Genomic DNA, 56,937 nt, shown 5'->3' on the forward strand with positions numbered 1-56,937 from the left:
CTCGCCGGCGCCGTGGTCAGCGAAATGGCGATCGTGCCCGCGCTGCGGATCGGCGACGCGATCGCGCGCGATGTCGAGGTCCGGGTCGAGCCCACCGGCGGCTTCTCCGACACGATCGGGGTCGCGGGCCGGATCGGCTCGGGCTTCCTCCAGCGTTACCGCGTGCTGCTCGATCCTGCCGCGGGGCAGATGCTGCTCGGCCCTACCCCGCGATCCGACACACCGACATTGCGCTCGACCAGCGGCCTGCTGCTCGCGCTGACGGGCGAGCGGTTGCGCGTCCTGCATGTGATGCGCGGCGGTCCGGCCGCCGTGGCCGGCTGGCAGGAGGGCGACACGATCTGCGCGGTCGACGGCACGCGGATCGGCCCCGCCTACGCGCGCAGCGCACTGGCCGCCTGGCCCGCGGGCGCCGTCGGGCGCGTCGTCACGCTCGAGGATTGCACCGGCCGGCGGCGCACGTTGACACTGAAGCATTTCTACTGACCGGAATCGCGCGGTACGCGGTATCGCACGGTCAGATCGATCGTTAGCGTCCTGGGACGATCGAAAAAGGGGCCAGATGCCGCAGTTCACCATCATCTTCGCCGGGCGCGAGTCCGAACGGCTCACGATCGAGTGCGCCGACCTGCCGGCGGCGCGCAACGAGGCGGTTCAGCGACTTGGTCGCTATCTCGTCGATCATCCTCATTATGCCGAAGAGGGCCATTGGCGCGTAACGGTCGAGGACGAGATGGGTCGGGCCGCAGCGTTGGTGATCGTCGCCACCGTGACGCCGCGCCCGCCCGGCCAGAGGGAATAGCCCCGCGCGGCGGCTAGTGCGGCCGGTCGTCGATGCGCGGATCGCTCATTCGCTGCTGCCCCAGCGCACGCGCGGCGCTGCGCACCAGTTTCTCGCTCAGCCGCATCGCCGCCTCGGCGGTCAGGTTATAGCTCGCGCCGCAGCGTGACAGCACGGTCACCACACCATCATCGGCGATGACGTTCGGCGCCATTGTACATATGTCTGGCTTCATGCTTCCACCTTGATCACCAAGCGTTGTGACGGGTGAAGGCCGCCGAGCGGTACGAAGCGAAATCCCACGCGGAACGACACGGCATTCGTCGCGACACAAGCCTTCGATTGCGAGGACAACCCGGCGCTGACGAGGTAGTTCCAACTGCCGCCTCAAGGCTTTAGCGCGATCCAGCCCGCAATGGTGGCGACGATCAGCGCGATTACCTGCACGAGGGTCCAGTCCACCCAGCCCACCGCATCGGGGTGCGCGCGCCGCCGCCGCCGATGGTCGCGCCACCCCGCCAGCACCGCAACGCCGACCGCCGCGCCCGCGATCACGCACAGCAGCTCTTGCGCATCGCTCATCGCCGCGTCAGCCTCCCGGCTATCCAAAAATGGAGAGGTTCTCGTCCATGCATCGTCTCGCTCCCGTCCTGCTGCTCGCCCTGCCCGCCACGGTGGCCGCCGCCCCGCGCCCGCCCGCGCCGATTGCGGCAGCGGCGGCGGCGCCGACCCGCACCCCCGCCAATATCGCGCGCGATCGCTATCGCCACCCTGCCGAAACGCTCGCCTTCTTCGGGGTGAAGCCGACGGACACGGTCGTCGAGGTCTGGCCGGGCGCGGGCTGGTACACCGAAATCCTTGCGCCGCTCACCGCCAAGCGCGGACATTATTATGTCGCGGGGCCGTGGGAAAAGGGACTGAACGCGGTCCGCGCGCTCCAGACCAAGGATGCCGCGACTTATGGCAAGGTTCAGTTCGCCGCATTGCCCGCACAGGCCGGACAGCCGACCGTGCCTGATGGGAGCGCCGATGTCGTGCTCACCTTCCGCAACGTCCACAACTGGCGGTTCGGCGGCGAGGATCAGGCGCGGCAGATGTTCGCGGCGATGTACCGGATGCTCAAGCCCGGCGGCACGCTCGGCGTGGTCGAACACCGCCTCCCCGAAGCGCGCGATGCCGCCGCTGAGGAGAAGAGCGGTTACATGAAGCCGAGCAGCGTGATCGGCTTCGCGACCGCGGCGGGGTTTAAGCTCGCGGGCAAGTCGGAGGTGAACGCCAATCCGAAGGACACGGCCGACTGGGCCGGCGGCGTCTGGACGCTGCCGCCCAGCTATGCGCTCAAGGATGTGGACCGGGCCAAATATGCCGCGATCGGCGAGAGCGACCGGATGACGCTCAAATTCGTCAAGCCGCGCTAAACATCAAGGCAGCCCGCGAATCTTCGTCGCCTCGGACTTGATCCGGGTCTCGCTTCCTGCCGACAGGGGTTCAGAAGCGGGGTCCCGGATCAAGTCCGGGACGACGGCTCAGGGCAGGAAGGCTGATACGGGAACCGCGTAGAGCGACACCGCCTCGCTCACTCCCCCAGCTTGTCGACTTTGTCGCGCAGTTGCGCCAGCTCCGCCTTCAGCGCTGCGATCTCGCCGTCCTTGCCGGTCGTCGCTGCCGCAGGGGCTGGCGCGACCGGGGGCTTGAACGCCTGCGCCGCAGCCTCGAACATCTCCAGATTACGCTTGGCGATCTCCGCGAACGGCGAACCCGCGAACGCGCCCTCGACTGCATTCTTGAACTGCGCCTGATTGCGGCGGAAACTGTCCATCGATGCATCGAGGTAATCCGGGACCATCGCCTGCATCGAATCTCCGTACAGCGCGATCAACTGGCGCAGGAAATTCACCGGCAGCATCGTCTGCCCCCGGCTTTCCGCTTCCATGATGATCTGCGTCAGGACGTTGTGGGTAATATCCTCGTCGGTCTTGGCGTCGACGACCTTGAACTCGCGACCTTCGCGCGTCATCGCCGCAAGATGTTCGAGCGTGATGTAGGAGGAGCTTTCGGTATTGTAGAGCCGGCGGTTGGCGTACTTCTTGATGACGACCACCCCGTCGGTACCATGCTGCTTCTTCATCGCGCGAGATCCCCGTGACCGAACCTGTTCGCCGTATTGCACAAAATGTGGCGCTGCAACACGGTCAATACGGCCCCAGGCCGCTGCCGTTGTTCCTGGAGATGCTGCGCCGCGAGACTGCAACATCGCCGCAGCGTGCAGCCGCGGCTTTGGCGGGACTGCGCCGTTATCAGGATGCACCGCGCACGCATCGACGACTGCCACCGATCCGCTATCGCAGCGGCGCGGCGCGGCTACGCGATGGCGCGCGCGGCAGCGACGGCGCGCCCGTCGTGCTGGTACCATCGCTGATCAACCCGCCTTACGTCCTCGATCTCGCCCCCGGCCGCTCGCTGCTTCGACATTTGGCGACGGCCGGATTTCATCCGTGGCTCGTCGATTGGGGAACGCCGCGCGCGCAGGATCAGGGGCTCGATCTGGCGGGGCATGTGACACGCCGCTTGCTGCCGCTGCTGTCGCGACTCGACCGGCCGCCGCTGCTCGTCGGTTATTGCCTCGGCGGCACGCTGGCGATCGCGGCGGCAGCGGCGCTCGCGCCGGGCAGGATCGCCGGGGTCGCGACGATCGCCGCGCCGTGGCGTTTCGCCGGTTATGGCGCGGACGCCCGCACCGCGCTCGCGTCGCTGTGGGAACAGGTCGCGCCGGGCGCAAAGGCGCTCGGCGTGTTGCCGATGGAGGTGTTGCAAACCGCCTTCTGGCAACTCGACCCGGCGCGGACGGTCGCCAAATACGCTGCGTTCGCGACGATGCCCGCCGCCAGGGCCGCCGATTTCGTGCTGCTCGAGGATTGGGCGAACGGTGGCGCGCCGCTCACCTACGCCGCGGGTGCCGACCTGTTCGAGGCGCTGCTTGCCGACGACCGGCCGGGGCGTGGCGCATGGCGCCTCGGCGACCGGCCAGTCGATCCGCTCCGCCTGCCATGCCCCGCAATCGAGTTCGTCTCGCTGACCGACCGCATCACCCCCGCTGCCACCGCGATCGGCCTGCCCGCGCGCCACGATCTCGCGCTCGGCCATGTCGGGATGATGGTCGGCGGCCGCGCGAAGCCGATGCTGTGGGATCCGCTGACCGAGTGGCTCCGCGCGCTGGCCTGACTACGACCACACCCGCTCGAACCGATCACCAAGCCCGGTCAGCAGCTCATACTGGCTGACCCCGCTCGCCGCCGCGACATGCACCAGATCGTCGTCGAAGCGCACCCAGTCGCCCTCGCGCACCGTCGCGGCACGCGCGTCGAGCGCGACGAGGTCCATCGACACGCGCCCGATCACCGGCAGCAGCGCATCGCCCGCGAACGCACAGCCGCGGCTAGAGAGCGCGCGGCGATAGCCATCGGCATAACCGAGGTTGACGATCGCGACCGGCAGATCCGCCTCGGCGCGCCATGTCGCGTTATAGCCGACCGTCTCGCCGGCGCGCACCGTCCGGCATTGCAGCACCTCCGCCGCGATGGTCGCCACGGGGCAGATCGCCGAGGCCAGCGCCGCCACGGGCACCCCGCCATAGAGCGCGAGGCCGGGACGGGTGACGTCGAAGTGATATCCCGCGCCCAGCGCGATTCCCGCCGAATTGGCAAGGCTCATCCGCCGTGCTCCGGTCCGCCCCGCAAGCGCCGCGAAACGAGCGCGCTGCACCTCGTTCAGTGCATGGCCGGGCTCATCCGCGCAGGCGAGGTGGCTCATCACCGTATCGATCGCCAGGCCGTCGAGCAGCCCGCCCGCGACGTCTGCCTCCGAAACGCCGAGCCGGTTCATGCCCGTATCGACCATCACGTCGCACACCTGCCCCGGTGCGACCATCCGCCACCGCGCCACCTGCGCCGCCGTGCTCAGCACCGGACGCACGCCCGGCAGGTCGGGCAACGGCAGGTCCGCCTCGCGTAGCCCGTGCAGCACCGCAATGGTGGCGTCGCGCCCGGCGATCAGGTCGGCGATCGCCCGCGCCTCCGCCCAGGTCGCGACGAACAGGTCGCGGCATCCGGCGTCGAGCAGCCGCGGCACCGCCTCGCGCGCGCCCAGCCCATAACCATCGGCCTTCACCGCGGCCCCGCACGCCGCCGCCCCGCTCAACCGCGCGAGCGCGCGCCAGTTGGCGACCAGGGCGTCGGAGGAGAGATACAGGCGGTGCGGACGATGCGACATGCCACGCCGGTTAGCGCCTGCGCGCGCGCCGCGCCACCGTTGCAGCGCTGTGGATAACTTGGTGGATAGCCGGTTGGCATAGATTGGATAACCTGACGACAATCAGCGCATAAGCGGTGGAAGAAATGTGGATCGTCACGAATGCTCCCGCAATCACGCCGGCGACACACCCGACCACCAACAGGCGAGGTGACGCGCCCGTCAGGACCGGCTAGGGGCGCGACCATGACCACGGTCGCCCTTATCGTCGCCGCCGGCACCGGCTCCCGCAGCGGCAGCACCCTCCCGAAGCAATTCGCGCCCGTCGCGGGCCGCGCGATGCTCGCGTGGAGTTACGACGCGCTCGTCGCGCATCCCGCGATCGAGCGCGTGCTGGTCGTCGTCGCGCCCGGGCAGGAGCCGCTGCTGCGCGCCGCCTTGCCCGATGCGGCGTGGGTGACGGGTGGCGCGGAGCGGCGCGACAGCGTCGCCGCCGGGCTCGCCGCACTGGGCGATGCGACCCGCGTGCTGGTCCATGACGCGGCGCGCCCGTTCGTGCCTGCGGCGGTGGTCGACCGGCTGCTCGCCGCGCTCGACCATGCCGACGGCGCGATCCCGGTGCTGCCGGTCGCCGACACCTTGGTCGCGACCGACGGCAAGACCGTTGCGCGCGACACGCTGCGCCGGGTGCAGACCCCGCAGGCGTTCCGCGTCGAGGCGGTCGCCGCCGCACACGCCGCATGGGACGGACCGGTCGCCACCGACGACGCGCAGATGGTGCGCGCGCTGGGCAAAAACGTCACGATGGTCGAAGGCGATACGATGCTCGACAAGATCACCTACCCCGCCGATTTCGCGGCCGCCGAGGCGCGCGTCGCCACCGAGACGCGCTCGGCGAGCGGGTTCGACGTCCATCGGTTGGAGGATGGCGAGGAATTATGGCTTGGCGGCGTGCTGATCCCGCATCATCAGGGCCTGTCGGGGCATAGCGACGCCGATGTCGCGCTCCACGCGATCACCGACGCGGTGCTCGGCACGATCGCGGCCGGGGATATCGGCACGCACTTCCCCCCGAGCGACCCGCAATGGCGCGGTGCCGAATCGGGGCAGTTCCTCGCACACGCCCGCTCGCTGGTCGAGGCGCGCGGCGGCCGGATCACCTTCGTCGACCTGACATTGATGTGCGAGGCGCCCAAGATAGGCCCGCACCGCGCGGCGATGCAGGCGCGGATCGCGGAACTTCTCGGCCTCTCGACCGATCGGGTCAGCGTGAAGGCGACCACCACCGAGCGTCTGGGGTTCACGGGCCGTGGCGAAGGCATCGCGGCGCAGGCGGTCGCGACCATCGAACTGCCGCGCGCGGGGCGGGCATGAAACGCCTCGCGGGGCTGTTCGCGCTGGTCGCGATGCTAGCGGCACCGGCCGCATCGGCGCAGACGCCGTGCCTGAGCGCGGCCGATGCCGAGTCGATCGCGCTGGTGGCGATGCCCGAGATCATCCGCGACGCCGGGCGGGTCTGCGCGGCGCTGCCCGCGACCAGCTTGTTGCGTCGGCCGAGCGGCGACTTTCTCGCCAAATACGACCGCGAGGCCGATCGCGCCTGGCCCACCGCGCGCACCGCGATCGCGAAGCTGAGCGATCCGGCGGTGGAACTGCTGCTGCTCAGCGACTATGCGCGCCCGATGCTCACCTCGCTTCTCGCGCCGCAGATCACCGGGCGCATCCAGGCCGGCGATTGCCCGACGCTCGACCGGCTGGTCACGCTGCTCGAGCCGCTGCCGGCGCGCAACACCGCCGGGATCGTCGTCGCGACCTTGCAATATCTGAAGTCCGAGAAGAACAAGGGGAAGCGTACCGACATCCCCGATCTGCCGGTGTGTCCGGCGGGGGCCACACGATGAACGACATCACCTTGCCACAGGAACTGGTCGACGCCGCGCGCCGCGTGGTCGAGGCGAACCGCGCCGCCGGACGCCGTGTCGCGGTCGCCGAAAGCTGCACGGGCGGGCTGGTCGCCGCCGCGCTGACCGAAATTCCGGGCTCCTCCGAGGTGCTGGAGGCCGGGTTCGTCACCTATTCCAATTCCGCCAAGCAGCAATTGCTCAACGTCAGCGGCGACGTGCTCGACACGTTCGGCGCGGTGTCGATCGCGGTGGCATGGAGCATGGCGCAGGGCGCGCTCGCCAAGTCCGACGCCGACGTTGCGGTCGCGATAACCGGGGTCGCCGGGCCGGGCGGCGGCAGCGAGAAGAAGCCGGTCGGCACCGTGGTGTTCGCGCGCGCCGAGCGCGGCGGCGATCCCGCGGACGTGATCGCCGACAAGCGCTTCTTCGGCGACCTCGGCCGCGGCGGGGTGCGGCTTCAGGCGGCGCTGTGCGCGCTGGAGCTGCTGCTGCCCGACGCGCCGTAGAGCTTGGCGGCGCGCTCCTCGAATGCGCCGATCATCCGGCGCAGCGCGACGCCGAACACCTGCCCCGCCAGCATCTCGAACATCCGGTTCTTGAACGCGAAATCGACCGAGAAATCGACGAGGCACCCGCCCTCACCGTCCGCGCGGAATCGCCAGTCGTTGTTGAGATATTTGAGCGGGCCTTCGATATATTCGACGCGGATCGTCTCGGGGTGCTGCTTGGTCACCTTGGAGGTGAAGGTTTCGCGCAGCCCCTTGAACCCGACGATCATGTCGGCGAGCGTCTCTTCCGGCGTGTCCTTGCGAACGCGCATCGCGCTGACCCACGGCAGAAATTCCGGGTAGCGCCGCACGTCCGCGACCAGGTCGAACATCTGCTCCGGCGTATAGGGCAGCCGGCGTGTCTCGCTATGCTTGGGCATCCGGGATCAGGCGGCGGGGCGCGCGGCCAGCTTCGCGTCGCGCGCCGCCTTCATCTTCGCGAAATCGTCGCCGGCATGATAGCTCGACCGCGTCAGCGGCGACGAGGCGACCAGCAGGAAGCCCTTGGCGCGCCCGATCGCGGCATAAGCGTCGAACGCCGCCGGGGTGACGAAATCGGCGACCTTGGCGTGGCGCGGCGTCGGCTGGAGATACTGCCCCATCGTCAGGAAATCGATGTCGGCGGAGCGCATGTCGTCCATCACCTGATGAACTTCCAGCCGTTCCTCGCCCAGACCGAGCATGATGCCCGACTTGGTGAAAATGGATGGGTCAAGTTTCTTGACGCTTTCAAGCAACCGCAGCGATGCATAATAGCGCGCACCGGGCCGAATGGTCGGATACAGCCGCGGCACGGTTTCCAGATTGTGATTATATACGTCCGGACGCGCAGCAACGATTGCCTCGACCGCCGCCTCATGCTTGTTGCGGAAGTCGGGGGTCAGAATTTCGATCGTGGTATTTGGATTGGTGCGACGGATGGCCTCGATGACCCTCACGAACTGCTTCGCACCGCCATCGGGCAGATCGTCGCGATCCACCGAGGTCACGACGATATGCGCCAACCCCATCTGCGCCGCCGCATCGGCGACGTTCTGCGGCTCCATCGGATCGACCGCGCGCGGCATCCCCGTCTTCACGTTGCAGAAGGCGCAGGCGCGCGTGCACGTATCGCCGAGGATCATGACGGTGGCGTGCTTCTTGGTCCAGCACTCCCCGATGTTCGGGCAGGCGGCCTCTTCGCACACCGTCGTCAGGCTCTTCGAACGCATCAGCGCGCGAGTCGCGGCGAAGCCCTCGCTGGTCGGGGCTTTCACCCGAATCCAGTCGGGCTTGCGTTGCCGCTGGGGAGCCGGGAGCGGGGTCATGTCGTTCATGGGCGTCCAGATAGCGTTTACTTCCACCTGAAACAACGAAGGGCTTTTACGGCATGAGAAAGTTCCACGACCTGATCGAGGGCTATTACCGCTTCCGCGGCAACGAATGGATCGAGGAGCGCGAGAGCTGGAGCAAGCTGGCCGAGGGTCAGGAGCCCAAGGTGATGGTGATCGCCTGTTCGGACAGCCGTGTCGATCCCGCGACAATCTTCGGCACGGTGCCGGGCGAAGTGTTCGTGGTGCGCAACGTCGCCAACCTCGTCCCGCCGTTCGACCCGTCGGGCGGTCTGCACGGCGTGTCGGCGGCGCTGGAATTCGCGGTCACGGTGCTGAAGGTCGACGAGATCCTGGTGCTGGGCCACGGCCAGTGCGGCGGCGTGAAGGCGTCGCTGTCGGGCGCGCTGCGCGATGCCAAGCCGGGTGAAGGCGGGTTCGTCGCCGAGTGGATCAAGCTGCTCGACGAGGCGCGCGAGAAGGTGATTGCTGAGCATGGCGACGGCCCCGAAGGCCAGACCGCGCTGGAGCGCGAGGGCGTCAAGGTGTCGATCGAGAATCTGAAGACCTTCCCGTTCGTCCAGCAGCGGCTGAAGGACGGCTCGCTGACGCTGCACGGCGCGGTGTTCGCGATCAAGGACGGCAAGCTGAACGTGCTGCAGGAAGACGGCCATTACGAAGCCGCGTAAGCGGTTCTGATGTGCGGCGGCCGCTTCGTTCCTTTCGAGGAGCGGGGCGGCCGTCTTCTTTGTGGAGCGCGGCCTTGCCCCACAAGCCGTCGCCCCTGCGCAGGCAGGGGCCTATGGCTGTCGAGTGGGAATGTGTGCGCACGGACACACGGGTCGGGCATGTGTCCGCGCTGTACCGCGAGACGAAACAGACATGGGCCCCTGCCTGCGCAGGGGCGACGGCTGCGCAGGGGCGACGGGTCTCCGTCATTCCCGCGAAGGAGGGAATCCAGACGCGCAGGTCATCATGAGGATCGCAGACGTCAGAGGTTCTGGATTCCCGCCTTCGCGGGAATGACGAGGGCGCGCGAGAGCCTTCCCCTCACCCCGCGTGCGGGCTGACCGTCGCCGTCGCGTCCTTCTTCGGCGCATCCGCCGTCACCCGCACGCTCAGCTCGCGCAGCTGCTTCACCGACGCCGGCGACGGCGCGCCCATCAGCAGGTCCTCGGCGCGCTGGTTCATCGGGAACAACGACACTTCGCGCAGATTCTGCGCGTCGCACACCAGCATGACGATCCGGTCGACGCCGGCCGCCATCCCGCCGTGCGGCGGCGCGCCGTACTGGAACGCGCGGTAGAGGCCGCCGAAGCGCTCCTCGACATCCGCCTTCGACAACCCGACCAGCTCGAACGCCTTGACCATCAGCTCGGGCGACTGGTTGCGGATCGAACCCGACGCGATCTCATAGCCGTTGCAGACCAGATCGTATTGATACGCCTTGATCGTCAGCGGGTCCCGCCCGGTCAGCGCGTCCATCCCGCCCTGCGGCATCGAGAACGGGTTGTGCGCGAACTCGACCTTCTTCTCGTCCTCGTCATATTCGTAGAAGGGGAAGTCGACGATCCAGCACAGCCGGAACGCGCCCTGCTCGATCAGCCCGAGCTGGTCGGCGACGCGGGTCCGCGCAAGACCGGCGAGCTTCGCGGCCTGCTCCGGCTTGCCCGCGGCGAAGAACAGGCCGTCGTCGGGACCGAGACCGAGCGCGGAATAGAGCGCCTCCATCCCCTCGGTGCCGTGGTTCTTGGCGATCGGCCCACCGAACTCGCCGTTTTTGCGGGTGACGTAACCGAGCCCGGCATGGCCCTCGCTGCGCGCCCAGTCGTTCATCTCGTCAAAGAACTTGCGGCTCTTCTCGCCGGTCTTCGGCGCCGGGATCGCGCGGACGACGCCACCCGAGCCGACGATCTTCTCGAACAAGCCGAAGCCCGAAGTCGTGAAATGCTCCGACACGTCGGTGATGAGCAGCGGGTTGCGCAGGTCGGGCTTGTCGCTGCCGTACTTCAGCATCGACTCGTCGTACGGAATGCGCGGGAATTCACCGACCGGGGTGACGGTGCGGCCATCGGCGAACTTCTCGAAGATGCCGCCGATCACCGGCTCCATCGTCTCCCACACCTCTTCCTGCGTGACGAAGCTCATCTCCAGATCGAGCTGGTAGAATTCGCCCGGCAGCCGGTCGGCGCGCGGGTCCTCGTCGCGGAAGCACGGCGCGATCTGGAAATAACGGTCGAAACCCGCGACCATCAGCAATTGCTTGTATTGCTGCGGCGCCTGCGGGAGCGCGTAGAACTTGCCGGGATGGATGCGGCTCGGCACCAGGAAGTCGCGCGCGCCCTCGGGCGACGAGGCGGTCAGGATCGGGGTCGAATATTCGGTGAAGCCGGCATCCTCCATGCGGCGACGCATGTCGGAGATCACCTTGGTCCGGCGCACGATATTGGCGTGCAGCGTCTCGCGGCGCAGGTCGAGGAAGCGATAACGCAGGCGGATATCCTCGGGATAATCCTGCTCGCCCGCCACCGGCATCGGCAACTCCTCGGCCGCCGACAGCACGGTCGCACCGCGCGCATAGACCTCGATCTCGCCGGTCGCGAGATTGCCGTTCACCGTGCCCTCGCTGCGGCGCTTCACGCTGCCGTCGATCGTCACCACCGACTCGACGCGCACCGCGTCGAGGATCGCCAGCGCGGGCGAGTCGCTGTCGGCGACGATCTGCGTGATCCCGTAATGGTCGCGCAGGTCGACGAACAACACGCCGCCGTGGTCGCGCTTGCGGTGCACCCAGCCGGAGAGGCGGACGGTGTCCCCGGCCTGATCGGCGGACAGCGCGGCGCAATGGTGGGTGCGATAGGCGTGCATGAAAAATCTCTGACCAATGGGCGACCGCGCGAACGCGCACGGCCACATTTCCGACAGGCGTCGCCCTCCCCTTTCGGAACCCACTTTGTCAAGGCGCGTGAGCCGGGCTATGGACGGGCGCTTATGCACGTCCATCCGCTCATCACCGACAGCGCAACGCTCGCCAATCTCTGTGCCCGCCTTGCCGATGCCCCGTTCGTCACCGTCGACACCGAGTTCATGCGCGAGAGCACCTATTACCCGGAGCTCTGCCTGATCCAGATCGCCGATACCGAGGAGGCCGCGGCGATCGACCCGATGGCGCCGGGGATCGATCTCGGCCCGCTGCTCGACCTGCTGGTCGACAATGAGGAGGTGCTCAAGGTCTTCCACGCCGGCGGGCAGGATATCGAGATCATCTACAACCTGACCGGGCGCACCCCGCATCCGCTGTTCGATACGCAGATCGCGGCGATGGCGCTGGGGCAAGGCGAGCAGATTGGTTACTCGAACCTCGTCGACAGCTGGCTGGGCGTGCAGATCGACAAGGGCGCGCGCTTCACCGACTGGGCGCGCCGCCCGCTCGACGCGCGGCAGATCGAATATGCGATCGGCGACGTCACGCATTTGTCGAAGATCTTCCCCAAGATGCTGGAACGGCTCCGCAAGACCGGGCGTGGGGCGTGGCTGGATCAGGAGATGGAACGGCTCGCCGATCCTGCCAATTACGCCAACGACCCCGATGTCGCGTGGAAGCGCGTGCGCGTGGCCAGCCGCAAGCCCGAAGTGCTCGGCCGCCTCAAGGCGATCGCCAAGTGGCGCGAGCTGGAGGCGCAGGCCAAGGATTTGCCGCGAGGGCGGATCGTCAAGGACGAAACGATCGCCGATCTCGCCGGCCACCCGCCGCGCAAGCAGGTCGATCTCGCTAAGGTGCGCGGGCTGTCGCAGACGTGGGCCGGCAACGACATTGGCGCGCGGCTGATGGCAGCGATCGACGCCGCCTGCCCGCTTCCAGAGGACGAGATGCCCCCGCGCGAGGATCGTAAGCCGGGGCTCGGCAAGGAAGGCGCACTGGTCGCCGACCTCCTGAAGCTGCTGCTCAAGATTCGCGCGCGCGACATTGACGTCGCGCCGCGACTGCTGGCGCGCGGCGACGAGCTGGAATTGCTCGCCGCCGGGCAGCGGCAGGGGTTGCAGATCCTGCAGGGCTGGCGCTTCGACCAGTTCGGGCAGGACGCGCTCGATCTGGTCGAGGGGCGACTTGGCTTCGCGGTGCAGGACGGGCGGCTGAAGATGACGCGGACGGAGTCGGCGGTATGAAGCGCGCAATCGGACTGGTGACGCTGCTGGCGCTGGGCGCGTGCGCAAAACCTGCGGCACCGATCGCGGCGGCCGCTGCGCCGGGCGTACAGTGCGACGCCAATGCGGTGGAATCGCTCGTCGGGCGCATGGCCGCGGACGTCACCGCCGACGCGCAAAAGCGCAGCGGCGCGCGCTTCGTGCGCAGCTACCGCAGCGGCGACATGCTGACGATGGACTTCCGCCCCGACCGGCTGAACATCGAGCGCGACGCAGCCGGCAAGGTGGTGAAGTTCAGCTGCGGCTGATCCCGCCGTCGCCCCGGACGCGATCCGGGACGACGACGAGAGGGGCACGATACCCTCCATCGGGCAGAGCGCCGTCATTGCGAGCGTAGCGAAGCAATCCAGGGACGGACCAAGACGCCCTGGATTGCTTCGCTACGCTCGCAATGACAGCGATCAGAACAACCCGTCGTCGTCATCGTCGAACGCCGGCGGCGGCGGTGCGGCGGGCTGTTCCATGCCGGGCAGCAGGAAGCCGGCGTGGATCTCGCGCTCCGACGCCATCGTATAGAGCCCGGCCGCCCAAGGGAGCAGCCGCCGCAGCACCTCCTCGTCCGCCGCGCTCAGCTCGGTCGCCATTGCCTGACGGTTGAGCACCACCGCGCCGACGTCGAGCTGGTCGGCGAACCCCTGCTCGTGCTGCAACGCGCCGACATCCTCCTGAAGCGTGGCGATGATCCGCCGCGCCTCGTCGCCGCCGCTGGACATCGCGTGGTCCGAGGTCTCGCAGGCGCTGCGCACCACCGCCAACGCATCGTCGAGCGCGCCGGTCGACCCACCCGCGCCACCGGCACCCTCGGGGCGCAGGTCGAGCATCCCCAGCGACTGCACGACGCGTTCGATGTCGCTGCTCAGCCGCGTCAGCCGCGTCGCGCACGGGTTCACCTCGGTCGCGATCACCGCCACCGCGCGACCGATGATGCCGTGCCGACGGCACAGCAGGCGGGTGTTGGTGGAGATATCCTGCACGTCCATGGCGATGCGCTGGATACGGCCAAGCCCGCGTGACAGATCGGCGATCGTGTTCGCGACGAACGCCGTCAGTCCCTCCAGCTGGCGATCGGCCTCGCTCAGCCGACCCGTGACATGGCCGAGCCCCGCGATGCCGCTCTGCAACTTGCCGAGCGCCTCGCTCTCCTCGCCCTGCGCCTGCGCGGCGACGATTTTCATCAACCCCTCGGCCAGCGGGCCGAGCTGCGCGAGCGAGCCGACCAGCGCGCCCATCTCGCGCCGGAAATCCTCCGCGATCCCCGCCATCTGCGCCGCGACCAGCCGCGACAGATGCGCGCTCGCGCCCGGTGTGTTGGGTTCGGCCTGCGCGGCGCGCAGGATCGCGGCGCAATGTTCGACGCGCTGGCGCACGCTGTCGCCGACCTGGATCGCGCCCAGGATGCGCGCCACCTCGGCCTGCACCTTCTGCATGATCGCGCGCACGTCGCGCGCCATCTTGGCGGTCGATTCGAGGTGCCGCTCCAGCACGTCGGCATTGCCCGACAATTCGCCGGGCACGGTTGCGGGCACCTTGCGGCATTCGTCGGCCAGCAGGTCGTCGGCTTCCTTCACGTCGCGCACCACGGTGCCGAAGCTGGCGAGTTCCTGCTCGAACTGCTTCAGCTCGCGCCGCCCGCTGTCCAGCTTGCCCTCCATGCCGGTTGCGAACTGCACGAACGACATCTCGCCCGACGACGCGATCTTGATGTTCATGCCGTAGATGCTGAGCGTGCGCAGCAGCTCCGCGACGTCGGACAGCAATTCGCGCAGCTCGCGCGTGCGCAGCGTCAGCGCGCCGATCTGTCCCGCGCGCTGCCGGCGCTGTTGCGGCAGCGTGCCGAGCCGGTGCGCGGCCTGCCGCAACTTGTCGACCGCCGCCCCCGCCACTTCGGGCGACAAGGCGCGCTGCACCTCGTCCAGCCCGGTCGCCATCCGGTCGACGGTGTTGATCGTCGATGCCAGCGTTTCGCCCACCGCGCGGAACCGCGATTCCAGATCGCCAATCAGCAGGTCCAGATCGTCCGCCAGTCCGCCCAGCGGCAACGCGGTCGCGGTTGCGGGATCGATAGTGCGCAGCAGCATCTTGTGTCCTTTCCTCTCAGCGCGCCGTCGCGGTCAGCAGCTCGCGTGCGATCCGCCCCAGCGGCACGACCTTGTCCGCGGCACCCCGCGCGATCGCTTCCTTGGGCATCCCGAAGACGATCGACGTCTCCTCGTCCTGCGCGAAGGTGCGTGCGCCCGCGGTCTTCATCTCCAGCAGCCCGCGCGCGCCGTCGTCGCCCATCCCGGTCATGATGATGCCGACCGCGTTCGACCCGGCGTTGCGCGCCGCCGAACGGAACAGCACGTCGACCGACGGGCGATGCCGCGACACCAGCGGCCCTTCCTTGACCGACACGACGTAGCGCGCGCCCTGCCGCTCCAGCATCGTGTGGCGCAGCCCGCCCGGCGCGATCAGCGCGCGGCCGCGCATCACGGTGTCGCCGTCCTCGGCCTCCTTGACGTCGATCTGGCACAGGCCGTCGAGCCGCCGCGCGAAGGCGCGCGTGAAGCTCTCCGGCATATGCTGGACGATCACGATGCCGGGCGAATTGGCGGGCAGTTCCTCCAGCACCTCGCGCAGTGCCTCGGTCCCGCCGGTCGACGCGCCGATGCACACCACCATCTCGGTGGTCTTGCTCATCGCGCGCCCGGTCGGTGGCGGCAGCACCGCGTCGGCGGACAGTTTCTGCTGCGGTGCCTTCGACGGAGTCGCCCGCCGCCCGGTCACACGCGCGCGCGCCGCCCCCTTGACGGTCTCGCGGATCATCAGATGCGCTTCCGCCAGATGATCGGCGACGCCCACGCGCGGCTTCAGGATCACGTCGACCGCGCCCGCTTCCAGCGCCTGGAGCAACGTCTCCGAACCTTCCTCGACCAGCGACGAGCACATCACCACCGGCACCGGGCATTGCGCCATCAACCGCCGCAGGAAGGTGATGCCGTCCATCCGCGGCATCTCCACGTCCAGCGTGATGACGTCGGGCACCTCGGCCTGCAGATGCCGCGCGGCCGCGAACGGATCGGCGGCCGCGGCGATCACCTCGATCTGCGGATCGGCGGAAAGGATCGCGGTCATCGCCTGACGCACGCTGGCGCTGTCGTCGATCACCAGGACACGGATTTTCTTCATGGCCGTCAGATCTTCTTGAACACGGTGTTGGCCACCGGGGTGAGGGGAAGCGAGAATCCCGCGATCGATTCCGAATGCCCCAGGAACAGCAGCCCGTCGGGGCGCAGGCACGCCGCCAACCGCCGCACCACCTGCTCCTGCGTGGCCTTGTCGAAATAGATCAGGACGTTGCGACAGAAGATAATGTCCATCGGCTCGCCGACCGGATAGGATGCGTCCATCAGGTTGAGCTGCGCGAACCCGATCGCACTGCGCAATTCCGGGACGATCCGCACGTCGTCGCGATCGCGTTCGCGCGGGCGCAGTACGTAGCGCTGGCGCAGTGCCGCGGGCACCGGATCGACCATCGCCCCGGCGTAGATGCCGCGCCGCGCCGCCGCCAGCACCTCGGTATCGAGATCGGTGGCGAGAATGCCAAAGTCCGGCCCGCGCCGGTCACGCGCGAACGCGTCGAGCACCATCGCGATCGTATAGGGCTCCGCCCCCGTCGAACAGGCCGCGCTCCACACCCGCAACCGCCGGCGCCCCTCGGCCAGCATCTGCGGCAGGACGACGCCTTGCAGATAGTCGAAGTGCTTGGGCTCGCGGAAGAAGTCGGTCTTGTTCGTCGTGACCGCGTTCAGCAGATGCTGTCGTTCCTCCGCAAGATTGTCGTCCTGAAAGACCCAGGCGCAATAGTCGCCCAGCGTCTCGCGCCCGGTGGCGCGCACGCGCCGCCGCAGCCGACCTTCGATCATCGTCAGCTTCGCCGGGGGCAGGCGGATGCCCGCCTGTGCGTAGATGTAGCGCGCGATCTGGTCGAAATCGCGCTTCGACAGCGCATCCTCGACCGACGCGACCCGAGCCGGTGCGCTCATATGCCGCCCTCGCCGCGCATCATGCCGCCAGCGCGCCGGAGGTCGTTCCCGCGCCGAGCACGTGCGCATCCTCGTCACCGAAGACACGCGGCAGATCGAGCAGCGCGACGAACCCGTCCTCGCGGCGCAGGATCGCCTCGACATAGCCCGAGCGCCAGCGTCCGCCCAGATCGGGCGACGGCTCCACCGCATCCGCGCCGAAGCTGCTGACGTCGAGCACGCGGTCGACGACCAGCCCCACCACCAGCGGCGCGGCATCGGCGACCGGCGCCTCCACCACCAGCACGCGCGTCGCCAGCGTCGTCTCCTCGGCGTTCAGGCCGAGGCGCACGCGCAGGTCGATCATCGGCACCGACGTGCCGCGCACATCGGTCAGGCCCAGCAGCCACGCCGGTGCATCGGGCATCCGAAACGCAGGCCGGTGATCGAGGATCTCGCGCACCTCGGTCACGGGCAGCGCGAACCGCTCGGCTCCCAGCCCGAAGACGACGACCTGAAGCTCTTGTCCGGGGATGATCATGCTGCACGTCCAAACTCGGCGTCTTCGCCGTCCGGTCCGCCGGTTGTCAGATCGAGCGCGAAGCCGCGGACCCGGGCCTGTTGCTCAGCGACCGAGGCGCCACGCGCCGCGGGCTTGCTCTTCTTCGCACCCGGCGCAGCGTTGCGCGCGGCCGGACGCGGGGTATGACGCGCGGGCTTCCGCCCCTCGTCGACACGGAAGAACGCGATGCTCTCCTGCAGTTCCTCGGCCTGTCCGGCGAGTTCCTCGGAGGTCGACGAGATCTGCTCGGATGCCGACGCGTTCTGCTGCGTCACCTTGTCGAGCTGCTGGATCGCCTCGTTGATCTGCGACGCACCGATGTCCTGCTCGCGGCATGCCGCGCTGATCTCGGACACCAGCTCGGCGGTCCGACGGATGTCGGGCACCAGCTTGGTCAGCATCTCGCCGGCCTGCGCCGCCGCCGTCACCGTCTCCGACGACATGCCGCTGATCTCGCCCGCCGCGGTCTGGCTGCGCTCGGCCAGCTTGCGCACCTCGGCGGCGACCACCGCGAACCCGCGGCCATGCTCGCCGGCACGCGCCGCCTCGACCGCCGCGTTCAGCGCCAGCAGGTCGGTCTGACGCGCGATCTCCTGCACGATGCCGATCTTCTCGGCGATCGTGCGCATCGCGGTCACCGCCTTGTCGACCGCCTGCCCGCTCAGCTCGGCATCCTGCGACGACTGGCGCGCGATCTTCTCGGTCTGCATCGCATTGTCGGCGTTCTGCTTGATGTTCGCCGCCATCTGCTCCATCGACGCCGATGCTTCCTCGGCTGCCGCCGCCTGCTCGGTCGCGCCCTGGCTCACCTGCTCCGACGACGACGACAGCTGCTGGCTGCCCGCCGCGACGTTCTGCGCCGCCAGCGTGGTCTGCCCGATCGTCTCGCGCAGCCGCAGCGTCATGCGGTTGACGGTGTCGACCAGGTCCCTGATCTCGTCGTTGCTGTGCACCGCAACCTCGACCGACAGGTCGCCATCGGCGACGGCGGACACCGCCTCGCTGACCTGCCGCAGCCCCTTCGACACCAGCCGCGCGATCCACAGCGCGCCGCCGACCGCGAGCAGCAGCGCGATCACCGCCGTCGTCAGCAACGTCGTGCGCGCTCCCGAATAAAGCGCGGCGGCATCGGCGTTGGCCTGGGTGAGCTGCGCCTGCGTGATCGCGGTGAGCTGTCCCAGCGTCTCGCCGAGTCGGGTGGCGACCGCGCGCCCTTCGGTCATCGAGAGCCGGGCCGCTTCGTCATTGTTCCCGGTCATCGCAAGCTGACGGCCGCGATCGCTGACCTGGCGATAGGCGTTCCACTGATCCAGGCTCTTCTGCCAGATCGGGCGGCCCTGCTCGCTCGCGATCTTCAGCCCGCCTTCGAGATTTTCGCGAATCTTGCGGTCGAAATCGATGAACTTGGCGTCGAACTCCTGCTTGAGCGCGACATCGTCGGTCATCATCAGGTTCTTTTCGTTGCGGATCGCGCGCCCGATGTCTCCATCGGCGGTCAGCGCCAGCTGAATGCGCTGCGTCGGACCATCGACGATCTCGCCGATCATACCGTTCAACACGCCGATCTTCGACACGCCAACGCCGACGACGAGGCATAGCAGCAGAATGACGGCGGTAAACGTCCCGGCCAGTTTCATCTTTATCGTGGCGCGCATAGCAAGTCCTTTTCCTCGCAGGGTGGTGCGTTCGACGCGTCCGCCGCAGCGGTTTACCTTCTTCGCTTACCTCGACAGGAATGAAGGAACGGTTCAGGCGTGCTTAGATAATGCAGTAGGTTAAGAGGAATTTTGCCCCGCTCGCGGGGGCAGGGACGGCGGGGCGAACCGGGCGCCCCGCCGACCAGAATCAGGCCGCGCGACCGAAATCCGCGTCCTCGCCGTCCGGCCCGCCGGCGGACAGGTCGAGCGCGAAGCCGCGGACCCGGGCCTGTTGCTCAGCAACCGATCCGCCACGCGCCGCGGGCTTGGCCTTCTTGGAAGCAGCCGCAGCCGCCGGTGCGCTCGCCGTGCTGCGCGCCTTGGCACGCGCGGGCTTGCGACCATCGTCGACGCGGAAGAACGCGATGCTCTCCTGCAGTTCCTCGGCCTGGCTGGCGAGTTCTTCGGAGGTCGAGGAAATCTGCTCGGACGCCGAGGCATTCTGCTGCGTCACCTTGTCGAGCTGCTGGATCGCCTCGTTGATCTGCGATGCGCCGATGTCCTGCTCGCGGCACGCCGCGCTGATCTCGGACACCAGCTCGGCAGTCCGACGGATGTCGGGCACCAGCTTGGTCAGCATCTCGCCGGCCTGCGCCGCCGCCGTCACCGTCTCCGACGACATGCCGCTGATCTCGCCCGCCGCGGTCTGGCTGCGCTCGGCCAGCTTGCGCACCTCGGCGGCGACCACCGCGAACCCGCGGCCATGCTCGCCCGCCCGCGCCGCCTCGACCGCCGCGTTCAGCGCCAGCAGGTCGGTCTGGCGCGCGATCTCCTGCACGATCCCGATCTTCTCGGCGATCGTGCGCATCGCGGTCACCGCCTTGTCGACCGCCTGCCCGCTCAGCTCGGCATCCTGCGACGACTGGCGCGCGATCTTCTCGGTCTGGGTCGCATTGTCGGCGTTCTGCTTGATGTTCGCCGCCATCTGCTCCATCGACGCCGATGCTTCCTCGGCTGCCGCCGCCTGCTCGGTCGCGCCCTGGCTCACCTGCTCCGACGACGACGACAGCTGCTGGCTGCCCGCCGCGACGTTCTGCGCTGCGATCGTCGAGTCACCGACGACCCCGCGCAGCCGGTCGACCATCGTCACCAGCGCGTGGCCCAGCTTGTCCTTGTCCGACAGCGGCTGGTGGTCGACGGTCAGGTCGCCGCCGGCGATCGCGTCGGCCAGCGCCGCGCTCTTGCGCAGGTTGGCGGTCATGCGGTTGACGGTATCGACCAGATCCTTGATCTCGTCGTTGGTGGTGACGACGACGTCCTGATCGAGGTCGCCGATCGACACCGCCTCCACCGCGACGCCGATGCGCTTCAGGCCACGCGACACGACCAGCGAGATCCAGAAGGCACCCGCTACTGCGATCACCAGCGCGATCGCACCTGCCACGATCATCATCGTGCGGCTTTCAGCATACAGTTGGTTCGTCGACTCGTCCGCATCCTTCATCTTGCCGCGCTGGAAGTCGCTGAGGTTGGTGATGTCCGCCGTGAAGCGCTTCATGAGCGGAGCCTGCGTCTCGTTGGACAGCTTGGCAGCTTCATCGTTGCGGTTGCCATAGCCCAGGTCGCGCACGCGATCGAAGACGGGCTTCAGCTCGGTCCAGTCGCGGCGCAGCGCCTCCCACTTGGGGCGCCCTTCCTCGCTGGCGATGCTCAACCCCTGGCTGATCAACCGGTCCATATCGGCTTCACCGGTAATGACCTTGTCGTAGTAGATTTTCATCGTCGCAGCGTCGGTGTTCAGCGCAAGCGACTGCTGGTCGGCCAGCGCCTGGCTTTGCACCGTGTCGATCGACTGGGCGATCGACAGACGGCGAGCCGGGCCGGCGATCACATCGCTGATCGCGCTGTTGAGGGTGCTCATCTTCGAGATGCCCACGCCGATGACGACGGTAAGCAAAAGCACGAGGACCGCGAAGGTCGCTCCCAACTTCATCTTTATCGTTGCGCGCATAATTTCCTCCAGGGGATCGGGTGGCACACGCATCGTCCCCGTCTTTCAGGAACATACGCGCGTCGGGGGGCCGGCCCGTCGCCACGGCGACGAACGGATCGGCGGTCAGCTACTCCGCCGCAGGACGCCGCGGCGTTGGTGGCGGGGCCGTTGCAGGCCCCGCCGGAAACATCAGGCCGCGCGGCCGAAGTCGGCATCCTCGCCGTCCGGTCCGCCGGTACTCAGATCCAGCGCGAAGCCGCGCGCACGCGCCTGCTGATCGGCGACCGTCGCGCCCGCACGCTTCGCCGTTCCGACCTTCTTCAGCGGCTTGGCGGCGGCGGCGCGCACCGGCTTGCGCGCCGCGATCGTCGCTTTCGGCTCGTTGGTGCGGAAGAAGGCGATATTGGCCTCCAGCTCCTCCGCCTGCCCGGCAAGCTCCTCGGACGTTGAGGAAATCTGCGACGAGGCCGACGCGTTCTGCTGCGTCACCTTGTCGAGCTGCTGGATCGCCTCGTTGATCTGGCTCGCGCCGATGTCCTGCTCGCGGCATGCCGCGCTGATCTCGGACACCAGCTCCGCGGTCCGACGGATGTCGGGCACCAGCTTGGTCAGCATCTCGCCGGCCTGCGCCGCTGCCGTCACCGTCTCCGACGACATGCCGCTGATCTCGCCCGCCGCGGTCTGGCTGCGCTCGGCCAGCTTGCGCACCTCGGCGGCGACCACCGCGAACCCGCGGCCATGCTCGCCGGCCCGCGCCGCCTCGACCGCCGCGTTGAGCGCCAGCAGGTCGGTCTGACGCGCGATCTCCTGCACGATGCCGATCCGCTCGGCGATCGTGCGCATCGCGACGACGGCCTTCTGCACCGCCTGCCCGCTCTGCTCGGCATCCTGCGACGACTGGCGCGCGATCTTCTCGGTCTGCGCGGCATTGTCGGCGTTCTGTTTGATGTTCGCTGCCATCTGCTCCATCGATGCAGAGGCTTCCTCGGCGGCGGCAGCCTGCTCGGTCGCGCCTTCGCTGACCTGCTCGGCAGTGCTCGACAATTGCTGGCTGCCCGCGGCGACCTGCGCCGACGCGGCGCTGACTTCGCCCGCGAACTTCGAAAGATTGTCGACCAGCGTGTTGATCGCGATCTTCATCCGCTCGTGATCGCCGTCGCACGCGATCTCGACGCGCTGCGTCAGGTCGCCGCCACTGACCAGCGCCAGCACGCGATTGCCCTCGGCGATCGGCAGCAGGATCGCGTCGAGCATCCCGTTGATCCCGCCGACCAGCTTGCCGAAATCGCCTGGGAAGCGCGTCACGTCGCCGCGCTCGCTGAGCTGCCCGGCGGTCGACGCGTCGATCAGCCGGCGGATTTCGCCGATGATCTCGCGGAAATTGTCGCGCAGTTCCTCGATCGTGTCGTTGATGAACGCCTTCTTGCCGGGGAAGCGCTCCAGCGGGGCGTCGAAATTGCCCTCGCCGAACTGCTTGATGCACGCCATCGCCTGCTTCTTCACCGCGATATGGCCGCTGACCATCGTGTTGATGCCCTGCGCCATCACGGCGAAGTCGCCCTGGAACTTGGCGACGGGTACGAACACGTCGATGTCGCCGCGATCGTGCTCGGCGGACATGGTGTTCATTTCCGCGATCAGCCCCTTCAGGCTGGCGCGCAGCCCCTCGACGGTGTCGTTGATGAACGCCTTCTTGCCCGGGAAGGTCTCCAGCGGCGCGTCGAACCGGCCCTCGCCCAGCGCCTTCACGCACGCCAGCGCCGCCTTCTTGACCGCGATGTGCGACCCGACGAGCGCGTTGATGCCGGCCGCGGCCTGGCCGATGTCGCCACGGAACGCCGCGGCGGGAATGACCGTGTCGATGTCGCCCGCAGCATGTTCCGCCGACATCCGGTCGATCGCCTCGCGCAGCCGCAGCGACGGGTTCAGCGCCTCGTCGAGCAGGTCGTTGACGACCACCAATATCTCCCGCGCCTTGCCGCTCGCCTCGTCCAGCCTGGCGCGGCGGGACAGGTCACCCTCGCCAAGTGCGCGGGAAAGCTGGCGAAGCTCCGCCAGCGCATGGTCGGGACGAGCGGTTTTCTTAAACGCAGGGAGCAACGACATGGCAAAACCTCTAAAACGCTAAGGCAGCATGGGGATCAGGGCCGTGGCGACAGCACGGCGGCGAAGATGGCGGAAAGATCGGGCAGGATGATCAGGTCGTCGCGCCAGCGGACCAGCCGGCGGACGTAATCGCGTTGCCAGCGCATGCCCACGACGGGCGCTTCCTCGCTGGCCCCGGCGGACAGCGTCGCGACCTCGCGGACATGGTCGGTGCGCAGCCCGATCAGCGTCTGCTCGCCGTCGATCGGCAGTTCGATCACCACGATCCGGCTGTCCGGCGTCGTCTCCGCCGCCTCCATCGCGAAGGCGAGGCGCAGGTCGGCGACCGGCACGATCCGCCCGCGGAAGTTGACGACGTGGCGCACCAGCGCCGGGGCGCCGGGCACCAATGTCTCGGGCAGCAGGTCCAGGATCTCACGGACCATCGTGGCTTCCAGCGCGAGCGTTTCGCCGCCGACGTCGAAGGTCAGGACTTCCAGCTCGCCGCGCTCGTTCCAGTCGGTGTCGGCCGCGGCCATCGCCGCCTCGGCGCGTTGCTTAGCTTGCGGCACGGAGCGTCTCCTCACGGGGTTGCGCCATCGCGACCAGCTGCGCGACGTCGAGGATTAGCGCGACGTTGCCGTCGCCCAGGATCGTCGCGCCGGAGAAGCTGCCGACGCCGCGATGGAAGGCCGACAGCGATTTGATGACGGTCTGGTGGTTGCCGATGATCTGGTCGACGACCAGCCCGACGCGCTCGCGCCCGGTGGCGACCACCACGATCTTCTGGTGCGGGTCGGGCCGCGTGCCGGTGCCGAACAGGTCGCGCAGCCGCACGAACGGCACCAGCCGGTCGCGCAGCGTAATCAGGCTGCGCCCGCGCGAGCGCAGATCCTCCTCCAGCGACAATTCGAGGCATTCCTCGACCGCCGACAGCGGCAGGACGTAGCGGCTCTCGCCGACGCGCACCAACAGCCCCTCGATGATCGCCAGCGTCAGCGGAATGCGCAGCGTGATCGTCGAGCCCTTGCCGGCCTCGCTCGTCACGCTGATCGAGCCGCGCAGGCTTTCGATCGTGCGCTTCACCACGTCCATCCCGACGCCGCGGCCCGACAGGTTGGTCACCTGCGCCGCGGTCGAGAAGCCGGGGTGGAAGATCAGCCCGAACAATTCCTCGTCGGCCAGTTGCTGCCCCGGCTCGATCAGCCCGTTGGCCTCGCCCTTGGCGCGGACGCGGTCGCGGTCGATCCCGCGGCCGTCGTCGACGATCGTGATCAGCACTTCGCCGCCCGCCTGATGCGCGCTAAGCTTCACCAGCCCGGTTTCGGACTTGCCGGCCGCGAGGCGGTCGGCCGGCGCTTCGAGCCCGTGGTCGCACGAATTGCGGATGATATGGACCAAGGGATCGAACAGCCGCTCGATCACGGTCTTGTCGACCTCGGTCGTCTCGCCCGACGTCTGCAGCTCGATCGACTTGCCGGTTTCACGCGCCAGATCGTGGATCAGGCGGCGGAAGCGCCCGAACAGCGACGACACCGGCACCATGCGCAACACCATCATCGTGTCGCGCAACTCGCCGGCCAGCCGCTCGATGTCTTCCGTAACCGAACGCAGCAGCAGGTCGTGCCGGTTGTTCGCCAGCTGCGACAGCCGACTCTGCGCAATCACCAGCTCGCCGACACGGTCCATCAGCGCATCGAGCCGCTCAGCGGGAACCCGGACGTTCTCGACCGCGGGCTGCGCGGCGGCGGGCGGTCCACCGGCAGCGGCAGCGACCGGAGCGGCGGCCTCGATCGCGGCGGCGACGACGGCCGGCGCATCTTCAACGACGACCGGCTCGGCCGGTGCCTCGTCACCCAGCGGCGCGATCTCCAGCGTCATGTCGTCCATCACGAAGATGAACACGTCCTCGATCGCCTCGCGGGAAATGTCGCCGCGCAGGGTGACGTCCCAGCCGAGATGGCATTCGTTGGGGATCAGCTCGCTCAGCGGCGGCAGCGCGTCGGTGCGCACGCGCACCTCCGCCTCGCCCAGATCGCGCAGCTCGTCGAGCAGCATCAACGGGTTGGTGCCATTGGCCATCGCGTCGGCCGGCAGGCGGAAGAACATCTTCCAGCCCTGCGCCGCCGGGACCGCCGCGCTCGCCGCCGCGCCCGCACCGCCGCCGCGCGCCGCGTCGACCGCCGCCGCCAGCCGCGCCAGGATCGCATCGCCCTCGGCCTTCGGCGCGTCGCCGTCGACCAGCGCGGCCATATGGTCGCGCGCCGACAGGATCACCGATACCAGTTCGGCGGTGGCGGGCACCTCGCCCTTGCGGACGCGATCGAACGCGCTTTCGCAATGGTGCGTGAACGCCGCCAGCGCGTCGAATCCGAACATCGCGCCCGAGCCCTTCAGCGTGTGCAGCCCGCGGAACACCGCATTGACCAGCGCCATGTCGCCCAGCCGGTGGCCGAGATCGAGCAGCCCCTGTTCGACCTGCTCCAGCAGCTCGCCCGCCTCCACCCGGAAGGTGGCTGTCGGGTCCTCGCTCACTTGCCCAGCACCTTCTGCGCGACGCGGATCAACTGGTCGGGCTGGAACGGCTTGACCAGCCAGCCGGTCGCGCCCGCCGCCTTGGCCTGCGCCTTCATGTCGGCGTCGCTTTCGGTCGACAGGAAGATGATCGGGATGCCGGCCTGCGCGGGCTGTTCGCGCAGCGCGCGGATCATCGACAGGCCGTCCATGTTGGGCATGTTCAGATCGGTGACGATCATGTCGAAGCGCGTGCCGGTCGCCTTGGCGAGCCCGTCGGCACCGTCGACCGCCTCGGTCACGGCATAGCCGGCGCCGGTCAGCGCGATGCGGATCGCCATCCGCAGGCTGGCGCTGTCGTCAACGGTAAGGATCGAAGCGGTCATTGCGCGGTCTCTCCGTGGAACCAGAAATCGGCGTCATCATCGGACGCGGGGGTGAAGCCGGCACGCGCCAGCAGCACGCGGAACGATGCGCCGACCGGGGCGGTCAGCGCGAAATCGCGGCCGTCGTCGCGCGCGGTGCGGCGCGCGGACTCGACCAGTTGCACCACGCTCAGATCGGGCGCGGCGACTGCCAACAGGTCGAGGCGGACAGCGTCGCTCGCCGCGAAGGCATGCGAAAGATCGTCGGCCAGCAACCCGATCGAGGGCAGGCACAGGTCTCCGGCCGCGACCACATGGGTGATCGACATGAACATGGTGCTCCTTGACTGGACGTCCGGCCTGACGAGGCAGACCGCGGCGCCTTACGCCCGATACAAAGCGGATCGCACCATGCGGTGGGCACGGACGTCCGTTACGACGACCTTGCTACGCCGCAGGGGTAAAATGCTGATTAACCCCCGATAAGATTCGGGTTGCCGTAACGGCGCGTGAACCGCGCAATGTCAGCGACTTGCGTCCCGACCCGGTCGAAGGCGCAAAAAAGTTCGCAAGTCGGCTGCGCCGCTCACCCCGCGATCAGGTCGGCGACGATCGGAAAATGATCGGACGGATAGCGCGCGCCATCATGCGTGGTCAGCACCCGCGCCGACGTCGCGCGGAAACCTTTTACGAGAATATAGTCGATCCACTTGCCCGCCTCGGGCGTGCCGGTGAAATCGTGGAAGGTGCCGCTCGGCGCGTCGGGGGTGCGCGCAAGACGCGACGCGTCGGTCAGGAACGCGGTCAGCCGCTGGACCGCGGCGCTGTCCGGCGAGGTATTCAGATCGCCGGTCAGCACGATCGGCAGCCCCTTGGCGATCACCGGCAACCGCGCCGCGATCAGCGCGGCGGAGCGGTTGCGCGCTTCCTCATCCTCTGCGCCGCGATGCGGGAAGTGCGTGTCCGCCATCAGGAAGCGGCGCTTCGTCTTGCCGACCGTCTCGAACACGCCCCATGTCACCATCCGCGGCAGGTTCGCGCCCCAGCTGATCCTGCCCGGCGTCTCCGGCGTCTCGGACAGCCAGAAGTCGCCGCTGCGGATCAGTTTGAGCCGGTCGGTGCGGTAGAAGACGCCCATATGCTCGCCCTTGTGCCCGCCGTCGCGGTCGCGCCCGAACCAGCGATAGCGCGGCAGCGCGCGGACGATGTCGTCGCCCTGCGTCTTGAGCAACTCCTGCGTGCCGATCACGTCGGGGTTCGCCGCGCGCACCGTTTGCATGAACAGCGCGCGCCGCGCCGGCCACACGTTGGGGCCGTCGCAATCGCAGGCGAAGCGGACGTTGAAGGTCATGACGCGCACGTCCTGCGCCCACGCGCCGCTCGCGCTCACCAGTGCCGCCACCGCGGTCACGGCCATCATCAAACGCTTCATCTGCAACCTTCTTTCTTTCCGTCTCGCTATCCCAGAGCGCTCGTTATTGCGAGCGTAGCGAAGCAATCCAGGGCCGGACCAGGACGCCCTGGATTGCTTCGCTCCGCTCGCAATGACGGGCTACGCGAAGAAGCTGCAATTGCCGCGCCGCAACCAATTCCACGCCCCGCTGACGCGCATTTCCGCGCAAGGGATGACAGACGCATGACGACCGGACCCGCGTGTCCGGCGTAGAGGGAAGCGAATGTCACGGTTGCTCGATCACTACCGCCTCACCCATCTGCAACGGCTCGAGGCCGAAGCGATCCACATCATGCGCGAGGTGGTGGCCGAGGCGGACAATCCCGTGATGCTCTATTCGGTCGGCAAGGACAGCGCGGTGATGCTGCACCTCGCGCGCAAGGCGTTCTTCCCCAGTCCCCCGCCCTTCCCGCTGCTGCATGTCGACACGACGTGGAAGTTCCGCGAAATGTATCGCCTGCGCGACCGGATGGCGGCAGAGAGCGGGATGACGCTGCTCGTCCACCAGAACCCCGAAGCGATCGAGCGCGGGATCAACCCGTTCGACCACGGCGCACTCCACACCGACCTGTGGAAGACCGAGGGGCTGAAGCAGGCGCTCGACCATTACGGCTTCGACGCCGCGTTCGGCGGTGCGCGCCGCGACGAGGAGAAGAGCCGCGCCAAGGAACGCATCTTCAGCTTCCGCACCGCCACGCACGGCTGGGATCCGAAGAACCAGCGCCCGGAGCTGTGGAACCTCTACAACGCTCGCAAGAACAAGGGCGAGAGCATCCGCGTCTTCCCGATCTCGAACTGGACCGAGCTGGACATCTGGCAATATATCCACCTGAACGACGTGCCGATCGTCCCGCTCTATTTCGCCGCCGAGCGTCCCACCGTCGAGCGCGACGGCATGCTGCTGATGGTCGATGACGACCGCTTCCGGCTGTTGCCCGGCGAGGAGCCCGTCCTGCGCTCGATCCGCTTCCGCACGCTCGGCTGCTACCCGCTGACCGGCGCGGTCGAGAGCCGCGCGACGACGCTGCCGCAGGTGATTCAGGAAACATTGCTCACCACCACCAGCGAGCGGCAGGGACGCGCGATCGACAAGGATGCCGGCGGTGCGGGGATGGAAGTGAAGAAGCAGCAGGGGTATTTCTGATGAGCACTGCACCTGCTTATGTCGTGGATGACCTCGTCGCGCGCGACATCGACGCCTATCTCGACAGCCATCAGCACAAGACGATGCTGCGCTTCATCACCTGCGGCTCGGTCGACGACGGCAAGTCGACGCTCATCGGGCGGCTGCTCTACGATTCGAAGATGATCTTCGAGGATCAGCTCGCCGCGCTGGAGAGCGATTCACGCAAACAGGGCACGCAAGGGCAGGAGATCGACTTCGCGCTCCTGGTCGACGGGCTCGCCGCCGAGCGCGAACAGGGGATCACGATCGACGTCGCGTACCGCTTCTTCAATACCGAGAAGCGCAAGTTCATCGTCGCCGACTGCCCCGGCCACGAACAATATACCCGCAACATGGTGACCGGCGCGTCGACCGCCGATCTCGCGGTGATCCTGATCGACGCGCGCAAGGGCGTGCTGACGCAGACGCGGCGGCACAGCTACCTCTGCCACCTGATCGGCATCCGCAACATCGTGCTGGCGGTCAACAAGATGGATTTGGTCGGCTACGATCAGCCGACGTTCGACACGATCGTCGCCGATTACGCCGCCTTCGCGCAGTCGATCGGGATCGAGACCTTCACCGCGCTGCCAATCTCCGGGTTCAAGGGCGACAATATCACCGCGCGCTCGGCGAACACCCCCTGGTATGACGGACCGACGCTGGTCGAGCATCTCGAAACTGTCGAGGTGCTGGCGTCGGTCGATGCCGACAAGCCGTTCCGGATGCCGGTGCAATGGGTCAACCGCCCGCACCTCGACTTCCGCGGCTTCTCGGGGCTGATCGCGACCGGGCGCGTCGCGGTCGGCGACCGGGTGCGCGTGCTGCCGTCGGGCAAGACCTCGGCGGTGACGCGGATCGTCACGCTAGACGGCGATCTGCAACAGGCGGTCGCCGGACAGTCGGTGACGCTCTGCTTCGCCGACGAGATCGACTGTTCGCGTGGCGACGTGATCGCCGCCGCCGAGCAACCACCCGAGGCCGCCGACCAGTTCGAGGCGACCTTGGTATGGCTCGACGATGCGGCCTTGCGCGTCGGGCGCGGTTACTGGCTGAAGCTGGGCACCCAGACCGTCTCGGCGACCGTTCAGCAGCCCAAGTACGTCGTCAACGTCAACACGCTCGAACAGCTCGCCGCCAAGACGCTCGATCTCAACGCGATCGGCGTCGCCGAGCTGACCACCGATCGCGCGATCGTCTTCGAGCCTTATGCCGACAATCGCACGCTCGGCGGGTTCATCCTGATCGACAAGCTGACCAATGCGACGGTCGCAGCGGGGATGCTGCACTTCAGCCTGCGCCGCGCGCAGAACGTCCATTGGCAGGCGGTCGACGTCGGGCGGGAGGCGCATGCCGCGCTCAAGGAACAGAAGCCGGCGGTGCTGTGGTTCACCGGTCTGTCGGGCTCGGGCAAGTCGACGATCGCCAATCTGGTCGAGAAGCGCCTCCACGCACTCGGCCGCCACACCTTCCTGCTCGACGGCGACAACGTCCGCCACGGGCTCAACAAGGACTTGGGCTTCACCGAGGCCGACCGGATCGAGAACATCCGCCGCGTCGGCGAGGTAGCGAAGCTGATGACCGATGCCGGGCTGATCGTGCTGACCGCGTTCATCAGCCCGTTCCGCGCCGAGCGCGAGATGGTCCGCGCGATGCTGCCCGCCGGCGAGTTCGTCGAGGTGTTCGTCGACACCCCGTTCGCGGAAGCCGAGCGTCGCGACGTCAAGGGACTCTACAAGAAGGCGCGCGCCGGGTTGCTCAAGAACTTCACCGGCATCGACAGCCCGTACGAGCGGCCGGAGGCACCCGAGGTGCGGATCGACACCACGGTCACCACCCCCGAACAGGCCGCCGAGCAGATCGTCGACCTGCTGCTGCGCCGCGCATGACCGGGGACGTGAGCGACGCGGCGCTGGCCGCGCATCTCGCCGAGGTGGCGGGCGCGCTGCTGCTGACGGTGCGCGACAGCGCGGCGCTGACCGAGAAGGCGCTGGCCAAGGCGGGGGATGCGATCGCCAACCGCTTTCTGGTCGAGGCGCTGCGCGCGCAACGCGCTGCGGACGGGCTACTATCGGAGGAGGAGAAGGACTGCCCGATCCGCCTCGACCGCTCACGCGTATGGATCGTCGATCCCGTCGACGGCACGCGCGAATATGCCGAGCGCCGCGCCGACTGGGCGGTGCATGTCGGCCTCGCGATCGACGGCGTGCCGACCACCGGTGCCGTCGCCTTGCCCGCGGCGGGGATCGTGCTGCGCAGCGATGCGCCAGTCGCGGTCCCGCCCGCGCCCGAACGACTACGGATGGTGGTCAGCCGCACGCGCCCCGCGCGCGAAGCGGTGGCGGTCGCCGAAGCGCTTGGGGCAGAGCTGGTGCCGATGGGCAGCGCCGGCGCGAAGGCGATGAGCATCATCCTCGGCCAGTCGGACGTTTATCTGCATTCCGGCGGGCAATATGAATGGGACAGCTGCGCCCCGGCCGCGGTGGCCCGCGCCCACGGCCTCCACGTCAGCCGCATCGACGGCTCGCCGCTGATCTACAATTGCGCCGACACCTACATGCCGGATCTGCTGATCTGCCGGCAGGAGCACGTCACCCCGGTGCTGGCGGCGCTCTCGCACATATGAACGTCGCCCCGGGCTCGACCCGGGGCCCCGCTTCTTACTGGCGCACACCGAACGAAAAGATTGGCAACGACGCCCCCCAATCCGTCATTGCGAGCGTAGCGAAGCAATCCAGAGCGTCTCGATCCGGCACTGGATTGCTTCGCTCCGCTCGCAATGACAGCCGGAGCGTCCTTACCCCCCGATCGCCATCGCCCCGGCGGCGGCGAACCCGGCGATCGCCAGAATCCCAAGCACCCGCGCCAACGACTCTTTCCGGTAATCCGACAACCGCGTCTCGTTGAGCCAGTACAGACCCTCCGGCGTCTTCTCGATCGCGCCGAACGCCACCATCCGCTCGAACACCCGCCGGTCGAGCCGCGACGTCGGCGTCGCGAACTTCGTCGCGGTTTCCTTCGCGGTCGCGCCCGCCGAGGTGAAATGCCAGGTGACGCGGTTGCGCGCCTTGGCGATCAGCGCCGCCATGATCGTGCCGGACATGCGAACTCCTTCTTACTTCTTGCGGTTCTGATGACGCAGATTGCCGGGCCGCCCGCGCCGCTTGAGCACGCGCGGCGGCTTGATGCCCTTCGTCGGCGCACGCTCGGTCCGCGCGCCGCCATAGCGCCCCTCGGGCAATTCGAAGCGCAGCGCGCCCGACACCGGATTGGCCTCGGCGAGCCGCAATTCCAGCCGCTGCCCCTGCGCATATTCCTCGCCGCTCTGCTCGCCGATCAGCCGCCGCGCCGCCTCGTCGAAGCGAAAATATTCGCCGCCCAGATCGCGCACCGGCATCAGCCCGTCGCCGCCGATCCCGTCGACCGTCGCGAAGAAGCCGAAATTGGTGACCCCGGTGATCCGCACCTCGACCAGCTCGCCGACCCGCTCCGACAGGAAGGCGGCGACATAGCGGTCGATCGTCTCGCGCTCGGCCTCCATCGCGCGGCGTTCCAGCTTGCTGATCGTCGTGCCCGCCAGTTCGAAATCCTCGTCGCCGTTCAGCCCGCCTGGCCCCAGCCCGTAAGCGGAGACAAGCGCGCGATGCACCATCAGGTCGGCGTAGCGGCGGATCGGCGAGGTGAAATGCGCATAGCTGCCCAGCGACAGCCCGAAGTGCCCGTGATTGGCGGGCGCATAATAGGCCTGCGTCTGCGAGCGGAGGATCTGCTCCATAATCTCCGGCCGGAACGGCACGTCGCCGACGCGATCGAGGATGCGATTGAAGGTCGCCGGCTTGACGACCTGCCCCAGCGCGAACGGCACCGCGAACGTCTCGAGATAATCCTTGAGCGCCACCAGCTTCTCGCGCGCCGGCGCTTCGTGGACGCGGTACATCACCGGCGCCTTCTTCGCCTCGAGCGCCTTGGCGGCGGCGACGTTCGCGGCGATCATGAAATCCTCGATCAGCCGGTGCGCATCGAGCCGCTCGCGCGCCGCCACCGACATGATCCGCCCCTTTTCGTCGAGCACCACCCGCCGCTCGGGCAGATCGAGGTCGAGCGGCTCGCGCTTGTCGCGCGCCGCGGCGAGCGCGCGCCAGCAATCCCACAGCGGCAGAAGGGCAGGCAATAGCCCTCTCCCCTCCGGGGAGAGGGTTGGGTGAGGGGCCGGTGTCTCACCGAGCGAAGCGCCCGCGGCACCCCCTCCCCCAACCCCCTCCCCGGAGGGGCCGGGGCTATCAACGCTATCAATCCACGCCTGCGCATCCTCATACGCAATATTGGCCGCCAGCCGCACCACCGCGCGCGTAAACCGCCAGCTCTTGAGCGCTCCCGCCTTCGTCACCTGCAAATGGCACGCCAGCGCCGCACGATCCTCGCCCGCCTTCAACGAGCAGACGTCCGCCGACAATATCTCCGGCAACATCGGCACGACGCGATCGGGAAAATAGACCGAATTGCCGCGCGCCCGCGCCTCGCGGTCGATCGCGCTGCCCGGCCGCACGTAGAAACTGACATCCGCAATCGCGACGATCGCCTTCCACCCGCCGTCGTTGGCGGGATCGTCGTCGGGCGTCGCCCATACCGCATCGTCATGGTCGCGCGCATCGGCGGGGTCGATCGCGACGATCGGCAAATGCGTCAGGTCCTCGCGCCCCTCCCCCAACGGCTGCCGCGCCGCCTTCTCCGCCGCATCGAGCGCCTCCTGCGCGAAGACGTCCGGGATATTATGCTTGTGGATCGCGATCAGCGAGAAGCTGCGCGGTGCGAACGGATCACCCAGCCGCTGCACCACCTTCGCCATCACGCGCGGCGGCCGCCCCGCGATCTCGGCGCTGACCAGATCGCCCGCCGCCGCCCCGCCGGCATCCGACACCGGATATTCGCGCCGCTCTTTCTTCTCGACCCCCTGCAACCACAACCGGTCACCCTCACGCCGCAGCACCCCGATCACCTGTTCGGCGGCGGGCGCGAGCACCTTCATCGGATGCGCGGTCCAGCCGCCACCGGTCTCCTCGGTGCGCGCGAGGATGCGCTCACCGACCCCCAGCGCACCATGCTTGCGGTCGCGCACCCGAATCCGCGGGGTCGGCACATCGGCCTCCCACCGCTCGGGCACGCCCCAGACGTTGCCGCCCTGATCGACGTCGACGATCCGCAGCACCGTCACCTTCGGCAGCCCGCCCATCTTGTGGAACGCGCGACCGGGCGCGGAGTCGATCAGCCCCTCGTCGCCCATGTCCTTGAGCAGCGCCTTGAGCGCGATCTTCTGCTGCGCGGTCAGCCCGAAGGCGCGCGCGATCTCGCGCTTGCCCGCGGGCGTCGCGGATGAGGTGATGAAGTCGAGGATCTGCTCGCGCGTCGGCAGGCCGGGGCTGGGTTTCTTGGGCACGGACGGGAGATAGGGGGTGTGGGGCGGGAAAGCCATCGAGTTAAGCCCTCTCCCCCTCGGGGAGAGGGTTTGGGTGAGGGGCCGGGGTCTCACCGAGACCGGCCTCTCCATGAGATGCCTTCCCCTCACCCAACCCTCTCCCCGGAGGGGAGAGGGCTATCACCTACCGCCCCGCCGCGCTCATCTCGCTGATCGGATACACCGGCTGCGCCGACATCGTCCGCACCAACGTCTCGAAGCGATCGCCCTCGACCCGGATCTCGTTGAACGCCGGCGGCGAGTTGCGCGTCCGCTTCGACAGCGTCCCCGCCCCGATCAGCCGCAACCGCCAGCCGTTGCGCTCATACGGCATGTCGAACGGATCATGGACATGCCCCGACAGCACCGCATGGACCCCGGCATCCGCCAGCGCCGCCAGCGCGACGTCGCCGCGCTTCGTCTTCGCCGTCCCCTGGCTCCCGCCGTCGATCAGCGGATGGTGCCCCGCGACGAAGATCAGGTTGCCGCGCGGCGCCGCCTCGACCAGCGCCATCGCGCGGCGTAGCGAGCCGGTGCTCACCCGCCCCTTCGACCAGTTCCAGCGCCATTGCGCGCGCGCGGTGGTCTTCAGCGGAACGATCGTGATCCCGTCGATCTCCAGCGGTCGCTCGATCATCTTCTCGACCGCGGCATAGCGCGAATAGGGCGCGAACAGCCGCCGCAGCGGGTCCCAATAATAGGGTATATCGTGGTTGCCGACCTCCAGCGTCACCGGCACGCCGAGACTCTTCAGCCACGCGCCGCCGTCATCGAACTCGCGCTTGGTCGCGCGCATCGTCAGGTCGCCGGTCATGATGACCGCATCGGGCTTTTCTGCCGCCACCACGTCGCGGAACCACGCGACCGCGGCCGGGTCCTCCGCGCCGAAATGAACATCGCTGACGTGGAAAAGCCGGGTCATCCCAGTCCTTTTAATCGGTTATCCCACCCGCGAACGCATCACGCGCCGATCGGCTGCGTCATCCGCCGTTCCTCATCCGCCAAACGAGCGCCCGCCGCCCCAGCCGCCGCTCGATCGCGCCGAGACGCGCCCGCCGAACCCGCCGCGCGACACCACCGAGCTGCGCGTCTGGATGCGCTGCGTCGTGATCGGCGCGGTCACCGCGCGCGACCCGACCTGATAATTATACCCGCGCCCGCCATAGCCGCCGCCGTACAGCCACGCCCCCGACGGCGTGTACCAGCTGCCGTCGCGCCGGTTCTGGTACAGACCGTTATAGCGATAGCCCGATCCATCGAGCAGCCGCCCGATCATGAACCCGGTCAACAACGGCACGAAGAAGCTCTGCCCGCCCTCGTTGCGCGCCAGACATTGCCCGGACCCGAACTGGTCCTCGCACAGATTCTTTTCGTCGAAGCGCGGCGCGGCCTTGCCGTCGGTGGTCGCGGCCTCCTTCGCGGCGTTCTCGCAGGTCACCTTGGCGAACGCGCCGCTCGCGACGCACTCGTCGACGGTCTTGAATGCCGACACCTCGGTCGGCGGGCCGAATTGCTGTTGCTGGTCGGGGGTGCCGTCGCAGCCGGACAGCATCGCCAGCGCGCCCACGGCGGTCAGCCCGGCGGCGGCGGAGCGCTTGCGGCGGATCGGAAGGGAATCGGTCATCGCGTCGCTCTCAATAGCTCATGCAGGCGGCGTTGAGCAGCCCGATCGCAATCGACGTCGCCGCCATATAGACGGCGCTCGCGACATTGCCGGTTTCGATCCGCGCCACCAGATCGCGGATCACGATCCGCCGCACCACCAGCGACGCCACCACCTGGATCACCCCCGCCAGCACGCCCCACGCCACGAACTCCAGCGGGTTGGCGGTCACCTCCAGCGCCGAGGCGAGCGGCAGCGCGAACCCGACGATCGCCCCGCCGAAGGTGATCGCGGCGGCCATATTGCCCTCCGCCACCAGCCGCCGCTCGTCATAGGGCGTCGAAACCTGATACAGCCATTTGAAGATCGCGAGGAACAGGCACGCGATCGCAAAGGCGATCAGGAAATGCCCGGCCCCGAACAGAAAGGCGGTCGTGTCGAACATGCGTGCTCCCCTTTTCCCATGCGATCGGAATTCCTTCTCCCCGTCATCCCGGACTTGATCCGGGATCCCGCTTCTTCTTGCCCCGTCGTCAGGAAGAAGCGGGGCCCCGGATCAAGTCCGGGGCGACGACGGGAGGGAACATCCGTCACTGAAACACTGAACTTCGATCGAGCCTAGCGGATAATCACCTCACCCAAAACCGTCATTGCGAGCGTAGCGAAGCAATCCAGGGCGTCCTGGTCCGACACTGGATTGCTTCGCTACGCTCGCAATGACGAGCTACCTACAGCCCTGAATCTCCACCCCGTTCGTCTCGAGCAGGGATCGAGCCTGCCGAGAGCCCGTGTCGAGAGATGGCCACCGCGCGGAGCCTCTCGACACGCCGTCTCGACAATCTCGACGGCCGATCGAGGCGAACGGTAAAGCTGCGCCCCACCCGCTACGCCGAGAACTCCGCCGGCGACAACGGCAGCCCGATCATGATGTCATGCGTCGTATCGCCCCCCTCCGGCCGCGCCGACAGCGCGAGCAGCAGCTCCTGCCCCTCCGGCGCCAGATCGCGGACGTAGAGCATACATTGCTGACGGATATGCTTCACCGGCTCGCCATCGCGCTCGTAATAAAGCGCTTCCCACAATTGCACCGGCGGCTGGACGCGCTCGTCGCCGTCATACCAGAAGCGGCGGAAGGGCGGCAGCCCGGCCTCGTTCCACACCGGCTGGCTCAGCCGGTCGCGGAACGCCGCATCGTCCCACCCGCCGGTCGCATAGGTCGAGGACCACGGCCGGAACAGCGTGAAATCATCGGCATCCGACCCGTCGGGCTGCTGGCTCACCGCCTGCAGCATTAATTCGTCGTCGGTGTAGAAACGGTGGACGTACCCGCCACCGTCGTCGAGCTTGATGATCCCCTGCGCGGTGATCTCCAGCGTGTCGCGGTCGAGCGTGAAGGTGCCGCCCGCCAGCCGCCGCCACGCCAGTGCGTCGAGCCGCACCATCCGCCCGATCGTCACGTCGCGCACCACCGCCACCGCGCTCTTCGCCACGTCGCGTCCGCCGCCGAACAGGCTGCCGAAGATCATGTCGCGCGCGTTCCCGTCAGCCCAATCACCTTGCCAAAGGCTGCGGGCTTATGCTTGGAGTGTCAAGCATACCGAGAGGACGAAGAGCGTGGACGATACGGCACGGGTATGGACGATCGGGCGGCTGGCCGAGGCGCTGGGTGCCGCCGATCATGCCGCGGAAGTCGGCGTCGAGCGGGTCGGCGACGTGCTGCGCGTCACGATGCGCGAACACGGCGATCTCGCGGTGTTCCTGAGCGTCGCGGGCGAGCAGATCGTCGTCTCCAGCCTGTTGTGGCCGGTCGCCGAAATGGACGATCCCGCCGCCTTCAACCACTTTCTGCTCAAGGCGCAGAAGCTGGTCCCGCTCTCCAATTTCGCGATCACCGAGGTCGACGGGCGTGAATATTACGAGCTGATCGGCGAGCTTTCGATCGAATCGACGCTGCGCACGATCCTGATCGAGCTGCGCGTGCTGGCGCATAACGCGCTCGATGCCGCCGCCGATCTGCGCCACGCCTTCGCCGCTGCCTGAGGAATACTGACCGATGTCGATGTGGAAGCAATTCGTCACGCTGATCCGCGGCACCGCGCATGAGGCGGGCCAGTCGGTGGTCGACGCGCGCGCGCTGACGATCCTCGACCAGCAGCTCCGCGACGCCGGGACCGCACAGGCCAAGGCGCGCGACGATCTCGCCACCGTCACCGCCAAGCGCCGGCTGATCGAAAAGGACATCGAGCAGCTCTCGGCGCAGCGCGACAAATACGAAGCCTCCGCGCGCGCCGCGATGGGCCGCGGCGACATGGACCTCGCGCGCGAGGTGGCCGAGCGGCTGGCGCAGATCGAGCGCGAGCTGAACGCCAAGAATCCGCAGGTCGCCGACATGCGCACCGCCGAAGACCGGATGCGCGGGATCATCAAGCAGGGCGACGGCAAGATCGAGGCGCTGCGCCGCGAGGTCGACGTCGTCCGCGCCAACGAAAGCGTCCAGCAGGCGCAGGCGCAGATCGCCAGCAACACCCACGGCGCGCAATCGCAGCTCGGCTCCGCCGCCGACAGCCTCGCGCGGCTCAAGGAGCGGCAGGCGGTGCGCGAGGAGAAGTTCCGCGCCTCCGCCGAGCTGGAAGACATGCGCACCGGCGCCGATCTCGACGCCAAGCTGGAGCGCGCCGGCCTGTTGCCGGGCGCGTCGAGCGCCGACGACATTCTCGCCCGCCTGTCCGCCCCGCGCGACGGCGGCGAGGCGAAACGGCTCGACGACAAATCCGGCGGCTGATCCTTCGTGGAACGCATCGTCATCGGGGAGCGCGCCGGGTGGGAGGACACCGCCCGATCGATGGGCTTCACCTTCCATCATATGGATGGTCAGCGTTACTGGGACGAACGCGCCTATTACCGCTTCTCGCTCGACGAAATCGAGCGCGGGATCGAGACGCCGAGCGCAGAGCTGCACTATTTTTGCCTCGATCTTGTCACCGAGGTGGTCGGAAGCGACACGCTGATGCACCGGCTCGCGATCCCCCAGCCGATGCGTGACGTGGTCGCTGCTTCGTGGAAGGCGGACGCGCCCTCGCTCTACGGCCGCTTCGACTTCGCCTATGACGGCACCGGCCCGGCCAAGCTGCTGGAATATAACGCCGATACCCCGACGAGCATCTACGAGACCGCGCTGTTCCAGTGGCAGTGGCTCGAAGACCGGATCGCCGACGGCACCCTCCCCGCGGACGCCGACCAGTACAACCGCCTCCACGACGCGCTGGTCGCCCGCTTCGGCGCGCTACTAACCCCCGGAAGTCTCCTGCATTTTTCCAGCGTCGCCGATCACGAGGAAGACCGCCAGACCGTCCGCTATCTCGAGGATACCGCGCGACAGGCCGCGCTCGACCCGGCGTTCGTCGCGATCGACCGGATCGGCGTCGACGGCGACGGCCAGTTTGTGGACGAGGAAAGCGTTCTGATCGCAGCGCTTTTCAAGCTGTATCCGTGGGAGGACATGCTGCGCGAGCCCTATGCCGCGCACCTGCCCGCGACGAAGACGATGTTCCTCGAACCGGCGTGGAAGGCGATCCTCTCGAACAAGGGCATCCTCCCCCTGCTCTGGGAACGCCACCGCGGCCACCCCAACCTCCTCCCCGCCGCCTTCGCCGATGATACGGCCGGCGTCGCGGCGATCGGCGACCGCTTCGTGCGCAAGCCACTGTTTTCACGCGAAGGCTGGGACATCGAACTCCACGACGGCAGCGCCGAAGATCGCGGCCCGGAGGGCGGCTATGGCGACGAAGGCCATATCGTCCAGGCGCTCAGCCCGCTCCCGGTGTTCGACGGCCAACATGCGGTGATCGGCTCATGGATCGTTGGTGACGAGCCGGTCGCACTGTCGATCCGCGAGGACGACGGCCCGATCACCCGCGACCTCGCCCGCTTCGTCCCCCACGCGATCGTCTGAACGGCGTTCCGGGTCGGCGCGTCATTGTCTTCGGGGCGCAGCGGCCTAAGCCCGTCAAATGCTCGCCGCGCTCCTCGCCCTCGCCGCCACGGCGGCCGACCCCACGCTCTGCGTTCCGGTGCCGACCGCCGAGGCCGCGCGCACCTCATCGCAAATCGACGAGCATCGCTCCTTGCGCAAAGCGCTCGACGAACCGATACCGAACGCATCGACGATGGTGATGCTGTTCGGCCGCGGCGCCCATCTCGCGACCGAAGAATATAGCATTATCGTCGCGCGAGGGCCGGATGGCGTCTGGTACGGCTCCGCAGTCGGGCGCAGCAGGATCTGGGTCGAGGGCGTTCCCTATACGTCGCTTCCTCGCAAGGAATGGACGCTCGCAGCAGCAGCGGGAGCAAAGCTTGACGCTGCGATCGCGTGCCGCCGACGCTACAAACCGGCGACGAGGCGATTTCCCGGGTCGCCGCCGGTTCGCGGCTATGTCCCGGAAACCGTGGAGATCGTGATCAAAGGGCGAACCACCGCCGCGTTCGGGTCGGATGAACAGGGCAACACGACCGCCACGCTCCTTCGCCCGCCGACGCGATAATCGGGGCCGATGCGCATCACCTCTTCGCCACCCCGCGGCTGTCGCTGACTTCCAGCCAATAGCCATCCGGGTCCTGCGTATAGATTTGCCGCACGCCGTCGAAGCGCGTCTGCATCGTGCGCGGCTTGCCTGCCAGATCGGTCCACGGCCGCTTGTGCGCATCAAGCCACGCGGTCACGCTCGCCAGATCATCGACATGAATCGCGACATGCTCGTTGATATTCGACGGCTTGGGCGCGGTTCGCCCGTCGAGGATGTGCATCGCAAAGCCATTGCCGAGATCGATCCAGCGCCGGTTGGGCAACGGCTGCTTGATGAGCTGGAGCCCGAACGCCTCGTGATAGAAGGTCGCGCTGCGATCGATATCGGACGCCTGAATGGCGACATGCTCGCCCTGCGCAGCGGCGGCGAGGACGAACAGGGCGGATAACAACGACATAGACGGCACGCTCCGACACGGATCAGGTCAGCTACGCTACTGCATTTTGCTGCCCGCGCCAGCCCGGTGAAGGTCTGTCCTACACCGTCCCACATCCGGCATCACGCCCTTATCATGCCGCCGTCCATCCTCAACATTCACCCCGCCAGCGTCTCAACATTCGCAACATTCGCGGGTGCGGTCACGCCGCCGCGCGCAGCGGTTCCGGCGTCGCCGTGCCCGTGTCGTTCACCGCGACGCTGCCGGTCCGCTCCAGCTTGCCCCAGCCGACCTTCGGCCCGGTCGCCGCGACGTATAGCGCACGCAGCACGACCGCGTACAGCAACTGGCGATAGCCGAACCGCTGCATCAACAAGCGGATACCGGGGAAGCGCGCCTCGCGCCCATCGAGGCGATAGGCGATCCACCCGCACGCCAGATCGACCGCCGCGAACGCCGCCCAGAACGCCACCACGGTCAGCGCGTCGCCACCCGCCGCGTCCCAGCCGCGATCATGGACCCGCCACGCCGTCCCGCCGACCCCGAGCAGCAGCGCCACATCAATCAACGGTGCCGTGAGCGTGAACACGAACTGGAACACCAGCGCCTGCGGCAGCCCGACCCGCCCCAGCCCGCCATGCTGCCCGATCGCGCCGCGGTGTTTCCACAGGCACTGCAGCGTCCCGAATGCCCAGCGGAAGCGTTGCTTGAACAGCGCACGCACCGTCTCCGGTGCCTCGGTCCACGCGATCGCGTCATTGTCGCAGGCGACCTGCCACCCGGCGCGCTGCACCGCGATGGTCAGGTCCTGGTCCTCGGCGAGCGTGTCCTCGGGATATCCGCCGACCGCGTCGAGCGCGGTGCGCCGCCAAGCGCCGACCGCGCCCGGGACCACCGTTACCGCGCCGAGCGACAGCAAAGCACGCCGCTCCAGGTTCTGCGCGGTGACATATTCCAACGCCTGCCAGCGCGTAATGACGTTGGTGCGATTGCCGACCTTGGCGTTCCCCGCCACCGCACCGATGCGCGGATCGGCGAACCAGCGCGTCAGCTTCGCGATCGTGTCGGGCTGGAATTGCGTATCGGCATCAAGCGCGATCACGACGTCACCGCGCGCCTGCCGCAATGCGATGTTGAGCGCGCGCGCCTTGCCGCCATTCTCCAGCGTCAGCAGCCGGACGCGCGGGTCGATCCCGAACGCCGCCTGCACGACTGCGCTGGTGCCGTCGGTCGAGCCGTCGTTGATCACGATCACCTCGATCCGCGGCCCGGTGCTGGCGAGGATGCGGCGAACCGACGCCTCGATCACCCGCGCCTCGTTGAAGGCGGGGATCAGCACCGACACGAACGTCGGCACCAGATGCGGTGCATTGTCCGGCACCGTCTCGCGACGCCGCCGCCACAGCGCCAGCCCGGTCAACGCCACTGCGCGCGCCATGCCGATCGCGATCACCGTGGCGAACAGCACCGCCCCGGCGTCGCGCAGCCACGCCAGCCCGTCGAACAGCCCGCGCGTTCCCGCCGCATCGGCGGCCGCATGACCGCGCAACTCGGGCATGACGGTGGCGGGCGAGAGCCGGGCAAGCGTCGAAACAGGCACAAAATCATAACCGCGCGCCCGCAAACCGCGAATGATGAGCGGCAACGCCTTGATCGTCTCAGTCCGGTCGCCGCCCGAATCGTGGAGCAGCACGATCTGCGCCGGACGCTCGGTGGTGCCCGCCGCGACCTGCGCGATCACGCGCTGCGCGATGACGTCGGCCTTCGGCCCCTGCCAGTCGAGCGGATCGACGTTGAGACCGACGGTCAGATACCCCAGCCGCGCCGCGACCCGCGTCGCGTGCAGCTCGTCGCGGCGATCGGGATCGGCGTCGCCGAGGAAGGGCGGGCGGAACAGCGTCATGGCGCGCCCGGTATACGCCTCGACGATCCGCGCGGTCGCCTTCAGCTCCAGCGCGATCGCCGCCTCCGAACGGTGCGACAGGTCGGCGTGCGAGGTCGAGTGGTTGCCCAGTTCACTGCCCTGCGCAACGATCCGGCGCAGCAGCGGGCCCTGCCCCAACGCATTGGTGCCGGTGACGAAAAAGGTAGCCGGCGCGTGCTCGCGCGCCAGCACGTCGAGGATCTTCGGCGTCCATGCCGGGTCCGGGCCGTCGTCGAAGGTAAGCGCGATCCGGTGGCGTTGCGCGCCGGTGCGCTCGACGGTGTCGGGTTGCGGCAGCTGCACGAAGCGGGCGGCACGGATCAGCCCGTCGCGCCACGTCACGTCGCGCGCACCCGCGGTCGCCTCCGCACTCATCCGCATGATCTCGCCCTGTCCCCGCACCGCAATTCCGGCCGGCGCGGGCACGGTGCGCAGATCAGGTCGCGCGCCGCCAGACAACGCACCCCATACCGAGGAATCCTCGCTGCCCAGCCGCCAAAGCGCCACCCCGGCCGCGCCGGTACGCCGCACCACCGCCATCTGGTTGGCGGCGCTGGGTGCGTCGAGCATCCAGACCTCGTGATGCCGGCCGTCGCGATCATAGGCGAAGTGGCTGTTGCCGCTCTCCGCGTCGAACTGCGGCGTCACCCCGGCCTGCGCCGCCAACGCCAGCGCGTCGGAAATCGCGAGCGGCACGGTGGTGCGCCCCTGCCAGTCATAGGCATAGCTGCCGATCGCGACGATCGCCTTGTTCGCACCGGCCTGCGCCACCGCCTGCGCGACGACGCGCGCGAACCACGGCTGCGACGCGATCGGCCCCGCCGCGCCGCCCATCCAATGTTCGTCATAGGCCATCAGCACCAGCCGGTCGGCGACCGCGGCATAGGCGCGCAAGTCCCAATCCGGATCGGCGACCGGTGTCGTCAGCGCCACCGTCCAGCCGCGCGGTGCGAAGCGCGCGCGCAGCTCGCCAAGGAAAGTCCGATAGTCGCGATGCGCGCTCACCGGCAGGCTTTCGAGGTCGAGCATCACCCCTGCGCCGCCCTGGCCCGTCACCAGCGCCACGATCTGCTCCGCAAACCGCGCACGCGCGGCGCGATCGGCGAGCAAGGCGGCGGTGCCCGCACCGTCCCAGCTGCCATCCGCCGCGGCATTCTGCACCATCGGCAGCACATGCGGGCGGCGCGTGGCGCGCGCCAACACCTGGCGCATGAACGGGTCGTCCTCGGCGACGAAGCGGTGATCCGCGCCGGTGACGGTGGCCAGCCCGGGGACGAGCCATTCCAGTTCACCGACATGCGCCGCCAGCGACTGTTGCGATGGTGCATCCCACGGCATGTAGAAGCCCATCGTGCCGCCGGTCAGCGCCGCGCCTGTCGCCGCAGGCAGCCACGCGCCCGACGCGCCGTCGCGCACCGGGGCTGCCACCGCGGTCTGTGGCGCGTGTGGCATCGCGAAGCGCGGCGCGACCGCCGCAACCGGGCGTACGACCGCCGCGATCAGCAGAGCGGCCAGCAACAGCGGCACGCACAGCGCAATGCCCAGCGCCACACGCACCCGCCGGGCGCGCCGCCCGCTGGCATCGTAGAAAATCGCCACGCCTGTGTCCGTCCCATCGTTCCGACCGAAGGCAGGCCGTTAGCCGGTGTTGACGAACAAGCGGTTAACTACGCGACGTCAGGCAACCTCGCCGCCCAGCAACCATGCGGCATCGCGGGTCATCACCCGCTGCTGCCGCGCCGACATCGATCGCAGCCGCGCTGCATCGAGCAGCTTGATTCGATGCCGATCGCGCGACACGAGCCCCGTCTCCGCCATTTGCCGGAAAACGCGGTTCACGTGCACCGCGGTCAGCCCGAGATGATCGCCGATCTGCTCCTGTGTCAACGGCATGTCGAAACCGTCGTCACTGGCTGCGCCCATCGCACGCAACCGCTCCTCGACATCCAGCAGCAGCGCCGCGACCCGCGCGATCGCCGGGGTGCGCCCGACCGCGGCAAGCCGGTCCATCAGCGCGACGCGCTCGCGCTGTACGCTGAGGAACATCGCCGCGGCAAACCGCGGCGAACTGGCGAACAGCGCGCCGAACGCCGCGAGCGGCACCCGGCTGATCGTCACCGGGGTCAGCGCGGTCAGCGTGTCGGCGGCCTGCGCGAGACACATGCTGGGCGTGCCCAGCATGTCGCCAGGCAGATGAAATTTGACGATCTGCCGCTCGCCGCCGGGCAGCAGGACCGACGAGCCGACCCAGCCGCTGAGCAACAAATAGATGTACCGCGGCGGTTCGCCCTCGCGGCGCAGCACGGCATGACGGGGGAAAGCGGCGGGCGGCTCGCCAAGCGCTTGCACACCTGCCCTGTCCCTTTCCGATAACGGGATAAACTCTTCAAAACGGTGGAGAGGCAGAAGTTCTGGCACACGATATTCCCGCAAGAGCGAACGCGCATCCTAGGCACGGTTTGACGCAGCTAGCGCTGATCCATTTTATGGCATCGACCACTTTCGCGTTACCTGAAGCTGTTGATGCTGCGCGTGACGATTTGGGACGTGACGCGCCGCCCGGATCGCGGCACGATGGCCGGACAATCAGGGGACATCCACCATCGTGACCTTCCGTGCCATGACCGCCGTTGCCTTGTGCCTGCTCGCCGCGCCGCTCGCCGCGCAGGACAAGCCGGTCGAACAGACCCAGGTGCCCGAGAACGAGGCGACCGCGCCGACCCCGGACCCGGCCGGAACGCTGCCGCCGCCTGCCCCCGCGACCACGGCGGCAGGCGCGAAGGATGCCAAGCCTGCCAAGTGGGACGTCAACGCGCCGCGCGGGTTGCGCACGAAGCAGGTGCGGATGACGACCGACGAGGGCAGCTGGATGAACGTCGACGTGTCGCCGGACGGGCGGACGGTCGCCTTCGACCTGCTCGGCGACATCTATACGATGCCGATCGCGGGCGGCACGCCGACCCGCATCGCCGAGGGGCTGGCGTTCGAACATCAGCCGCGCTTTTCGCCCGACGGCCGCCGGATCGCCTTCACCTCCGACCGCGGCGGGGGCGACAACATCTGGGTGATGAACGTCGACGGCAGCGACAAGCGGCAGGTGACCAAGGAGGATTTCCGCCTGCTCAACCAGCCGACGTGGAGCCCGGACGGCCGCTTCATCGCCGCCAAAAAGCATTTCACCACCGGCCGCTCGCTCGGCACCGGCGAGGTGTGGCTCTACCACGTCTCTGGCGGCGGCGGGGTGCAGCTGGTCAAGCGCGCCAGCGAGGTGCTGCAAAAGGAACTCGGCGAGCCGATCTACGCGCCCGATGGCAAGAGCATCTATTACACGCGCAACGTCTCGTCGGGGCCGATCTTCGAATATGCGCAGAACTCGCGCACCGACCTGTTCGACATCGAACGCTATGACATCGACACCGGCGAGGTGACGACCGCGGTCAGCGGGGTCGGCGGCTCGGTGCGCCCGACCCCGTCGCGCAACGGCAAGATGATCGCGTTCGTCCGCCGCGACGACAATGTCACGAAGTTGTGGGTGAAGAATCTCGCCACCGGCGTCGAGCGGATCGTCTACGGCCCGCTCGACCGCGACGTGCAGGAGACGTGGGCGGTGACCGGCGTCTATCCGAACATGAGCTGGACCCCCGACGACAAGGGCATCGTCTTCTGGTCGGGCGGCAAGCTGCGCCGCGTCGGGGTCGATGGCGGTTCGGCGAGCGTGATCCCGTTCCGCGTCGACGACACGCGCGTGATCGCCGAGGCGGCGCACCCACAGGTCGAGGTCGCGCCCGCGCGCTTCATGACGAAGGCCACGCGCTGGGCGACCGTCTCGCCGGACGGCAAGCAGGTCGTGTTCGAAACGCTCGGCAAGCTCTGGATCAAGCCGCTCGCAGGCGGCGCGCCCAAGCGGCTGACGCGCGCCACCGACGAGCTGGAATTGTGGCCGAGCTGGTCGCGCGACGGGCGCACGATCGTCTTCACCGGCTGGACCGACGCCGGGCTCGGCCAGATCCGCACCGTCGCGGCGAGCGGCGGCGCGGCGAAGGCGGTGACGACGGTGCCCGGTCATTATCGCCGCCCGCGCTTCTCGCCCGACGGGAAGACGATCGTCTTCGAACAGGGCGAGGGTGGCGAGCTGACCGCGCCGCGCGGCAACGCCGGCACCGGCGTCTACCGCGTCGCCGCGACCGGTGGTGCGCCGGTGCGCGTCGCAAAGGATGCCGCCGCGCCGCAATTCGGCACTGCCAACGACCGCGTCTTCCTGATCGTCAACGAAAGCAACAAGCGCCAGCTGGTCAGCACCGACCTGTCGGGCGAAAACCGCCGCGTTCATGCCGGGGGCGAACTGGTCAACGACTTCCAGATCTCCCCGGCCGGCGATTATGTCGCGTTCCGCCAGAATTACGAAGCCTTCGTCATGCCGTTGATGCCCGGCACGCAGGCGGTAGAGGTCGACGCCAAGGCGGGCGCGTTGCCGGTGACGCGGGTCAGCGCGGACGGGGCCGACTTCATCAACTGGTCCGACAATGGTAAGCGCCTCCACTGGAGCGCCGGTCCGACGCTCTATTCCGCCGACACCGCCGCACTGTTCCGCGCCGCGCCGGCCGACGAGGATGCGGCCAAATTCGTCGCGCCGCGCACCGGCGTGTCGCTGTCGATGGACGTCGCCGCCGCCAAGCCGACCGGCACCGTTGCGCTCACCGGCGCGCGCGTCGTGACGATGGCCGGCGCCGATGGCGGAATCGTCGACAATGCGACGGTGCTGATCCGCGGCGACCGCATCGTCGCGGTCGGTCCGCGCGCCTCGGTACAGGTCCCCGCTGGCGCGACCACCGTCGACGTCACCGGCAAGACGATCATCCCCGGGCTGGTCGACGCGCACGCGCACGGCCCACAGGGCGACGACGAACTTGTCCCGCAGCAGAACTGGTCGGCGATGGCAAATCTCGCGCTCGGCACCACCACCGTCCACGATCCGTCGTCGCGCTCAGCGGAGATCTTCCCCGCCGCCGAAATGCAACAAGCCGGCCTGGTGCTCGCGCCGCGCACCTTCTCGACCGGCGAGGTGATCTATGGCGCGAAGAGTCCCGACGTCTATGCGCAGATCGACAGCTATGACGATGCGCTGTCGATCGTGCGTCGGCTGAAGGCGCAGGGCGCACACAGCGTCAAGAACTACAACCAGCCGCGCCGCGAACAGCGCCAGATGGTCGTCGCCGCCGCGCAGGCCGAGGGGATGGAGGTCGTGCCGGAGGGCGGGTCGCTCTACACGCTCGACATGACGTTGGTGTCGGACGGCAATTCGACGCTCGAGCACAATGTCCCGCTCGAACACTTCTACAATGACGTGCTCAGCCTGTGGGCGCAGACCACGGTGGGCTACACCCCGACCTTGGTCGTCGCCTACGGCGGGCTGGCGGGCGATCCGTACTGGCGCGCGCACAGCGACGTGTGGCGGCATCCGCTGCTGACGCGCCACGCGCCGGTCGCGTTGCTCGCCGCGCAGAACGCACGCCGCCCGATCGCGCCCGAGGACGATTATGTCGACGGCGCCACCGCACGCGAGGCCAAGAAGCTCGCCGACAAGGGCATCCACGTCGCGATCGGCGCGCACGGCCAGCAACCGGGGCTCGGCGCGCATTGGGAGCTGTGGAGCTTCGTGCGTGGCGGGATGACGCCGATCGAGGCGCTGCGCGCCGGTACGATCGCGTCGGCGACCTCGCTTGGTTATCAAAAGGACGTCGGCTCGCTCGAACCCGGCAAGCTCGCCGATCTGGTGGTGCTCGATGCCGATCCCACCGCCGACATCCGCAACAGCGACAAGATCAGCCGCGTGATGCTGGGCGGCCGGCTCTACGACGCCGCGACGCTGGGCGAAGTGGCGACCGGCAACCGCAAGCGCCTGCCTTACTGGTGGGAAACGGCCAGTGGCCGCGGTGCCGACACCGGTGCGAAGGTGACGGTCGGCCACGGCCACGGGAACAGCGATCTCGACTGACGACACACCCCCGGCGGCCTTCCTCGCCACGCTGGAGGGCTGGCCGGCGGGCTATGGCGAGGGCGTGTACGCCGGGCGGCGCTGGGGCGTCACGCTGACCGAGAGCCCGGATCGGCGGCGCGTCTGGCTGTACGGCGAGGAACTCGGCGGCGCGGCTCGGGTGAGCTTCAATCTCTACCGACTCGCCGGCCGCCGCGTTGCGCTGCGGCCGTGCGAGATGCCGGCGGCGGCGGTGGTCGCCTTCGTGCTCGGCTACCGTGCCGCATCGCGTTGACGCCGCTGCATCCGGGGTGCCCGTCGCGATCGGGCGGGGATCCCGGCACGCGGCGATCTGGATCATTCGCGATCCGGACAGACCAACCCACGTCGCAGCCGTACTTCACGCCGGGCGAGCGGTGACGCGGGACTGACCACGAACCGCCAGCAAGAGCACAAGCGCCATTCCCGCCACCGCTGCGCCGGTCGCCGCCACCATCGGCAACCCCAGTCCTGCGCCGATCACCCCGCCGCCCAGCGCCGCGCCAATCGCGTTGCCGAGGTTGAAGGCACCGATATTCATCGCCGAGGCGAGGTTCGGCGCATCCGAGGCAGCGTCCATTACCCGCATCTGCAACGGCGGCACGATCGCAAAGCTGGCGATACCCCAGATCAGGATTCCGGCAGCGGCGGTGATTTGCCACTGCATCAGCACCGTAAAAGCAAGCAGCGTCACCGCCATGATCGACAGCATGGTCTTCAGCGCCCGGTCCGCGGAGCGGTCGGCAAGCTTGCCGCCCAGCGAATTGCCGATCGTCGCACCAACGCCGAAGAGCATCAGCATCGCCGTGACATAGCCGGTCGAGCCATGCGTCACGTCGCGCAGGATCGGTACGATATAAGTGAAGACCGTGAACACGCCGCCGAAACCGATCGTGGTCAGCGCCAGCGCCGTCAACACCGGTCCGCGTTTCAGAACACGCAATTCCGCGCGCATGTCCCCACCCTCGGCGGTGGGCAGTGGAGGCAGCGCGAGCCGCAGCGACAGCATCGCGATCGCGCCCACGCCCGCAATCCCGGCAAAGGCGGCGCGCCAGCCGACCGCTTCGCTGACCCAGGTCGCCATCGGAACCCCGCCGATCGTGGCTACAGTCAAACCGGTGAACATCGCCGCCACGGCCCCCGCGCGACGCTCGGGCGGAACAAGGCTGGCCGCCACGACCGATCCGACCCCGAAGAAGGCGCCATGATTGAACGAGGTGACGACCCTCCCAGCCATCAGCATCCAATATCCCCCGGCCAGCGCCGACAGGGCGTTGCCAAGCGTGAAGATGCCCATCAAGGCGATCAACAGCGTCCGTCGATCGATCCGCGCAGTAGTAAGGGTCATGAGCGGGGCCGCGATCAGAACCCCGATCGCATAGGCGCTGACCAGCAGCCCGGCGGACGGGATCGAGACGTGCAGGTCACCGGCGATCACCGGCAACATGCCCATCGGCGCAAACTCGGTGACGCCGATGCCAAAGGCGCCGACCGCCAGCGCGATCAACCCGGGATTCAACTTCATGTCGGATGTCCTTCAAACCAGCGGTGGCGTGAGGCGGGCGTCGCCTTTCTGCTGCCGATTGGGAGTGTGCGGATAGGGCGGCGATGCGGTGGTGCCGCCGGCATCCCAGGCGCAGAACGGCGAGCCCTGCCTGCCAAACGTGTCCGCACCGAATGGCGGGACGGGGACGCGCGGGCCGAGGGCGCTCAGTTGGCGACATTCCATGACAGCTCCTTTGCGAATTGCCCCATCGGGTGCATAGATGGAAGCTCCGCCAAGAGTGCAGAAGCGCCTGCGGGCACAAAGGATCTATGCCTTGGACGCAAAGACGATCGCCAATGAAGATCGCGCCCGATCGCTCGCGCTGTTCGCGAGCGTCGTGGACGGCGGCAGCTTCTCCGCCGCCAGCCGCACCGTGGGGCTGACGCCCTCGGCTGTGGCGCGGGCGGTCGACCGGATCGAGGCGCGGCTTGGTGTGCGGCTCCTACTGCGCTCTACCCGCGCGCTGACGCTGACTGCCGAAGGGCAAGCCTATCTGCTTGCCGCGCGCCGTATCCTTGCCGATCTCGACGACGCCGAGCAACAGATCGCCGACCAGGGGGCACCGCGCGGGCGGCTGCGGGTCAGTGCCGCCTTGTCGCATGGACGGTTGTGCGTCGTGCCGCTGCTTGGCGACTTCGCGCATGCCTATCCGCATATCCTGACCGACGTGGCGCTGACCGACACGCTCGTCGACGTCGCGGCGGGACAGGCGGATGTCGCAATCCGCTTCGGGCCGCTTGCCGATAGCGGTCTGACCGCGCGCAAGCTGGGCGAATCTCGCCGGGTGATCGTCGCCGCGCCAGATTATCTTGCGCGCGCAGGTACGCCGCAAGTGCCCGAAGACCTGCACGCGCATAACTGCCTGAACTTCAACTTTCGCCGCGCCGAGCCGATCTGGCCATTCCGTCGTGACGGTCGGGATTTCTCGTTGAGCGTCGAGGGCAACATCGTCGCGAACAATGGCGAAACGCTCGGCCAACTCGCGGCCGCCGGGGTTGGCGTCACCCGCGTCGGGCGCTTCAGCGTCGTCTCCGAAATCACCGACGGACGGCTCGTGCCATTGCTCGAAGACTATAATCCCGGCGACGTCGAGGTGATCCATGCCGTCTTCGTCGGTGGCTCCACCACACCCGCCCGTGTGCGCGTGTTCGTGGACTTCCTCGTCGAGCGGTTAGGCAGCCCTGTCGGGTGATGGCTGAGACACTGCCGACCGCAGAAACGCATAAAGCCGGTCATCGTCGCTCATGGCGACATTGAAGCGCAGGTGATCGCGCCAGCCGCCGCCGGTGCTGAACACCGGCCCCGGCGCGAGCACGATGCCCTCGCCCAGCGCGCGGCGCGCAAGCGCGACGGCATCGATCCCGTCCGGCAGGCGCGCCCAAAGGAAGATACCCGCCGCCGGCTCGATCCACGGCATGATCCCGATGGCTCGCAGCCGATGCGAAACCCGGGCGGTGGCGCGGGCGAGCCGGGTCCGGATACCTTCGACGTGCCGGCGATAACTGCCATCGATCAGCACGGCATGGAGCAGGTTGGCGGCAAGCGGACTGCCCGCCATCGACGTTGCGATCCGCAGATCGGCCATCGCGTCGATCCAGTCGCCCCGCGCCGCGATATGGCCACAGCGGACCGCGGCGGATAGCGATTTGGAGAAGCTGCCGATGCGGATCGTCCGCTGAAGGCCGTCGAACGCCGCGAGCCGCGGCGACGGCGTGTGCTCGAAATCCGCGAAGATGTCGTCCTCTACGACGACCATGTCATGCGCGTCGGCGATCTTGAGCAGCCGGTGTGCGGTGGGGGCGCACAGCGCAGCACCCGTCGGATTATGAACCCCCGAATTCGTCAAATAGAGGCGCGGGCGATGCGTCGCCGCGGCCTCGGCGAAGGCGGCCACGTCCGGCCCGGTTAGGGTCATCCGGACGCCAACCATCTTGACGCGGTGCGCCCGAAGCAGGGCCAGAAAGTTAAAGTAACAAGGATCGTCGACCAGCACGGTATCGCCCGGCTGAAGCAGGAAGCGGCATACCAGATCGAGCGCGTGCGTGCCGCTGTCGGTCAGGAGAATCTGGTCGGGGCCGACTTCGATCCCTTGTTCCGCCATCCGCCGGGCGAGCAACGCGCGCAGCGGGGGCGAGCCCAGCGGCGAGGCATAACCCGCCAGCGCGCTGGCATCACCGGCGCGTGCCGATCCGCGCATCGCCTTGCGAAGCGCGTCACCGGCGAGCCAGTCGTCGGGCAGCCAGCCGCATCCCGGCATCAGCTCGTGCCGCCGCTCCCCCAGCGACTGACGCAGCATCCACAGCGGATCGACTTCGCGGTCCGGCGCGGTCGTCAGCCGATCCAGCGTCAGCGGTGCCAGCGGGGCCGCGACATAGAAGCCCGATCCCGGTCGCGAGCGGATCACGCCTTCGCCCGCCAGCCGGTCGTACGCCTCCACTACCGTCGATCGCGCGACGCCACTCGTCTCGGCCATGACGCGGATCGACGGCAGTCGCGCGCCCGGCGTCAGCGTTCGGGCGTCGATCCGGTCCCGGATCGCGCGAACCACCATGCCGGTGCGGGTTCGATCGGAGAGGTCCGCCATCGTACTGCCATTCCCACCGATACAGTTCGACATGATTGTACCGATGCGTATCTGTCAGCGCCAGCCGCGTGACGGTACAGCGGAGCATCTGCAACGGGAGATGCTCGTGACCCGCCCCTTCTGCCTCGTCGACGTGTTCGGCACCGCCCCGTTCACCGGCAACCCGCTGGCCGTCATCGCCGATGCCGGCGAGCTGACAACGGAAGAGATGCAGGCGATCGCAAGCTGGCTGAACTTCTCGGAAACGACGTTCATGCTGCCGCCGAGCGATCCCGCGGCCCACTATCGGGTCCGCATTTTCACCATGTCGCACGAATTGCCCTTCGCGGGACATCCCACGTTGGGCAGCGCGCATGTCTGGCTGGAAGCCGGCGGACAGCCGAAGCAGGACGGCGTGATCGTGCAGGAGTGCGGCGTCGGGCTGGTGACGATCCGGCGCGATGGTGACCGGCTCGCCTTCGCAGCGCCGACGCTGTTGCGTGGCGGCACGCCGACTGAGGCGGAGGTTGCGGAAGTCGCCGAACTGCTGCGGATCGACCGTGCCACCATCGTAGATGCGGCGTGTGCGGACAATGGTCCGGGCTGGATCGCGGTCATGCTGGAGTCGGCAGACGCGGTGCTGGCGGTCGATCCTGCCCGACATTATGCCCGACACATCGATGTCGGCGTCGTCGGCCCGCACGCTGCCGACAGCGAGGTCGCCTTCGAATTGCGCGCGCTCTTCACCGACGGACGGGGCGGACTGATCGAGGATCCGGTAACCGGCAGCCTGAACGCGTCGGTCGGCCAATGGCTGTTCGCAAGCGGGCGCGCGCGCGGCAGCTATGTCGCGGCACAGGGCACGCGGCTCGGCCGGAGCGGACGCATCCATGTCTCGCAGGACGACAGCGGACAGGTCTGGGTCGCCGGGGCGACACGGACGTTGTTCTCCGGGCAGACGCACCGCTGATGCAGGTCGCGGTCCTCACCTTCGACGGCTTCAACGAGCTTGATTCGTTCGTCGCCGCCGCCATCATCAACCGACTGAGCCCACATGGCTGGACGGCGCATATCACCGCGCCGACCGAAACGGTGATGTCGCTGAATGGCGTCTTGATTCATCGGCAGCGCCCACTCGACTTCGTGGAAGAGGCGGATGCGGTGCTGATCGGCAGCGGTATCCGCACCCGCGAGATCGCTGCCGATGCGGCGTTGCTGGCCCGGCTGCGCCTCGACCCGGCTCGGCAGCTGATCGCCGCGCAATGTTCGGAACGCTGCTGCTGGCGAAGCTCGGGCTGATCGGCACCCTGCCCGCCTGCACTGATCTCACCACCAAACCCTGGGTGGTGGAGGCCGGCGTCACCGTCATCGACGCGCCATTCGCCGCGCATGGCAACGTCGCCACCGCCGGCGGATGCCTCGCCGCGCCTTACCTCGCCGCCTGGATGATCGCGCGGGGCAGCGGTGCTGCACTGGCGCGCGACGCCCTCCATTACGTTGCGCCGGTCGGAGAGAAGGAGCGGTTCGTCGACCATGCCATGAGGGTCGTCATGAGCGATCGAAGGTAGCCGTTCAGGCGCCACCTTCGTCACTCGGCTGGGCACCCCCCCACGAGCTGATCGAAGGGCGGCATTAGCGGGGCGGGAGGACAAATCCGCACGATCGACGTTGACGACCACGCCACGATTATGGCACTCGCCCATCGAATCGGACGCTGGACCCGCAACGCGCGGTCTGGCGAGCGATCAGGTCAGCGCCAGGTCGTTGATTTGCGGGTGTAGCTCAATGGTAGAGCAGAAGCTTCCCAAGCTTACGACGAGGGTTCGATTCCCTTCACCCGCTCCAATATCGATCACCAATGAAGGCATCGGCGCACCAAGTCGCGGTGTGGCGGTCGCTATCAATTATCTCCCCCTTCATAAGTAGCCATGCTGTCGATTCAGCGGCTCGCAGATGAAGCAGGCTTTGACGCAGCTGTTTCTGCGTTGCGCCGCTGCCTCCGCATCAACCGGATAGCGACGCCGCTTCAGTCGCGCGTCGGACATTCCGGTTTGCCAGCAAGGGCCAATCCGAAATCGTACCCCCTACCGCAGACCCAAACCTTTGTTGCCGGCTACGATTGACAGCCTGCGAAGGCTCATGCGAGCAATAATACCAGAGCATTACAAAGACGGCCCCTATTAAGACCAATTCGTACGCCTCGTGCCGGGTAGACGAGTCGAACATTCGGGCCGGGCAATTGACAGGGAGGGAACGAGATGGCCAATCCGCCACGAAACCGCGGCGTTTCGATGACGATGATCCGGCACGCGCCCACCGTGCTGGCCGCATTGTCGCTCGCAACACCGGCGGCGTCGCAGACCGCCGCCGATGCGCGCGCATCGCTGGCGCGGCTCGGCATTCCCGCTGCCCGGGTAACGGTCGCGCTCGCTCCCGCAACCGATGCACGTTACCGGGTGCAGATCGCGCACGATCGCGTCACCGTTACCGCTTCTTCGCCGGTCGCGGCGGTCCGCGGGGTCACCGCAGCACTCACCGCGCAGGGCCGGTTTCATGCGTCCTGGGAAGGGAACCGCATCGGTGCGCTCACCGGATTGTCGCCGCAGGACAGCGGCTGGGTTGCCTCGCCGTTCGGTTTTCGGGCGTATCTGAACACCTGTACCTATGGGTACACCACGCCGTGGTGGGACTGGACGCGCTGGGAACGCGAGATCGACCTGATGGCGATGCACGGTGTCGACATGCCGCTCGCAATGGAGGGCCAGGAATACGTCTGGCGCGCCTTGTGGCGCGAACAGGGGCTAAGCGGTGCGCAGGTCGACCGCCTTTTTGCCGGCGCGCCGTTCCTGCCGTGGGAGCGGATGGGCAATATGGCCGGCTATCGCGCGCCGCTGTCGCCCAACTGGATCGAGAAGAAGCGTGAATTGCAGAAACGCATCCTCGCCCGGATGCGCGCGCTGGGCATGACGCCGATCCTGCCCGCCTTCGCCGGCTATGTCCCCGAAGCGTTCGCCAAAACGCACCCCGAGGCGCGCATCTACCGGATGCGCGAGTGGGAGGGGTTCCCCGGCACCTACTGGCTCGACCCGTCCGACCCGCTGTTCGCGAAGCTCGCGGCGCGGTTCCTGAAGCTTTACACCGCCGAATATGGTGCTGGCCGCTATTACCTGGCCGACGCGTTCAACGAGATGGTGCCGCCGATCGCCGACGGCGGCAGCGACACAGCGCACGCCAGTTATGGCGACAGCATCGCAAACACCGCCGCCACCCGCGCCGCAGCCCTGCCGCGCGCAGTACGTGATGCGCGGCTCGCCGCGTACGGCAAGCGCCTTTACGCCTCGATCGCCGGGGCGCAGCCGGGCGCGACCTGGGTGATGCAGGGCTGGCTGTTCGGGGCGGACAAGGAATTCTGGACGCGCGACGCGATCGCCGCCTTCCTGCGCGACGTGCCCGATCAACGGATGCTGATCCTCGACATCGGCAACGATCGCTATCCCGGCATCTGGAAGCAGACCAACGGCTTCGACGGCAAGGACTGGATCTACGGCTACGTCCACAATTACGGCGGCAGCAATCCGGTATATGGCGCGCCCGACTTCTACCGGCGCGACATCGCCGCGCTGCTCGCCGACCCGCAGCGCGGGCAAGTGCGCGGGTTCGGGATGTTCCCGGAAGGGTTGCACAACAACAGCCTGGTCTATGACTATGCGTTCGACGCGGCGTGGCCGGGGGGCGACATGGCGATGCGCCCGTGGTTGGAGCGGTACACGCGCGCACGCTACGGCAGCAGCGATTCGAGCATGGTCGCGGCGTGGCAGGATGTCGTCGCGGGCGTCTATGACGTGCGCTACTGGACGCCGCGCTGGTGGAACCAGCGTGCGGGCGCGTATCTGTTCTTCAAGCGTCCCGGTGCCGATGCGGCCGGCTACCCCGCCAGCCCCGGCGACCGCGCCAAGGCGCGTGCGGGGATCGCGGGACTATTGCAGTTGGCGGCGCAGCACCGCGACAATACGCTGTTCCGCTACGATCTGGTCGATCTCGTGCGGCACGAGGCGACACTCGCGCTCGACGAGCATCTGAAGACCGCCGTCGCGGCGTATGG

General features: G+C 68.1%; 52 protein-coding genes, 1 tRNA gene and 1 pseudogene (2 of these 54 running past the window's edge). 24 read left to right on the forward strand and 30 right to left on the reverse strand.

The features are described from left to right. Both SPHPH_RS0113015 and SPHPH_RS20530 read left to right on the forward strand, forming a co-directional pair. Positions 1-486, forward strand: partial view of a retropepsin-like aspartic protease gene (locus SPHPH_RS0113015; RefSeq protein WP_238303085.1) — the 3' end only. It extends 696 nt beyond the left edge of the window; 486 of the gene's 1,182 nt are visible here — the last part of the coding sequence; the start codon falls outside the window, past its left edge; it ends in the stop codon at positions 484-486. A 76-nt stretch (positions 487-562) separates the two neighbouring features. Beyond that, entirely contained in the window at positions 563-802 is a 240-nt protein-coding gene (locus SPHPH_RS20530; protein WP_051273008.1) for a DUF6894 family protein, read from the forward strand. 13 nt (positions 803-815) lie between these two features. Here SPHPH_RS20530 and SPHPH_RS20535 read toward each other — a convergent pair whose 3' ends face one another. Then, positions 816-1,016, reverse strand: a complete 201-nt coding sequence (locus tag SPHPH_RS20535) for a hypothetical protein (protein ID WP_156026019.1) — start codon at positions 1,014-1,016, stop codon at positions 816-818. A 152-nt stretch (positions 1,017-1,168) separates the two neighbouring features. Further along, on the reverse strand, positions 1,169-1,363 hold the full coding sequence (locus SPHPH_RS0113025; protein ID WP_028967077.1) for a hypothetical protein: 195 nt from the start codon (positions 1,361-1,363) through the stop codon (positions 1,169-1,171). Between the two features lie 47 nt (positions 1,364-1,410). Between SPHPH_RS0113025 and SPHPH_RS0113030 the strand changes: the two genes are divergently transcribed. Further along, positions 1,411-2,199: a class I SAM-dependent methyltransferase gene (locus SPHPH_RS0113030; protein ID WP_028967078.1), complete on the forward strand. Its 789-nt coding sequence runs from the start codon at positions 1,411-1,413 to the stop codon at positions 2,197-2,199. 158 nt (positions 2,200-2,357) lie between these two features. On the opposite strand, the gene phaR is transcribed toward SPHPH_RS0113030, so the two are convergent. Further along, a complete protein-coding gene (phaR, locus tag SPHPH_RS0113035; protein ID WP_028967079.1) occupies positions 2,358-2,909 on the reverse strand; it encodes a polyhydroxyalkanoate synthesis repressor PhaR in 552 nt (183 codons plus the stop codon). A gap of 101 nt (positions 2,910-3,010) precedes the next feature. On the opposite strand from phaR, the gene SPHPH_RS0113040 reads away from it, so the two are divergent. Further along, on the forward strand, positions 3,011-4,003 hold the full coding sequence (locus SPHPH_RS0113040) for an alpha/beta hydrolase (protein WP_238303323.1): 993 nt from the start codon (positions 3,011-3,013) through the stop codon (positions 4,001-4,003). Here the strand turns inward: SPHPH_RS0113040 and alr are convergent, their stop codons facing one another. Beyond that, complete coding sequence (gene alr, locus SPHPH_RS0113045) at positions 4,004-5,050, reverse strand: alanine racemase (RefSeq protein WP_028967081.1); 1,047 nt, start codon at positions 5,048-5,050, stop codon at positions 4,004-4,006. It lies immediately after the preceding gene. A 225-nt stretch (positions 5,051-5,275) separates the two neighbouring features. Here alr and SPHPH_RS0113050 point away from each other — a divergent pair, with 225 nt between their 5' ends. The 3 genes from SPHPH_RS0113050 to SPHPH_RS0113060 are packed head-to-tail and all read left to right on the forward strand — an operon-like array spanning position 5,276 to position 7,439. Then, positions 5,276-6,403, forward strand: coding sequence for a bifunctional 2-C-methyl-D-erythritol 4-phosphate cytidylyltransferase/2-C-methyl-D-erythritol 2,4-cyclodiphosphate synthase (locus SPHPH_RS0113050; protein WP_028967082.1), 1,128 nt, complete (start codon positions 5,276-5,278; stop codon positions 6,401-6,403). Then, the gene (locus SPHPH_RS0113055) at positions 6,400-6,930 is read left to right on the forward strand and encodes a hypothetical protein (RefSeq protein ID WP_028967083.1); all 531 of its coding nucleotides are present in this window, start codon (positions 6,400-6,402) and stop codon (positions 6,928-6,930) included. Before SPHPH_RS0113050 ends, SPHPH_RS0113055 begins: the two co-directional genes overlap by 4 nt. After that, a complete protein-coding gene (locus tag SPHPH_RS0113060) occupies positions 6,927-7,439 on the forward strand; it encodes a CinA family protein (RefSeq protein WP_028967084.1) in 513 nt (170 codons plus the stop codon). Before SPHPH_RS0113055 ends, SPHPH_RS0113060 begins: the two co-directional genes overlap by 4 nt. Here the strand turns inward: SPHPH_RS0113060 and SPHPH_RS0113065 are convergent. Next, a complete protein-coding gene (locus tag SPHPH_RS0113065; RefSeq protein WP_028967085.1) occupies positions 7,391-7,861 on the reverse strand; it encodes a type II toxin-antitoxin system RatA family toxin in 471 nt (156 codons plus the stop codon). The two genes, SPHPH_RS0113060 and SPHPH_RS0113065, sit on opposite strands and share 49 nt — an antisense overlap. A 6-nt stretch (positions 7,862-7,867) precedes the next feature. Then, positions 7,868-8,809, reverse strand: a complete 942-nt coding sequence (lipA, locus tag SPHPH_RS0113070; RefSeq protein ID WP_337587829.1) for a lipoyl synthase — start codon at positions 8,807-8,809, stop codon at positions 7,868-7,870. A 41-nt stretch (positions 8,810-8,850) separates the two neighbouring features. Between lipA and SPHPH_RS0113075 the strand changes: the two genes are divergently transcribed. Further along, positions 8,851-9,480 (forward strand): carbonic anhydrase, encoded by a 630-nt coding sequence (locus SPHPH_RS0113075; protein WP_028967087.1) that lies wholly within the window; start codon positions 8,851-8,853, stop codon positions 9,478-9,480. A 361-nt stretch (positions 9,481-9,841) separates the two neighbouring features. On the opposite strand, the gene aspS is transcribed toward SPHPH_RS0113075, so the two are convergent. Continuing rightward, positions 9,842-11,659: an aspartate--tRNA ligase gene (aspS, locus tag SPHPH_RS0113080; protein WP_028967088.1), complete on the reverse strand. Its 1,818-nt coding sequence runs from the start codon at positions 11,657-11,659 to the stop codon at positions 9,842-9,844. 123 nt (positions 11,660-11,782) lie between these two features. Between aspS and rnd the strand changes: the two genes are divergently transcribed. Both rnd and SPHPH_RS0113090 read left to right on the forward strand, forming a co-directional pair. Next, the gene (rnd, locus tag SPHPH_RS0113085) at positions 11,783-12,958 is read left to right on the forward strand and encodes a ribonuclease D (RefSeq protein WP_028967089.1); all 1,176 of its coding nucleotides are present in this window, start codon (positions 11,783-11,785) and stop codon (positions 12,956-12,958) included. Continuing rightward, a complete protein-coding gene (locus SPHPH_RS0113090; RefSeq protein ID WP_028967090.1) occupies positions 12,955-13,245 on the forward strand; it encodes an I78 family peptidase inhibitor in 291 nt (96 codons plus the stop codon). Before rnd ends, SPHPH_RS0113090 begins: the two co-directional genes overlap by 4 nt. A gap of 153 nt (positions 13,246-13,398) precedes the next feature. Here the strand turns inward: SPHPH_RS0113090 and SPHPH_RS0113095 are convergent, their stop codons facing one another. The 12 genes from SPHPH_RS0113095 to SPHPH_RS0113155 all read right to left on the reverse strand — a co-directional run bounded on the left by SPHPH_RS0113095 (position 13,399) and on the right by SPHPH_RS0113155 (position 27,589). Then, positions 13,399-15,075, reverse strand: a complete 1,677-nt coding sequence (locus SPHPH_RS0113095) for a hypothetical protein (RefSeq protein WP_028967091.1) — start codon at positions 15,073-15,075, stop codon at positions 13,399-13,401. A gap of 16 nt (positions 15,076-15,091) precedes the next feature. After that, positions 15,092-16,165: a protein-glutamate methylesterase/protein-glutamine glutaminase gene (locus SPHPH_RS0113100; RefSeq protein ID WP_028967092.1), complete on the reverse strand. Its 1,074-nt coding sequence runs from the start codon at positions 16,163-16,165 to the stop codon at positions 15,092-15,094. A gap of 5 nt (positions 16,166-16,170) precedes the next feature. Continuing rightward, positions 16,171-17,022: a CheR family methyltransferase gene (locus SPHPH_RS0113105; protein WP_028967093.1), complete on the reverse strand. Its 852-nt coding sequence runs from the start codon at positions 17,020-17,022 to the stop codon at positions 16,171-16,173. A 19-nt stretch (positions 17,023-17,041) separates the two neighbouring features. Next, complete coding sequence (locus SPHPH_RS0113110; RefSeq protein WP_028967094.1) at positions 17,042-17,542, reverse strand: chemotaxis protein CheW; 501 nt, start codon at positions 17,540-17,542, stop codon at positions 17,042-17,044. After that, entirely contained in the window at positions 17,539-19,218 is a 1,680-nt protein-coding gene (locus SPHPH_RS21810) for a methyl-accepting chemotaxis protein (protein WP_028967095.1), read from the reverse strand. The genes SPHPH_RS0113110 and SPHPH_RS21810 overlap by 4 nt, the downstream gene beginning before the upstream one ends. A 190-nt stretch (positions 19,219-19,408) precedes the next feature. Beyond that, positions 19,409-21,211 carry a methyl-accepting chemotaxis protein gene (locus tag SPHPH_RS0113120; RefSeq protein ID WP_028967096.1) on the reverse strand — a complete coding sequence of 601 codons (1,803 nt, stop codon included), beginning with the start codon at positions 21,209-21,211 and terminating at the stop codon, positions 19,409-19,411. 171 nt (positions 21,212-21,382) lie between these two features. Then, positions 21,383-23,299 carry a methyl-accepting chemotaxis protein gene (locus SPHPH_RS0113125; RefSeq protein ID WP_238303088.1) on the reverse strand — a complete coding sequence of 639 codons (1,917 nt, stop codon included), beginning with the start codon at positions 23,297-23,299 and terminating at the stop codon, positions 21,383-21,385. 35 nt (positions 23,300-23,334) lie between these two features. Next, positions 23,335-23,817, reverse strand: coding sequence for a chemotaxis protein CheW (locus tag SPHPH_RS0113130; RefSeq protein ID WP_028967098.1), 483 nt, complete (start codon positions 23,815-23,817; stop codon positions 23,335-23,337). A 19-nt stretch (positions 23,818-23,836) separates the two neighbouring features. Further along, positions 23,837-25,813, reverse strand: a complete 1,977-nt coding sequence (locus SPHPH_RS0113135; RefSeq protein ID WP_028967099.1) for a chemotaxis protein CheA — start codon at positions 25,811-25,813, stop codon at positions 23,837-23,839. Then, on the reverse strand, positions 25,810-26,178 hold the full coding sequence (locus SPHPH_RS0113140; protein WP_028967100.1) for a response regulator: 369 nt from the start codon (positions 26,176-26,178) through the stop codon (positions 25,810-25,812). Before SPHPH_RS0113140 ends, SPHPH_RS0113135 begins: the two co-directional genes overlap by 4 nt. Beyond that, entirely contained in the window at positions 26,175-26,486 is a 312-nt protein-coding gene (locus SPHPH_RS0113145) for an STAS domain-containing protein (RefSeq protein WP_162143929.1), read from the reverse strand. The genes SPHPH_RS0113140 and SPHPH_RS0113145 overlap by 4 nt, the downstream gene beginning before the upstream one ends. A gap of 257 nt (positions 26,487-26,743) precedes the next feature. Continuing rightward, positions 26,744-27,589 (reverse strand): endonuclease/exonuclease/phosphatase family protein, encoded by an 846-nt coding sequence (locus SPHPH_RS0113155; protein ID WP_028967102.1) that lies wholly within the window; start codon positions 27,587-27,589, stop codon positions 26,744-26,746. A gap of 244 nt (positions 27,590-27,833) precedes the next feature. On the opposite strand from SPHPH_RS0113155, the gene cysD reads away from it, so the two are divergent. The 3 genes from cysD to SPHPH_RS0113175 are packed head-to-tail and all read left to right on the forward strand — an operon-like array spanning position 27,834 to position 31,401. Further along, positions 27,834-28,754 (forward strand): sulfate adenylyltransferase subunit CysD, encoded by a 921-nt coding sequence (gene cysD, locus SPHPH_RS0113165; protein ID WP_037488570.1) that lies wholly within the window; start codon positions 27,834-27,836, stop codon positions 28,752-28,754. Further along, a complete protein-coding gene (cysN, locus tag SPHPH_RS0113170; protein WP_028967104.1) occupies positions 28,754-30,664 on the forward strand; it encodes a sulfate adenylyltransferase subunit CysN in 1,911 nt (636 codons plus the stop codon). Before cysD ends, cysN begins: the two co-directional genes overlap by 1 nt. Then, positions 30,661-31,401, forward strand: coding sequence for a 3'(2'),5'-bisphosphate nucleotidase CysQ (locus SPHPH_RS0113175; RefSeq protein WP_037488573.1), 741 nt, complete (start codon positions 30,661-30,663; stop codon positions 31,399-31,401). The genes cysN and SPHPH_RS0113175 overlap by 4 nt, the downstream gene beginning before the upstream one ends. Before the next feature lie 171 nt (positions 31,402-31,572). Here SPHPH_RS0113175 and SPHPH_RS0113180 read toward each other — a convergent pair whose 3' ends face one another. From SPHPH_RS0113180 to SPHPH_RS0113205, 6 genes are all read right to left on the reverse strand, one after another. After that, positions 31,573-31,878: a hypothetical protein gene (locus tag SPHPH_RS0113180; RefSeq protein ID WP_028967106.1), complete on the reverse strand. Its 306-nt coding sequence runs from the start codon at positions 31,876-31,878 to the stop codon at positions 31,573-31,575. A 12-nt stretch (positions 31,879-31,890) separates the two neighbouring features. Beyond that, a complete protein-coding gene (locus tag SPHPH_RS0113185; RefSeq protein ID WP_051273011.1) occupies positions 31,891-34,245 on the reverse strand; it encodes a ribonuclease R family protein in 2,355 nt (784 codons plus the stop codon). 127 nt (positions 34,246-34,372) lie between these two features. Next, positions 34,373-35,149 carry a metallophosphoesterase family protein gene (locus SPHPH_RS0113190; RefSeq protein WP_028967108.1) on the reverse strand — a complete coding sequence of 259 codons (777 nt, stop codon included), beginning with the start codon at positions 35,147-35,149 and terminating at the stop codon, positions 34,373-34,375. Between the two features lie 72 nt (positions 35,150-35,221). Beyond that, a complete protein-coding gene (locus SPHPH_RS0113195; RefSeq protein ID WP_028967109.1) occupies positions 35,222-35,851 on the reverse strand; it encodes a DUF1190 domain-containing protein in 630 nt (209 codons plus the stop codon). 10 nt (positions 35,852-35,861) lie between these two features. Next, a complete protein-coding gene (locus SPHPH_RS0113200; protein WP_028967110.1) occupies positions 35,862-36,275 on the reverse strand; it encodes a DUF350 domain-containing protein in 414 nt (137 codons plus the stop codon). Positions 36,276-36,714: 439 nt separating this feature from the next. Beyond that, on the reverse strand, positions 36,715-37,356 hold the full coding sequence (locus tag SPHPH_RS0113205) for a DUF2491 family protein (protein WP_156026023.1): 642 nt from the start codon (positions 37,354-37,356) through the stop codon (positions 36,715-36,717). 88 nt (positions 37,357-37,444) lie between these two features. Here SPHPH_RS0113205 and SPHPH_RS19785 point away from each other — a divergent pair, with 88 nt between their 5' ends. Genes SPHPH_RS19785 through SPHPH_RS0113225 form a run of 4 tightly spaced genes read left to right on the forward strand, consistent with a single transcriptional unit; the run spans position 37,445 to position 40,371 of the window. Next, positions 37,445-37,870: a YjfI family protein gene (locus SPHPH_RS19785; protein ID WP_037488576.1), complete on the forward strand. Its 426-nt coding sequence runs from the start codon at positions 37,445-37,447 to the stop codon at positions 37,868-37,870. A 13-nt stretch (positions 37,871-37,883) separates the two neighbouring features. Further along, positions 37,884-38,612, forward strand: a complete 729-nt coding sequence (locus SPHPH_RS0113215; protein WP_028967112.1) for a PspA/IM30 family protein — start codon at positions 37,884-37,886, stop codon at positions 38,610-38,612. A 6-nt stretch (positions 38,613-38,618) separates the two neighbouring features. Continuing rightward, positions 38,619-39,782 carry a glutathionylspermidine synthase family protein gene (locus SPHPH_RS0113220; protein ID WP_028967113.1) on the forward strand — a complete coding sequence of 388 codons (1,164 nt, stop codon included), beginning with the start codon at positions 38,619-38,621 and terminating at the stop codon, positions 39,780-39,782. A gap of 58 nt (positions 39,783-39,840) precedes the next feature. Further along, positions 39,841-40,371 carry a hypothetical protein gene (locus tag SPHPH_RS0113225; RefSeq protein ID WP_028967114.1) on the forward strand — a complete coding sequence of 177 codons (531 nt, stop codon included), beginning with the start codon at positions 39,841-39,843 and terminating at the stop codon, positions 40,369-40,371. 16 nt (positions 40,372-40,387) lie between these two features. Here SPHPH_RS0113225 and SPHPH_RS0113230 read toward each other — a convergent pair whose 3' ends face one another. The 3 genes from SPHPH_RS0113230 to SPHPH_RS0113240 all read right to left on the reverse strand — a co-directional run bounded on the left by SPHPH_RS0113230 (position 40,388) and on the right by SPHPH_RS0113240 (position 45,062). Then, positions 40,388-40,810 (reverse strand): VOC family protein, encoded by a 423-nt coding sequence (locus SPHPH_RS0113230; RefSeq protein ID WP_028967115.1) that lies wholly within the window; start codon positions 40,808-40,810, stop codon positions 40,388-40,390. A gap of 181 nt (positions 40,811-40,991) precedes the next feature. Beyond that, positions 40,992-44,312 (reverse strand): glycosyltransferase, encoded by a 3,321-nt coding sequence (locus SPHPH_RS0113235; protein ID WP_028967116.1) that lies wholly within the window; start codon positions 44,310-44,312, stop codon positions 40,992-40,994. Between the two features lie 78 nt (positions 44,313-44,390). Next, positions 44,391-45,062, reverse strand: coding sequence for a Crp/Fnr family transcriptional regulator (locus SPHPH_RS0113240; protein WP_081668630.1), 672 nt, complete (start codon positions 45,060-45,062; stop codon positions 44,391-44,393). A 271-nt stretch (positions 45,063-45,333) separates the two neighbouring features. Between SPHPH_RS0113240 and SPHPH_RS0113245 the strand changes: the two genes are divergently transcribed. Together SPHPH_RS0113245 and SPHPH_RS0113250 are read left to right on the forward strand one after the other, a co-directional pair. Beyond that, on the forward strand, positions 45,334-48,708 hold the full coding sequence (locus SPHPH_RS0113245) for an amidohydrolase family protein (protein WP_037488579.1): 3,375 nt from the start codon (positions 45,334-45,336) through the stop codon (positions 48,706-48,708). Between the two features lie 64 nt (positions 48,709-48,772). Beyond that, positions 48,773-48,982 carry a hypothetical protein gene (locus SPHPH_RS0113250; RefSeq protein ID WP_238303090.1) on the forward strand — a complete coding sequence of 70 codons (210 nt, stop codon included), beginning with the start codon at positions 48,773-48,775 and terminating at the stop codon, positions 48,980-48,982. Between the two features lie 105 nt (positions 48,983-49,087). On the opposite strand, the gene SPHPH_RS0113255 is transcribed toward SPHPH_RS0113250, so the two are convergent. After that, positions 49,088-50,251: an MFS transporter gene (locus SPHPH_RS0113255; protein ID WP_028967120.1), complete on the reverse strand. Its 1,164-nt coding sequence runs from the start codon at positions 50,249-50,251 to the stop codon at positions 49,088-49,090. A 295-nt stretch (positions 50,252-50,546) separates the two neighbouring features. Between SPHPH_RS0113255 and SPHPH_RS0113260 the strand changes: the two genes are divergently transcribed. Continuing rightward, complete coding sequence (locus tag SPHPH_RS0113260) at positions 50,547-51,464, forward strand: LysR family transcriptional regulator (protein WP_028967121.1); 918 nt, start codon at positions 50,547-50,549, stop codon at positions 51,462-51,464. Here SPHPH_RS0113260 and SPHPH_RS0113265 read toward each other — a convergent pair. Further along, on the reverse strand, positions 51,444-52,856 hold the full coding sequence (locus SPHPH_RS0113265; protein ID WP_028967122.1) for an aminotransferase-like domain-containing protein: 1,413 nt from the start codon (positions 52,854-52,856) through the stop codon (positions 51,444-51,446). The genes SPHPH_RS0113260 and SPHPH_RS0113265 overlap by 21 nt on opposite strands. A gap of 106 nt (positions 52,857-52,962) precedes the next feature. Here SPHPH_RS0113265 and SPHPH_RS0113270 point away from each other — a divergent pair, with 106 nt between their 5' ends. From SPHPH_RS0113270 to SPHPH_RS0113285, 4 genes and pseudogenes are all read left to right on the forward strand, one after another. After that, positions 52,963-53,805 carry a PhzF family phenazine biosynthesis protein gene (locus SPHPH_RS0113270; protein WP_028967123.1) on the forward strand — a complete coding sequence of 281 codons (843 nt, stop codon included), beginning with the start codon at positions 52,963-52,965 and terminating at the stop codon, positions 53,803-53,805. Next, positions 53,805-54,403 (forward strand): annotated as a pseudogene (locus tag SPHPH_RS19790) (DJ-1/PfpI family protein). The gene SPHPH_RS0113270 and the pseudogene SPHPH_RS19790 overlap by 1 nt, the downstream one beginning before the upstream one ends. A gap of 203 nt (positions 54,404-54,606) precedes the next feature. After that, positions 54,607-54,680: transfer RNA gene (locus SPHPH_RS0113280), tRNA-Gly, on the forward strand. Between the two features lie 446 nt (positions 54,681-55,126). Further along, positions 55,127-56,937, forward strand: partial view of an alpha-N-acetylglucosaminidase gene (locus SPHPH_RS0113285; protein WP_028967124.1) — the 5' portion only. Its footprint extends 457 nt past the window's final position; the window shows 1,811 of its 2,268 coding nt (coding positions 1-1,811); it begins with the start codon at positions 55,127-55,129; the stop codon falls past the right edge of the window.

Source organism: Sphingomonas phyllosphaerae FA2 (assembly GCF_000427645.1).
Taxonomy (GTDB): Bacteria; Pseudomonadota; Alphaproteobacteria; order Sphingomonadales; family Sphingomonadaceae; genus Sphingomonas; species Sphingomonas phyllosphaerae.

Coding starts and splice junctions, on each gene's coding strand:
- SPHPH_RS21810 (WP_028967095.1), bottom strand. CDS start 19,218: ATGCGCGCCACGATAAAGATGAAACTGGCCGGGACGTTTACCGCCGTC.
- SPHPH_RS0113200 (WP_028967110.1), bottom strand. CDS start 36,275: ATGTTCGACACGACCGCCTTTCTGTTCGGGGCCGGGCATTTCCTGATC.
- SPHPH_RS0113065 (WP_028967085.1), bottom strand. CDS start 7,861: ATGCCCAAGCATAGCGAGACACGCCGGCTGCCCTATACGCCGGAGCAG.
- SPHPH_RS0113030 (WP_028967078.1), top strand. CDS start 1,411: ATGCATCGTCTCGCTCCCGTCCTGCTGCTCGCCCTGCCCGCCACGGTG.
- SPHPH_RS0113155 (WP_028967102.1), bottom strand. CDS start 27,589: ATGAAGCGTTTGATGATGGCCGTGACCGCGGTGGCGGCACTGGTGAGC.
- SPHPH_RS0113145 (WP_162143929.1), bottom strand. CDS start 26,486: ATGTCGATCACCCATGTGGTCGCGGCCGGAGACCTGTGCCTGCCCTCG.
- SPHPH_RS0113225 (WP_028967114.1), top strand. CDS start 39,841: ATGCTCGCCGCGCTCCTCGCCCTCGCCGCCACGGCGGCCGACCCCACG.
- SPHPH_RS0113100 (WP_028967092.1), bottom strand. CDS start 16,165: ATGAAGAAAATCCGTGTCCTGGTGATCGACGACAGCGCCAGCGTGCGT.
- SPHPH_RS0113055 (WP_028967083.1), top strand. CDS start 6,400: ATGAAACGCCTCGCGGGGCTGTTCGCGCTGGTCGCGATGCTAGCGGCA.
- alr (WP_028967081.1), bottom strand. CDS start 5,050: ATGTCGCATCGTCCGCACCGCCTGTATCTCTCCTCCGACGCCCTGGTC.
- SPHPH_RS0113075 (WP_028967087.1), top strand. CDS start 8,851: ATGAGAAAGTTCCACGACCTGATCGAGGGCTATTACCGCTTCCGCGGC.
- SPHPH_RS0113195 (WP_028967109.1), bottom strand. CDS start 35,851: ATGACCGATTCCCTTCCGATCCGCCGCAAGCGCTCCGCCGCCGCCGGG.
- SPHPH_RS0113185 (WP_051273011.1), bottom strand. CDS start 34,245: ATGGCTTTCCCGCCCCACACCCCCTATCTCCCGTCCGTGCCCAAGAAA.
- SPHPH_RS0113265 (WP_028967122.1), bottom strand. CDS start 52,856: ATGGCGGACCTCTCCGATCGAACCCGCACCGGCATGGTGGTTCGCGCG.
- SPHPH_RS0113040 (WP_238303323.1), top strand. CDS start 3,011: ATGCTGCGCCGCGAGACTGCAACATCGCCGCAGCGTGCAGCCGCGGCT.
- phaR (WP_028967079.1), bottom strand. CDS start 2,909: ATGAAGAAGCAGCATGGTACCGACGGGGTGGTCGTCATCAAGAAGTAC.
- SPHPH_RS20530 (WP_051273008.1), top strand. CDS start 563: ATGCCGCAGTTCACCATCATCTTCGCCGGGCGCGAGTCCGAACGGCTC.
- SPHPH_RS0113025 (WP_028967077.1), bottom strand. CDS start 1,363: ATGAGCGATGCGCAAGAGCTGCTGTGCGTGATCGCGGGCGCGGCGGTC.
- SPHPH_RS0113255 (WP_028967120.1), bottom strand. CDS start 50,251: ATGAAGTTGAATCCCGGGTTGATCGCGCTGGCGGTCGGCGCCTTTGGC.
- SPHPH_RS0113095 (WP_028967091.1), bottom strand. CDS start 15,075: ATGCTGCTGCGCACTATCGATCCCGCAACCGCGACCGCGTTGCCGCTG.
- SPHPH_RS0113205 (WP_156026023.1), bottom strand. CDS start 37,356: ATGATCTTCGGCAGCCTGTTCGGCGGCGGACGCGACGTGGCGAAGAGC.
- cysD (WP_037488570.1), top strand. CDS start 27,834: ATGTCACGGTTGCTCGATCACTACCGCCTCACCCATCTGCAACGGCTC.
- SPHPH_RS0113050 (WP_028967082.1), top strand. CDS start 5,276: ATGACCACGGTCGCCCTTATCGTCGCCGCCGGCACCGGCTCCCGCAGC.
- SPHPH_RS0113245 (WP_037488579.1), top strand. CDS start 45,334: ATGACCGCCGTTGCCTTGTGCCTGCTCGCCGCGCCGCTCGCCGCGCAG.
- SPHPH_RS0113105 (WP_028967093.1), bottom strand. CDS start 17,022: ATGAGCGCACCGGCTCGGGTCGCGTCGGTCGAGGATGCGCTGTCGAAG.
- aspS (WP_028967088.1), bottom strand. CDS start 11,659: ATGCACGCCTATCGCACCCACCATTGCGCCGCGCTGTCCGCCGATCAG.
- SPHPH_RS0113090 (WP_028967090.1), top strand. CDS start 12,955: ATGAAGCGCGCAATCGGACTGGTGACGCTGCTGGCGCTGGGCGCGTGC.
- SPHPH_RS0113110 (WP_028967094.1), bottom strand. CDS start 17,542: ATGATCATCCCCGGACAAGAGCTTCAGGTCGTCGTCTTCGGGCTGGGA.
- SPHPH_RS0113120 (WP_028967096.1), bottom strand. CDS start 21,211: ATGCGCGCAACGATAAAGATGAAGTTGGGAGCGACCTTCGCGGTCCTC.
- SPHPH_RS0113130 (WP_028967098.1), bottom strand. CDS start 23,817: ATGGCCGCGGCCGACACCGACTGGAACGAGCGCGGCGAGCTGGAAGTC.
- cysN (WP_028967104.1), top strand. CDS start 28,754: ATGAGCACTGCACCTGCTTATGTCGTGGATGACCTCGTCGCGCGCGAC.
- SPHPH_RS20535 (WP_156026019.1), bottom strand. CDS start 1,016: ATGAAGCCAGACATATGTACAATGGCGCCGAACGTCATCGCCGATGAT.
- SPHPH_RS0113190 (WP_028967108.1), bottom strand. CDS start 35,149: ATGACCCGGCTTTTCCACGTCAGCGATGTTCATTTCGGCGCGGAGGAC.
- SPHPH_RS0113140 (WP_028967100.1), bottom strand. CDS start 26,178: ATGACCGCTTCGATCCTTACCGTTGACGACAGCGCCAGCCTGCGGATG.
- SPHPH_RS0113125 (WP_238303088.1), bottom strand. CDS start 23,299: ATGTCGTTGCTCCCTGCGTTTAAGAAAACCGCTCGTCCCGACCATGCG.
- SPHPH_RS0113180 (WP_028967106.1), bottom strand. CDS start 31,878: ATGTCCGGCACGATCATGGCGGCGCTGATCGCCAAGGCGCGCAACCGC.
- SPHPH_RS0113215 (WP_028967112.1), top strand. CDS start 37,884: ATGTCGATGTGGAAGCAATTCGTCACGCTGATCCGCGGCACCGCGCAT.
- SPHPH_RS0113060 (WP_028967084.1), top strand. CDS start 6,927: ATGAACGACATCACCTTGCCACAGGAACTGGTCGACGCCGCGCGCCGC.
- SPHPH_RS0113175 (WP_037488573.1), top strand. CDS start 30,661: ATGACCGGGGACGTGAGCGACGCGGCGCTGGCCGCGCATCTCGCCGAG.
- SPHPH_RS0113230 (WP_028967115.1), bottom strand. CDS start 40,810: ATGTCGTTGTTATCCGCCCTGTTCGTCCTCGCCGCCGCTGCGCAGGGC.
- rnd (WP_028967089.1), top strand. CDS start 11,783: ATGCACGTCCATCCGCTCATCACCGACAGCGCAACGCTCGCCAATCTC.